General features: G+C 73.0%; 50 protein-coding genes, 1 tRNA gene, 1 pseudogene and 1 riboswitch (1 of these 53 only partly in view). Of the genes and pseudogenes, 34 read left to right on the top strand and 18 right to left on the bottom strand.

What is annotated here, in order from left to right; translation table 11 throughout:
- Both ACZ4UX_RS24130 and ACZ4UX_RS24125 read left to right on the top strand, forming a co-directional pair.
- On the top strand, positions 1 to 1403 hold the 3' portion of the coding sequence (locus tag ACZ4UX_RS24130; RefSeq protein WP_465708192.1) for a sensor histidine kinase. The gene continues 52 nt to the left of window position 1, outside the view; the window shows 1403 of its 1455 coding nt (coding positions 53-1455); its start codon lies beyond the left edge, outside the window; it ends in the stop codon at positions 1401 to 1403.
- Positions 1404 to 1410: 7 nt separating this feature from the next.
- Positions 1411 to 2136, top strand: a complete 726-nt coding sequence (locus ACZ4UX_RS24125; protein ID WP_465708191.1) for a response regulator — start codon at positions 1411 to 1413, stop codon at positions 2134 to 2136.
- Positions 2137 to 2277: 141 nt separating this feature from the next.
- Here ACZ4UX_RS24125 and ACZ4UX_RS24120 read toward each other — a convergent pair.
- Positions 2278 to 2505 (bottom strand): annotated as a pseudogene (locus ACZ4UX_RS24120) (phosphatase PAP2 family protein); the annotation flags it as partial.
- 49 nt (positions 2506 to 2554) lie between these two features.
- Between ACZ4UX_RS24120 and ACZ4UX_RS24115 the strand changes: the two are divergent.
- From ACZ4UX_RS24115 to ACZ4UX_RS24105, 3 genes are all read left to right on the top strand, one after another.
- Entirely contained in the window at positions 2555 to 2722 is a 168-nt protein-coding gene (locus tag ACZ4UX_RS24115) for a hypothetical protein (protein WP_465708255.1), read from the top strand.
- Between the two features lie 443 nt (positions 2723 to 3165).
- Positions 3166 to 3759: a SurA N-terminal domain-containing protein gene (locus tag ACZ4UX_RS24110; RefSeq protein WP_465708190.1), complete on the top strand. Its 594-nt coding sequence runs from the start codon at positions 3166 to 3168 to the stop codon at positions 3757 to 3759.
- 461 nt (positions 3760 to 4220) lie between these two features.
- The gene (locus ACZ4UX_RS24105) at positions 4221 to 5240 is read left to right on the top strand and encodes a nucleoside triphosphate pyrophosphohydrolase (protein WP_352296682.1); all 1020 of its coding nucleotides are present in this window, start codon (positions 4221 to 4223) and stop codon (positions 5238 to 5240) included.
- Positions 5241 to 5351: 111 nt separating this feature from the next.
- Here ACZ4UX_RS24105 and ACZ4UX_RS24100 read toward each other — a convergent pair whose 3' ends face one another.
- A complete protein-coding gene (locus ACZ4UX_RS24100) occupies positions 5352 to 5786 on the bottom strand; it encodes an SDR family NAD(P)-dependent oxidoreductase (RefSeq protein WP_329489340.1) in 435 nt (144 codons plus the stop codon).
- Positions 5787 to 5944: 158 nt separating this feature from the next.
- Between ACZ4UX_RS24100 and ACZ4UX_RS24095 the strand changes: the two genes are divergently transcribed.
- The 7 genes from ACZ4UX_RS24095 to ACZ4UX_RS24065 all read left to right on the top strand — a co-directional run bounded on the left by ACZ4UX_RS24095 (position 5945) and on the right by ACZ4UX_RS24065 (position 14146).
- Positions 5945 to 7219 (top strand): cytochrome P450 family protein, encoded by a 1275-nt coding sequence (locus ACZ4UX_RS24095; protein WP_465708189.1) that lies wholly within the window; start codon positions 5945 to 5947, stop codon positions 7217 to 7219.
- 274 nt (positions 7220 to 7493) lie between these two features.
- Positions 7494 to 7666, top strand: a riboswitch (cyclic di-AMP (ydaO/yuaA leader).
- A 5-nt stretch (positions 7667 to 7671) separates the two neighbouring features.
- Positions 7672 to 8598, top strand: coding sequence for a transglycosylase family protein (locus ACZ4UX_RS24090; RefSeq protein WP_465708188.1), 927 nt, complete (start codon positions 7672 to 7674; stop codon positions 8596 to 8598).
- Positions 8599 to 8853: 255 nt separating this feature from the next.
- Positions 8854 to 10140 (top strand): phosphopyruvate hydratase, encoded by a 1287-nt coding sequence (gene eno / locus ACZ4UX_RS24085; RefSeq protein ID WP_329489343.1) that lies wholly within the window; start codon positions 8854 to 8856, stop codon positions 10138 to 10140.
- A gap of 143 nt (positions 10141 to 10283) precedes the next feature.
- Entirely contained in the window at positions 10284 to 10769 is a 486-nt protein-coding gene (locus tag ACZ4UX_RS24080; protein WP_380390291.1) for an FtsB family cell division protein, read from the top strand.
- Positions 10741 to 11406 (top strand): DUF501 domain-containing protein, encoded by a 666-nt coding sequence (locus ACZ4UX_RS24075; RefSeq protein ID WP_380390315.1) that lies wholly within the window; start codon positions 10741 to 10743, stop codon positions 11404 to 11406. The genes ACZ4UX_RS24080 and ACZ4UX_RS24075 overlap by 29 nt, the downstream gene beginning before the upstream one ends.
- Positions 11403 to 12344 (top strand): Ppx/GppA phosphatase family protein, encoded by a 942-nt coding sequence (locus ACZ4UX_RS24070; RefSeq protein ID WP_465708187.1) that lies wholly within the window; start codon positions 11403 to 11405, stop codon positions 12342 to 12344. Before ACZ4UX_RS24075 ends, ACZ4UX_RS24070 begins: the two co-directional genes overlap by 4 nt.
- Before the next feature lie 428 nt (positions 12345 to 12772).
- Positions 12773 to 14146, top strand: a complete 1374-nt coding sequence (locus tag ACZ4UX_RS24065) for an NAD(P)/FAD-dependent oxidoreductase (protein ID WP_329489347.1) — start codon at positions 12773 to 12775, stop codon at positions 14144 to 14146.
- Positions 14147 to 14346: 200 nt separating this feature from the next.
- On the opposite strand, the gene ACZ4UX_RS24060 is transcribed toward ACZ4UX_RS24065, so the two are convergent.
- Entirely contained in the window at positions 14347 to 16905 is a 2559-nt protein-coding gene (locus ACZ4UX_RS24060) for an ABC transporter permease (protein ID WP_465708186.1), read from the bottom strand.
- A gap of 47 nt (positions 16906 to 16952) precedes the next feature.
- Positions 16953 to 17819: an ABC transporter ATP-binding protein gene (locus ACZ4UX_RS24055; protein WP_396488932.1), complete on the bottom strand. Its 867-nt coding sequence runs from the start codon at positions 17817 to 17819 to the stop codon at positions 16953 to 16955.
- A 300-nt stretch (positions 17820 to 18119) separates the two neighbouring features.
- Here ACZ4UX_RS24055 and ACZ4UX_RS24050 point away from each other — a divergent pair.
- The 3 genes from ACZ4UX_RS24050 (at position 18120) to ACZ4UX_RS24040 (ending at position 19740) form a co-directional block, all read left to right on the top strand.
- A tRNA-Leu gene (locus ACZ4UX_RS24050) sits at positions 18120 to 18201 on the top strand.
- Positions 18202 to 18343: 142 nt separating this feature from the next.
- Positions 18344 to 19255: a Bax inhibitor-1/YccA family protein gene (locus ACZ4UX_RS24045; protein WP_329489350.1), complete on the top strand. Its 912-nt coding sequence runs from the start codon at positions 18344 to 18346 to the stop codon at positions 19253 to 19255.
- Between the two features lie 80 nt (positions 19256 to 19335).
- Positions 19336 to 19740 carry a hypothetical protein gene (locus tag ACZ4UX_RS24040; RefSeq protein ID WP_465708185.1) on the top strand — a complete coding sequence of 135 codons (405 nt, stop codon included), beginning with the start codon at positions 19336 to 19338 and terminating at the stop codon, positions 19738 to 19740.
- Positions 19741 to 19970: 230 nt separating this feature from the next.
- On the opposite strand, the gene ACZ4UX_RS24035 is transcribed toward ACZ4UX_RS24040, so the two are convergent.
- From ACZ4UX_RS24035 to ACZ4UX_RS24025, 3 genes are all read right to left on the bottom strand, one after another.
- Entirely contained in the window at positions 19971 to 20924 is a 954-nt protein-coding gene (locus tag ACZ4UX_RS24035) for a hypothetical protein (RefSeq protein ID WP_465708184.1), read from the bottom strand.
- 292 nt (positions 20925 to 21216) lie between these two features.
- Entirely contained in the window at positions 21217 to 22437 is a 1221-nt protein-coding gene (locus ACZ4UX_RS24030; protein WP_465708183.1) for an acetyl-CoA C-acetyltransferase, read from the bottom strand.
- A gap of 111 nt (positions 22438 to 22548) precedes the next feature.
- Entirely contained in the window at positions 22549 to 23643 is a 1095-nt protein-coding gene (locus tag ACZ4UX_RS24025; RefSeq protein WP_329489354.1) for an SGNH/GDSL hydrolase family protein, read from the bottom strand.
- 271 nt (positions 23644 to 23914) lie between these two features.
- Between ACZ4UX_RS24025 and ACZ4UX_RS24020 the strand changes: the two genes are divergently transcribed.
- The 4 genes from ACZ4UX_RS24020 (at position 23915) to ACZ4UX_RS24005 (ending at position 28290) form a co-directional block, all read left to right on the top strand.
- A complete protein-coding gene (locus ACZ4UX_RS24020) occupies positions 23915 to 25315 on the top strand; it encodes a cystathionine beta-synthase (RefSeq protein WP_329489355.1) in 1401 nt (466 codons plus the stop codon).
- Positions 25316 to 25878: 563 nt separating this feature from the next.
- Positions 25879 to 26217, top strand: coding sequence for a hypothetical protein (locus ACZ4UX_RS24015; RefSeq protein WP_465708182.1), 339 nt, complete (start codon positions 25879 to 25881; stop codon positions 26215 to 26217).
- Between the two features lie 187 nt (positions 26218 to 26404).
- Complete coding sequence (locus ACZ4UX_RS24010) at positions 26405 to 27691, top strand: L,D-transpeptidase (RefSeq protein ID WP_465708181.1); 1287 nt, start codon at positions 26405 to 26407, stop codon at positions 27689 to 27691.
- A gap of 107 nt (positions 27692 to 27798) precedes the next feature.
- Positions 27799 to 28290 (top strand): DUF1203 domain-containing protein, encoded by a 492-nt coding sequence (locus ACZ4UX_RS24005; protein WP_329489358.1) that lies wholly within the window; start codon positions 27799 to 27801, stop codon positions 28288 to 28290.
- Positions 28291 to 28308: 18 nt separating this feature from the next.
- Here the strand turns inward: ACZ4UX_RS24005 and msrA are convergent, their stop codons facing one another.
- The gene (msrA, locus tag ACZ4UX_RS24000) at positions 28309 to 28974 is read right to left on the bottom strand and encodes a peptide-methionine (S)-S-oxide reductase MsrA (protein WP_465708252.1); all 666 of its coding nucleotides are present in this window, start codon (positions 28972 to 28974) and stop codon (positions 28309 to 28311) included.
- Between the two features lie 143 nt (positions 28975 to 29117).
- Between msrA and ACZ4UX_RS23995 the strand changes: the two genes are divergently transcribed.
- Positions 29118 to 30272 (top strand): cystathionine gamma-synthase, encoded by a 1155-nt coding sequence (locus ACZ4UX_RS23995; RefSeq protein ID WP_329489359.1) that lies wholly within the window; start codon positions 29118 to 29120, stop codon positions 30270 to 30272.
- Between the two features lie 6 nt (positions 30273 to 30278).
- Here ACZ4UX_RS23995 and ACZ4UX_RS23990 read toward each other — a convergent pair whose 3' ends face one another.
- A complete protein-coding gene (locus tag ACZ4UX_RS23990; protein WP_329489360.1) occupies positions 30279 to 30758 on the bottom strand; it encodes a MarR family winged helix-turn-helix transcriptional regulator in 480 nt (159 codons plus the stop codon).
- Positions 30759 to 30880: 122 nt separating this feature from the next.
- Here ACZ4UX_RS23990 and ilvA point away from each other — a divergent pair, with 122 nt between their 5' ends.
- The 3 genes from ilvA (at position 30881) to ACZ4UX_RS23975 (ending at position 34191) form a co-directional block, all read left to right on the top strand.
- Positions 30881 to 32092: a threonine ammonia-lyase gene (ilvA, locus tag ACZ4UX_RS23985; protein ID WP_329489361.1), complete on the top strand. Its 1212-nt coding sequence runs from the start codon at positions 30881 to 30883 to the stop codon at positions 32090 to 32092.
- 169 nt (positions 32093 to 32261) lie between these two features.
- Positions 32262 to 33332 (top strand): ATP-binding cassette domain-containing protein, encoded by a 1071-nt coding sequence (locus tag ACZ4UX_RS23980; RefSeq protein WP_359836708.1) that lies wholly within the window; start codon positions 32262 to 32264, stop codon positions 33330 to 33332.
- 1 nt (position 33333) lies between these two features.
- Complete coding sequence (locus ACZ4UX_RS23975; protein ID WP_329489363.1) at positions 33334 to 34191, top strand: ABC transporter permease; 858 nt, start codon at positions 33334 to 33336, stop codon at positions 34189 to 34191.
- A gap of 74 nt (positions 34192 to 34265) precedes the next feature.
- Here ACZ4UX_RS23975 and greA read toward each other — a convergent pair whose 3' ends face one another.
- On the bottom strand, positions 34266 to 34766 hold the full coding sequence (greA, locus tag ACZ4UX_RS23970; RefSeq protein ID WP_329489364.1) for a transcription elongation factor GreA: 501 nt from the start codon (positions 34764 to 34766) through the stop codon (positions 34266 to 34268).
- A 287-nt stretch (positions 34767 to 35053) separates the two neighbouring features.
- Entirely contained in the window at positions 35054 to 35467 is a 414-nt protein-coding gene (locus tag ACZ4UX_RS23965; protein ID WP_352289884.1) for a DUF4307 domain-containing protein, read from the bottom strand.
- Positions 35468 to 35738: 271 nt separating this feature from the next.
- Here ACZ4UX_RS23965 and mca point away from each other — a divergent pair, with 271 nt between their 5' ends.
- Genes mca through ACZ4UX_RS23945 form a run of 4 tightly spaced genes read left to right on the top strand, consistent with a single transcriptional unit; the run spans position 35739 to position 39445 of the window.
- Complete coding sequence (mca, locus tag ACZ4UX_RS23960) at positions 35739 to 36644, top strand: mycothiol conjugate amidase Mca (protein ID WP_329489367.1); 906 nt, start codon at positions 35739 to 35741, stop codon at positions 36642 to 36644.
- Positions 36645 to 36693: 49 nt separating this feature from the next.
- The gene (locus ACZ4UX_RS23955; RefSeq protein WP_329489368.1) at positions 36694 to 36885 is read left to right on the top strand and encodes a hypothetical protein; all 192 of its coding nucleotides are present in this window, start codon (positions 36694 to 36696) and stop codon (positions 36883 to 36885) included.
- Between the two features lie 41 nt (positions 36886 to 36926).
- Positions 36927 to 38990: a thioredoxin domain-containing protein gene (locus ACZ4UX_RS23950; RefSeq protein ID WP_465708180.1), complete on the top strand. Its 2064-nt coding sequence runs from the start codon at positions 36927 to 36929 to the stop codon at positions 38988 to 38990.
- Between the two features lie 41 nt (positions 38991 to 39031).
- Entirely contained in the window at positions 39032 to 39445 is a 414-nt protein-coding gene (locus ACZ4UX_RS23945; protein WP_465708179.1) for a hypothetical protein, read from the top strand.
- Here the strand turns inward: ACZ4UX_RS23945 and ACZ4UX_RS23940 are convergent.
- Positions 39343 to 40275, bottom strand: coding sequence for a hypothetical protein (locus tag ACZ4UX_RS23940; protein ID WP_359806068.1), 933 nt, complete (start codon positions 40273 to 40275; stop codon positions 39343 to 39345). The two genes, ACZ4UX_RS23945 and ACZ4UX_RS23940, sit on opposite strands and share 103 nt — an antisense overlap.
- Positions 40276 to 40540: 265 nt before the next feature.
- Between ACZ4UX_RS23940 and ACZ4UX_RS23935 the strand changes: the two genes are divergently transcribed.
- Positions 40541 to 41197, top strand: coding sequence for a papain-like cysteine protease family protein (locus ACZ4UX_RS23935; RefSeq protein ID WP_352289935.1), 657 nt, complete (start codon positions 40541 to 40543; stop codon positions 41195 to 41197).
- Positions 41198 to 41205: 8 nt separating this feature from the next.
- Positions 41206 to 42060: a hypothetical protein gene (locus tag ACZ4UX_RS23930; protein WP_465708178.1), complete on the top strand. Its 855-nt coding sequence runs from the start codon at positions 41206 to 41208 to the stop codon at positions 42058 to 42060.
- 150 nt (positions 42061 to 42210) lie between these two features.
- Here ACZ4UX_RS23930 and ACZ4UX_RS23925 read toward each other — a convergent pair whose 3' ends face one another.
- Together ACZ4UX_RS23925 and ACZ4UX_RS23920 are read right to left on the bottom strand one after the other, a co-directional pair.
- On the bottom strand, positions 42211 to 42867 hold the full coding sequence (locus ACZ4UX_RS23925) for a TetR family transcriptional regulator (RefSeq protein WP_465708177.1): 657 nt from the start codon (positions 42865 to 42867) through the stop codon (positions 42211 to 42213).
- A gap of 8 nt (positions 42868 to 42875) precedes the next feature.
- The gene (locus ACZ4UX_RS23920; RefSeq protein ID WP_465708176.1) at positions 42876 to 44453 is read right to left on the bottom strand and encodes an MFS transporter; all 1578 of its coding nucleotides are present in this window, start codon (positions 44451 to 44453) and stop codon (positions 42876 to 42878) included.
- A gap of 304 nt (positions 44454 to 44757) precedes the next feature.
- Here ACZ4UX_RS23920 and ACZ4UX_RS23915 point away from each other — a divergent pair, with 304 nt between their 5' ends.
- Positions 44758 to 45513 carry a hypothetical protein gene (locus tag ACZ4UX_RS23915; protein ID WP_465708175.1) on the top strand — a complete coding sequence of 252 codons (756 nt, stop codon included), beginning with the start codon at positions 44758 to 44760 and terminating at the stop codon, positions 45511 to 45513.
- On the opposite strand, the gene trhA is transcribed toward ACZ4UX_RS23915, so the two are convergent.
- The gene (gene trhA / locus ACZ4UX_RS23910; protein ID WP_352289949.1) at positions 45484 to 46167 is read right to left on the bottom strand and encodes a PAQR family membrane homeostasis protein TrhA; all 684 of its coding nucleotides are present in this window, start codon (positions 46165 to 46167) and stop codon (positions 45484 to 45486) included. The genes ACZ4UX_RS23915 and trhA overlap by 30 nt on opposite strands.
- Positions 46168 to 46443: 276 nt before the next feature.
- Here trhA and ACZ4UX_RS23905 point away from each other — a divergent pair, with 276 nt between their 5' ends.
- A complete protein-coding gene (locus tag ACZ4UX_RS23905) occupies positions 46444 to 48270 on the top strand; it encodes a phosphoenolpyruvate carboxykinase (GTP) (protein WP_352289952.1) in 1827 nt (608 codons plus the stop codon).
- 227 nt (positions 48271 to 48497) lie between these two features.
- Here the strand turns inward: ACZ4UX_RS23905 and ACZ4UX_RS23900 are convergent, their stop codons facing one another.
- Together ACZ4UX_RS23900 and ACZ4UX_RS23895 are read right to left on the bottom strand one after the other, a co-directional pair.
- On the bottom strand, positions 48498 to 49712 hold the full coding sequence (locus ACZ4UX_RS23900) for a pyridoxal phosphate-dependent aminotransferase (RefSeq protein ID WP_465708174.1): 1215 nt from the start codon (positions 49710 to 49712) through the stop codon (positions 48498 to 48500).
- Between the two features lie 99 nt (positions 49713 to 49811).
- Positions 49812 to 50570, bottom strand: coding sequence for a hypothetical protein (locus ACZ4UX_RS23895; RefSeq protein WP_465708173.1), 759 nt, complete (start codon positions 50568 to 50570; stop codon positions 49812 to 49814).
- A gap of 148 nt (positions 50571 to 50718) precedes the next feature.
- On the opposite strand from ACZ4UX_RS23895, the gene ACZ4UX_RS23890 reads away from it, so the two are divergent.
- Positions 50719 to 51432, top strand: a complete 714-nt coding sequence (locus ACZ4UX_RS23890; protein ID WP_465708172.1) for a prepilin peptidase — start codon at positions 50719 to 50721, stop codon at positions 51430 to 51432.
- Between the two features lie 100 nt (positions 51433 to 51532).
- Here the strand turns inward: ACZ4UX_RS23890 and ACZ4UX_RS23885 are convergent, their stop codons facing one another.
- Positions 51533 to 53143 (bottom strand): chitinase, encoded by a 1611-nt coding sequence (locus tag ACZ4UX_RS23885; RefSeq protein WP_465708171.1) that lies wholly within the window; start codon positions 53141 to 53143, stop codon positions 51533 to 51535.
- Between the two features lie 522 nt (positions 53144 to 53665).
- Between ACZ4UX_RS23885 and ACZ4UX_RS23880 the strand changes: the two genes are divergently transcribed.
- Entirely contained in the window at positions 53666 to 54460 is a 795-nt protein-coding gene (locus ACZ4UX_RS23880) for an isoprenyl transferase (protein WP_329489398.1), read from the top strand.
- A gap of 225 nt (positions 54461 to 54685) precedes the next feature.
- The coding region (locus ACZ4UX_RS23875) for a PIN domain-containing protein (RefSeq protein WP_465708170.1) at positions 54686 to 55473 on the top strand (788 nt) is incomplete at its 3' end.

The following is a 55473-nucleotide window of genomic DNA, read 5'->3' as shown; positions in this document are numbered from 1 at the left end:
CGCTGCTGGTGGGTACGGCGGTGGCCACGGGGGCGTGCGCGGTGAGCATCTGGTGGGCGCTGCCCGCGATCGCCACGGCGTTCCTGGCCGGGTGGCGGACGGATCGCGTGCGGTGGGCCGTGACCGTGCTGGCCGTGGTCGTGGCGGGCGGGGTGACGGTGGCGTTGGCGGTACCGGCCTGGATGGTCCCGGGGACGTCCTTCCTCTCGCTGGTGGTCTGCGCGGGCATGGCGCCCTGGATGGCGGGCCGGTTCTGGCGGCAGTCCCAGGAACTGGTCCGGGCCGGCTGGGAGCGGGCGGAGCGGCTGGAGCGCGAGCAGCAACTGGTGGCGGAGCAGGCCCGGCTGCGGGAGCGGGCCCGGATCGCCCAGGACATGCACGACGCCCTCGGTCATGACCTGAGCCTGATCGCCCTGCGGGCCGGCGCCCTGAAGCTGGCACCCGACCTCGCCCCGGCGCACCGGGAGGCGGCCCAGGAGATCCGCAAGGGCGCCGGAGCGGCCGTGGACCGCCTTGCCGAGGTGATCGGCATCCTCCGGGAGGAGACGGACGCGGCGGGCGAGGCCGCCCGGGGCCCCGCCGACGCGGGGGTCGCCCACCTGGTGGAGGAGGCGGCCGCCGCCGGGCTGCAGGTCCGCCTGACGATGACGGGCCCGGCGGACGCTCTGCCGCGCGCGGTGGAGCACGCCGTGTACCGGGTCACCCAGGAGGCGCTGACCAACGCGGCCAAGCACGCCCCTCAGGCGAGGGTCGGCGTGCGGGTCGCCCACACGCGGGAGGGCGTCCGCGTCCAGGTGGTGAACGGGCCGCCACCGGTGGGTCCGGCGGCAGCACCGGCAGCACCGGCTGCTCCGAACGCGGGCGGCCGTGGGCTGATCGGCCTGGCCGAGCGGGTCAGACTGGCCGGCGGCACCTTCCGGTACGGGTCGCGCGCCGAGGGCGGCGGGTTCGAGGTGCTCGCCCACCTGCCGCGCGCCGGCGCCGCAGTCACTCCGCCGCCCGGGCCCGCCCCGGTCTCCCCCATCCGTGAACTCAGCCGCGCCCGCCGCCGGGTGGGCCGGATGATGGCGGCGACCGTACTGGTGCCACTGGTCACGGTGCTGGCGCTGACCGCCGTCCTGCGGGGGTGGACGATCTACACGGCCGGCCGTGCCGTGCTGGAGCCGGCGGACTACGCGTCGCTGCGGATCGGTCAGGACCGGGCGACGGTCCAGCGGTTTCTGCCTGCCCATCAGTTTCCGTACCATCCGTCCGTGGGGAACCCGCCACCCCGGGGAGAAGGAGTGACGTGCGAGTACTACGCGATCACCGCCGAGCCGTTCGACGACGACCGTTCCGGCGATGCGTACCGGCTCTGCTTCCAACGGGACGTACTGATCTCCTTGGAAGCGCTGATCGCGTGAGCGCCGGATGAGCGGCGGCGAGCGGGCCGCCGCCGGTACACCGATCCGGGTGGTGATCGCCGACGACGAGCCGATGGTCCGGGCCGGCGTCCGCGCCGTGCTCACCACCGATCCGGGGATCGAGATCGTCGCCGAGACCGGGGACGGCCGGGAGGCCGTCGAGCTGGTCCGCCGCCACCGCCCCGATGTCGCGGTGCTGGACATCCGGATGCCCGGCACGGACGGCATCACCGCCGCCGCCGAGATCCGCCGCTCCGGCGCGGCCACCGGGATCGTCATGCTGACGACCTTCGGCGAGGACGACTTCATCCTGCGGGCCCTCGGCGGTGGCGCCAACGGGTTCCTGATCAAGTCGGGTGAGCCGGAGGAACTGATCGCCGGGGTGCGGGCGGTGGCGGACGGCGCCGCCTACCTCTCACCCAAGGTGGCCGCGCGCGTGGTCGCCCACCTCGCCGCCACCGGAGCCGGCGGGCCGGCCGACCGCCGTTCCGCCGCGCTTGAACAGGTGGCCGCGTTGACCACCCGGGAGCGGGAGGTGCTGACGCTGATCGCCGCCGGGCTGTCCAACGGGCAGATCGCCCGCAGGATCGGGGTGGTGGAGGGAACCGTGAAAGCCCATGTGAGCTCCGTCCTGGCGCGGCTCGGGGTGGCCAACCGGGCGGCCGCCGCCGTCCTCGCCCACGAGGCCGGCCTGACCACCGGTGGAGCGTGCGCGGGTGGTCCGCGCGCCTGACGGCCGCGCCGCCGCCAGCGGGCCCAGCACCCGTGTCCCGACCGGCGACGTCACCGCCGCCGTGGCGAGCGGCAGGAGCGCGACGATCACCGCCGCCGTGATCGCCCCGCCGAGAACGGCCCCGGCGACCACGTCGTGCGGATAGTGCACCCCGGCGGCCACCCGCAGCCCGGCCGTCGCGACCCCGACCGGGACGACCAGCAGGGCCCAGCGCGGCCGCAGCAGGACCAGACCGGTCGCCAGGGCGGCGGCCAGGGTCGCGTGGTTGCTGGGGAAGGACCAGTCGCCCGGCGGCGGGCAGTGCGCGACGACGGGGTGTGCCGACAGGGCGTCGGGCAGGGCGCGGCAGGGCCGTTCCTCGTCGACCACGACCTTCAGCACCTCGCTCGCCCCGTAGGCGAGGACGGTGCCGAGCCCGGTGAGCGCGACCCCCGCGACCGCGTCGGCGTCGCGTCGGCCGCGGGCCGTCCACCAGCAGAGCACCAGCAGCAGCCCGAGCACCAGCAACCCCGCCTCGCTGGCGGGCTCCAGCAGCGAGGCGAGCCGGTGCGGCGCGTCGACGACGACATCGGCCACCCGCCGGTAGCCGTCGGCGGACGCGCCGCCGGTCACCCGTACCGGCCCGCCGTGCCCGGCCCGCCCACCGCCCGTCGGTGCCAGCCACCCGACCACGGCGGTGCCCGCGCCCAGCACCGCCACCGCTACCGCCACCCGGGTGCCGGTCGCCCTCCTCGCCCCGACCCTTCCGGCCCCGACCGCTTCCGTCTCGACCGTCCTCGTCCTGACCGCTCTCTTCCTGGACCTGTTCGTCATGGTCAGGACGGTAGGGGTGGCCGGGGGACCGAGGCCCGGGTCGAAAGGCAGGGGGAGACCTGGACGATCGTCGGGGTTGACGCCGCACGCCGGGTGAGCCGTTCGGGGCACGGTCCGCGCCGAGGGGGCCGGGCCGCCCTACCCTCGGGACACCGTCCGGCCGCTCGCGGGAAGGCGCCTCCGAACGCCTGCCGCCCCCCACCCCGGAGACCAGCCATGCACCGTGGGACCGCCCTCGTCGTCGGCGCCCTGCTCGCCGTCCCGACGCTGGCCGCCTGCGGGGCCGACGGGCTGACGCCGGGCACGGCGGCCGTGCTGGACGGCCGGCGGATCCCGGTGGCGGCCGTCGAGGCCCGGGTCGCGGAGCTGCGCGAGGTGGCCGGCGGCGCCTCCGCGGACGCCCGCCGGCCGCCGGACGGACTGGTACGACGGGCCGTCGCGGACCTGGTGCTCGACGCGGTCGTCGCCCGCGCATTGGCCGACCGCAGGCTCGCGGTGGGCGGTGCGGAGGTGGCGGCGGCCCGGACGGCGGCGCAGGACCGGTACGGCGGTGCCGGCCCGCTCGCCCGCGTCCTGGCCGCCCGGGGTGTCGCCGGTCCCGGCGTCGACGACTACTTCCGTCGCGAGCTGAGCATCCGCCGCCTCGCCGCCGCCACGGGCCAGGACGCCGCCACCCCGGCGGGCGACCACACCGTCCGCCTCGCCCTGGGTGAAGCCGCCCTCCACCTGCGCGTCAACCCCCGCTACGGCACCTGGAACGCCGACCGGGTCGCCCTCCTCCCCGACACCCCGCCCTGGCTGGCCGGCTGACCCTCAGGCCCGACGAGCACAGGAAGTCGGACCGGCCGACTTCCCACTCCACGCCCCGCGCCCGGTACGCGCCCCTGCCGCCGCACGGGACGGGTGGCGGCCACCGGCCTGCCGCCGTCCTTCGAGCGTGGGGGCGGGGCCGGACCGGCACCCGGTTCTGCCGCTGCCCCTCTGTATCGGGCGGATCGGGGGGATCGGGGGGATCAGGCGGAGCGGGGCGGTGGGCCGGCACACACCCCGACGTCGTCTTCCGGGTCAGGCGGCGGGTGGTGGGGCGCGGCCGGTGCACGGGCCAGCCGTCGCCTCGGGGTCGGGCGGAGTGCGGTGCCGGACCCTGACCGGCACCCGCCCCCGGGCCGGGCGATACCCGGTACGCGGCCTGACCGGCACCTGCCCCGCCGTCCCCCTGGCCGGGCGGAACGTGGAGGCGGGGGCTCACCGGGGCCGGGTAGGTTCGGGGTGTGACGAATCTTCCGGGCGCCAAGCTGATCCTGCTCACCACCACCCACCGGGTGGCTCCCGGCCTGCTGGCCTGGCCCGCCTGGGAGGCGCTGCGGTCGGCCGGGCGGGTGCTCGCCGGGGACGCCGCGCACCCGCAGCTGCCGGCGGTGCGGCAGGCGGGGGTCGAGGTGGAGGTGGTGGCGCCCGGTTCGGCGCCCACGCTCGCCCGGCTGCTGACCGGACAGCCGGCCGCCTCGGGGCCGACGGTCTGGCTGGGCAGCCCGGACGGCGACCCGGGGCTCACCGACGCGCTGGCGCGCCTCGCGGTCGAGCACGCGGGCGAGGTGCCCGAGATCGAGGTGCTGCCCGGTTCGTACGACCTGCCGGGCGCGCGGCTGCTGGACCTGGTCTCGGTGATGGACCGCCTTCGCTCGCCCGGCGGCTGCCCCTGGGACGCCGAGCAGACCCACGCCAGCCTGGTGAAGTACCTGGTGGAGGAGTCCTTCGAGCTGGTCGAGGCGATCGAGGAGGGGGACCGCGACACGCTCCGGGAGGAGCTGGGCGACGTCCTGCTCCAGGTCTTCTTCCACTCCCGGATCGCCGAGGAGCACCCCACCGACGCGTTCTCCATCGACGACGTGGCCGGTGACATCGTCGAGAAGCTGATGTACCGCCACCCGCACGTCTTCGGGGACGTCGAGGCCGAGGGCGCCGCTGAGGTGGAGGCGAACTGGGAGGCGCTGAAGGCCGCCGAGAAGTCGGAGCGCGAGTCGGTGCTGGACGGCGTGCCGGCCGGTCTTCCCGCGCTGGCGTACGCGGCGAAGCTGGTGTCCCGGGTGCGCCGGGCGGGCTTCACCGGTGTGCCGGACGCGGCCTACGAGCTGCCCGCGGAGCTCACGGCGGAGTCGGCGGGCCGGCTGCTGCTCGCGGTGGCGCAGCGGGCGTTCGACGCGGGGGTGGACGTGGACGCCGCGCTCCGGGCGGCCGCCCGCGGCTACCGGGACGCCGTGCGCGCCGCCGAAGGGCTCAAGCCCGAGTAGCCCCGAGCGGCCCCGCCCGGGCACGCCCGCACCGCGACCGCCGCCCGGGCACGCCCGCACCGCGACCGCCGCCCGGGCACGGCGCCCGCACCGCGACCCGCCGCGCCCCCGTCAGACCGCCGCCACGTCCTCCACCGCCCGGCGCTGCACCGGGACCACCTCGTCGACGACCTCGGCGATCGCCTCGCCGACCAGGGCGAGCAGTTCGGCCAGCCGCTCCAGGTCGAGGTGGTCCGGCAGCTCGGCGAGGGAGACGACGCGCTCGCCGCCCGGCCCGGCGACGCAGAACAGGTCGATCGGGCCGAGGTGCTTCTCGGTGGTGTCGACCAGGGCGGCGATGTCGCTCGGGCGGCGGATGTCGCCGCAGACGCCGACGACCGGGCAGCCCGGCCGGTCGAGTTCGGTGGCGAGGTCCTCGGCGATGCCGACCTGCTGGTCGGCGATGAGGACGCCGGAGGCGCCCGCAGCGGTGAACCGGCGGGCGAGGCCGGCTCCCGACCCGCCGGCGAGTACGGCGATGACCACGACTGCCCCGGTGACCCGCATGGTGCGCTCCTCCCTGTGGGCGGCTCCGCACCGGCGCCCACGCATTTTGCTTGCGGAGGATCGTAGGCAGGTCCTGACCCTCCGCAACAGGGATTACCCCTCAGGTGACCAGGCTCACGCCTGCCGCGCCGGGGTTCCCCACCGGATACGGTCGACACATGCCAGTTCAGCCCGATTCAGCCCGCCCGCCGCTCTTCACCTGGGAGTTCGCCGCCGACCCGTACCCGGCGTACGCGTGGCTGCGGGAGCACGAACCGGTGCATCGCACCACCCTGCCGAGCGGGGTCGAGGCCTGGCTGGTGACCAGGTACGCGGACGCCCGGCAGGCGCTCGCCGACAGCCGGCTCTCGAAGAACCCGGCCCATCACAGCGGGCACGCCCACCGCAGCGGCCGGGTCGGCATCCCCGGCGAGCGCCAGGCCAATCTGATGACCCACCTGCTGAACATCGACCCGCCGGACCACACCCGGCTGCGCCGGCTGGTCTCGAAGGCGTTCACACCGCGCCGGGTGGCGGAGTTCGAGCCCCGGGTGCAGCAGCTCACCGACCGGCTGATCGACGGCTTCGCGGAGCGCGGCTCCGCGGACCTGATCCACGAGTTCGCCTTCCCGCTGCCGATCTACGCGATCTGCGACCTGCTCGGCGTGCCGGCCGAGGACCAGGACGACTTCCGGGACTGGGCGGGCATGATGATCCGCCACGGCAGCGGGCAGCGCGGCGGGGTGGGACGCGCCGTCAAGCGGATGCGCGCCTACCTGGCGGAGCTGATCCACCGCAAGCGGGCCGATCCCGGCGACGACCTCATCTCGGGGCTGATCCGGGCCAGCGACCACGGTGAGCACCTGACCGAGAACGAGGCCGCGGCGATGGCCTTCATCCTCCTTTTCGCCGGGTTCGAGACGACCGTGAACCTGATCGGCAACGGCACCTACGCCCTGCTGCGCAACCCCGGGCAGCGGGCGCTGCTCCAGGACTCGATCGCCCGCGGCGAGACCGCGCTGCTGGAGACCGGTATCGAGGAACTCCTGCGCTACGACGGTCCGGTGGAGCTCGCCACCTGGCGGTTCGCGACCAGCCCGCTGACCATCGGCGGCGTGGACATCCCGGTCGGCGATCCGGTGCTGGTGGTGCTCGCGGCGGCGGACCGGGACCCGGCGCGGTTCGCCGACGAGAACACCCTCGACCTGGCCCGGACGGACAACCCGCACCTCGGCTTCGGGCACGGCATCCACTACTGCATCGGTGCTCCGCTGGCCCGGTTGGAGGGGCGCGCGGCGCTCACCACCCTGCTCACCCGGTTGCCCGATCTGCGACTCGCCGCCAACCCGGAGGAGCTCCGCTGGCGCGGTGGCCTGATCATGCGTGGACTGCGCGATCTCCCGGTGGAATTCACCCCCGAGAAGCCCTCCGCGGTACCGGTGGACGGGCTCTGAGCAAATCCGTCCGGCGACCCCCGGCGGTGTCTCGATCTCGTCGCGCCGAGACCTCGACACGCTGACGGGGTGTCGCCGACACGCCTTCGCAGCGGGTATGAATCAGCATCAAACCGGACATAGCCCTGTCGTTGGTAGGCGATCGGCCACGCGCCGTAATTTATGTGTGATACCTGCGATATGAGCTTGTTATTGATGTGAGGATCTGTCTACCCTCCCTGGAGTTCGCAGCTGCGGACCTCGTGCGCGGAACGCCGAATCCTGCCCGCCGCGTTACGGGAAACCGACCAGAACCCTTGGGCAGGGGCGGGGGAACCAGGTTTGTTGCCGTCCCCCACGGCTTGGGGTGAAGCCGCCCGCGCGGGCAGAAGGCGTCCGCGTCGTGCGGCCGGGCCACCTCCCGGTCCGAACCCGACAGCTCACCTCGCAGGCGTGCGGAGAGGGACTTCCCCATGCTCTTCGTCGGAACCGGCCGTCACCGTCGTCGCACCCAGACCGAGAAGGCCATCGCCGTTGCCGGCGTGGCCGGCGTCGGACTCGCCCTGCCGCTCCTCACCGCCACCGGCGCCTCGGCCGCCCCGGCCTCGACCTGGGACGCGGTCGCCCAGTGCGAGAGCGGCGGCAACTGGGGCATCAACACCGGCAACGGCTTCTACGGCGGCCTCCAGTTCACCTCCAGCACCTGGAAGGCGTTCGGCGGCACCTCGTACGCGCCGCAGGCCCACCAGGCCAGCCGGGCGCAGCAGATCTCGGTCGCCGAGAAGGTCCTCGCCTCGCAGGGGCCGGGCGCCTGGCCGGTCTGCTCCCAGAAGGCGGGCCTGGCCAAGGGCGGGGCCGCGGCCTCGGTCGACACCTCCTCGGACGCCGAGCCGACGGCCGCCGCCAAGCCGGCCCAGTCGAAGCCCGCGCCGAAGCCGGCGCAGAAGCCCGCCCAGAAGCCGGCCCAGCAGCAGGCCCCGAAGCCCGCCGCCCAGCAGCCCGCCCAGCAGGACGACCGGGCTCCGGGCTTCGCCGGCCAGCCCGGCTGGGACGCCGACGCGAAGGTCTTCTGGTACCAGAGCGACGGCGCCTGGTACTGGACCAGCCACCAGAGCGTCTACCAGCAGTACGCCGGTCAGCAGGCCGCCCAGCAGACGAGCGGGTACGCGGGCCAGGACAGCCGCCCCGCCGCCGCCCACGGCGCCCCGGCCGCGGCCGCTCCCGCCGCCCAGCAGCGCACCGGGCACGGCTACACCGTCCAGTCCGGTGACACCCTGTCGACGATCGCCGCCGCCCAGGGCGTCGAGGGCGGCTGGCAGACGCTGTACGACGGCAACCGCGGCACCGTCGGCACCGACCCCAACCTGATCCTCCCGGGCCAGCAGCTCGACCTCGGCTGACCGCCCGTGTGGTGACTCCCCGTGCGGTGACGCCACGAAGGGGGCCGGTTCGGCCCCCTTCGTCCGCATCCGGCCGCATTTCGTGGGACAACCAGGTGAACTACCGGTGGGTAGCCCGGCCACACGCTGAGACGGGACCGAGGTCGACGTGGTCCCGGGAGCCCGTGCGGTTAGGCTCTGGTCGTAACGACTCCGCAACCATCCGGCCGACAGCACCCATCGTCAGCCGAACCTGCTTCCGCTAGGAGATGCCTCGTGCCGTCCATCGATGTCGTCGTAGCCCGTGAGATTCTCGACTCGCGTGGCAACCCCACGGTCGAGGTCGAGGTCGGCCTCGACGACGGCAGCACCGGCCGTGCCGCTGTCCCGTCGGGTGCCTCCACCGGTGCCTTCGAGGCGCTGGAGCTTCGCGACGGTGACAAGAACCGCTACTTCGGCAAGGGCGTGGAGAAGGCCGTCCTGGCCGTCATCGAGCAGATCGGCCCCGAGCTGGTCGGCTACGACGCCACCGAGCAGCGCCTGATCGACCAGGCCATGCTCGACCTGGACGCCACGCCGGACAAGTCCTCGCTCGGCGCCAACGCGATCCTGGGCGTCTCCCTCGCCGTGGCGCACGCCGCCTCCGAGGCCAGCGACCTGCCGCTGTTCCGCTACCTGGGCGGCCCGAACGCCCACGTCCTGCCCGTCCCGATGATGAACATCCTCAACGGTGGCTCGCACGCGGACTCCAACGTCGACATCCAGGAGTTCATGATCGCTCCGATCGGCGCGGAGTCCTTCTCCGAGGCCGTCCGCTGGGGCGTCGAGGTCTACCACACCCTCAAGGGCGTGCTGAAGGAGCGCGGCCTGTCCACCGGCCTCGGCGACGAGGGCGGCTTCGCGCCGAACCTGGACAGCAACCGCGAGGCCCTGGACCTCATCACCGAGGCCATCCAGAAGGCCGGTTACGTGCCCGGCCGGGACATCGCGCTCGCCCTGGACGTCGCCGCCTCCGAGTTCTACCAGGACGGTGCCTACCAGTTCGAGGGCAAGGCGCTCTCCGCTGCCGAGCTCATCGAGTACTACGCCGAGCTCGTCGCCGCGTACCCGCTGGTCTCCATCGAGGACCCGCTGGACGAGTCGGACTGGGACGGCTGGAAGGCCATGACCGTCAAGCTGGGCGACAAGGTCCAGCTGGTCGGCGACGACCTGTTCGTCACCAACCCGGCCCGCCTGGCCAAGGGCATCGAGACCGGCACCGCCAACGCGCTGCTGGTCAAGGTGAACCAGATCGGCTCGCTGACCGAGACCCTGGACGCCGTCGAGCTGGCCCAGCGCAACGGCTACCGCTGCATGATGTCGCACCGCTCCGGTGAGACCGAGGACGTCACCATCGCCGACCTCGCCGTCGCCACCAACTGCGGCCAGATCAAGACCGGCGCCCCGGCCCGCTCCGAGCGCGTCGCCAAGTACAACCAGCTGCTGCGCATCGAGGAGATCCTCGACGACGCGGCCGAGTACGCCGGCCGCGGCGCGTTCCCGCGCTTCCGCTCCGCCGAGTAGTAGCCGCGCGGCCGAGCAGTCGTCGGCCCGGGCCCGTCACGAGGGCCGATCGCGCCCAGTAGCGCAAGCCTGACCGGTGCCCCGCCGTTCACCCCGTAGGGTGGACGGCGGGGCACCGTCGCGATCAGGAGGGGACACGGGAGATGGCAGGCTGGAGGATCCCGGGCTTTGCCGCCCGGCCTCGCTTCACGAGCCGGGCGACCGTCCTCGTCCTGGTGCTCTGCTCCCTGGTCGCGATCCTGGCCTACCCGACCAGGCAGTTCATCTCCCAGCGTTCCGAGATCTCCGCCCAGCGGGCGAAGGCCGAGCACGCCCGGCAACAGGTCGAGCAGCTGCGCCGGGAGAAGACCCGCTGGCAGGACCCGGAGTACGTCAAGGCGCAGGCCCGCAGCCGGCTGCACTACGCGATGCCGGGGGAGACCCCGTACATCGCGGTGGATCCGGCGGGCCGGGGCGCCACCCAGTCCTCCGCCGTCCCGCCCGCCCCCTCCGACGGCGCGGCCAAGGCCGCCAAGCCCTGGTACGCGAGCGTCTGGGACTCGGTGGACGCCGCCGACACCGCCGCTCTCGCCCCGCCCTCTTCACCCGCCCCTGCCCCTGCTGGAGCCAGCTCCCCCCATGACCACTGAGAACCACCCCTCTGTCTCCGACACCGACGTCGCGGCCATCGCCGCCCAGCTCGGCCGGGTCCCGCGCGGCCTGCGCTCGGTGGCGCACCGCTGCCCCTGCGGCAACCCGGACGTCGTGGAGACGGCCCCCCGGCTCGCGGACGGCACGCCGTTCCCGACGCTCTACTACCTGACCTGCCCCAAGGCCGCCTCGCTGATCGGCACGCTGGAGGCGGACGGCGTGATGAAGGAGCAGACCGCCCGGCTCGCCGAGGACCCGGAGCTGGCCGCCGCCTACCAGAAGGCGCACGAGGACTACATCGCGCGCCGCGACGCCATCGAGGTGCTGGAGGGCTTCCCCAGCGCCGGCGGCATGCCGGACCGGGTGAAGTGCCTGCACGTGCTGGTCGGCCACTCGCTGGCGGCCGGTGAGGGCGTCAACCCGCTCGGCGACGAGGCGATCGGCATGCTGGAGGACTGGTGGGCCAAGGGCCCCTGCGTCTCCCCCGACGAGGTCGAGGCCGCCGGCGAGCGGGTCGCGAGGAACCGTGCCAAGCAGCAGGACCACGAGGCCGTGATCGCCGCCAAGCAGCAGAAGGCCGCCGAACGCGCCGCCAAGCGGGCCGCGCAGGAGAATGCCGAGGAGCCCGACGCATGAGTGTCACCCGGGTCGCCGCGATCGACTGCGGTACCAACTCGATCCGCCTGCTGGTCGCCGACCTCGATCCGGAGACCGGGGCGATCACCGACCTCGACCGCCGGATGGTGATCAACCGGCTGGGTCAGGGCGTGGACCGGACCGGCCGGCTGCACCCGGACGCGCTGGCCCGCACCTTCGCGGCCTGCCGCGAGTACGCCGAGGTGATCGCCGGCTTCGGGGTGGCCCCGGAGCGGATCCGCTTCGTGGCCACCAGCGCCTCGCGGGACGCCGAGAACAGTGACGAGTACGCCAAGGGCGTGCGCGACATCCTGGGCGTCGGGCCCGAGGTGGTGAGCGGCGAGGAGGAGGCGCACCTCTCCTTCGTCGGCGCCACCAAGGAGCTCACCGGCGGCCAGTTCCCGGCGCCGTACCTGGTCTTCGACCTCGGCGGCGGCTCCACCGAGTTCGTGCTCGGCGCCGAGGACGTCCGGGCCGCCCGCTCGGTCGACATCGGCTGCGTCCGGCTGACCGAGCGGCACTTCGGCGGCGCCGAGCTGCCCTCGGCGGAGCAGGTCGCCGAGGCGCGGGCGCACGTCCGGGCCGAGCTGGACAAGGCCGAGGAGGTCGTCCCGCTGACCGGTGCGGCGACGCTGGTCGGTCTGGCCGGGACGGTCACCACGGTGTCGGCGATCGTCCAGGACCTTCCCGGCTACGACTCCGAGCGGATCCACCACGCGCGGATCACCCGCGAGGACGTGGCCCGGGTCGCTTCCGAGCTGCTCGCCGCCACCCACGCCGAGCGTGCGGCCATCCCGTCGATGCACCCGGGCCGGGTGGACGTCATCGCGGCCGGCGCGCTGGAGCTGCTGGAGATCATGGAGCGGACCGGCGCCGCCGAGCTCGTCGTGAGCGAACACGACATCCTGGACGGCATCGCCTGGAGTATCGCCTCCTAGCCCGGTGCGAGGCTTACCGACCCGGCCCCGGAGCCCCTTCGTGGGGTCCGGGGCCGGGGCGCGCCCGGGGCCCTGCGGGAAAGTTCGTGAATTTCTTCACATGGCGATCCAGCCATTCGTCGCGCTGACCGGTCCGCTACGTCCGAAATGTGGGACCGAAGGCCTGTCCGTCGTGTCGCCCGCTGGATCGCAGGTGACGCCCCCGTGCGGGTTTGAAAATCGAAATCACGCGCGGGAACCCAGGCGTGCCATGGATCGTTGCTGCTCAGCAGGGCCGTTCGGGTCCATGGCCTCACGGGGAGGCGGGGAGGGCTGTGAGACAGCTCCCCGGGGCCGAGAAAGTGGCCGCGAAGTGTAGCACAGGGTGTCCAGGAGCTTGTGACCGGCCTCACGAAGGCTGCTCCGGACGGTGCTGGATACTTTCGGATATGAGCACCACGGAGCGTCCTCGCATCCTCATTGTCGGCGGTGGTTACGTCGGCCTGTATGCCGCGATGCGCATCCTCAAGAAGATGCGCTATGGCGAAGCGACCGTCACGGTCGTCGACCCGCGGTCGTACATGACGTACCTGCCCTTCCTCCCCGAGGCGGCCGGCGGCAACGTCGCGCCCCGCAACCTCGTCGCGCCGCTGCGCAGCGCCCTCAAGAAGGCGGAGGTGCTCACCGGTGCTGTCACCGGTGTGGACCACGCCCGCAAGGTCGCCACCATCCAGCCGGCGGCCGGCGACTCGTACGAGCTGCCCTTCGAGTACCTGGTCGTCGCGACCGGCTCGGTCTCCCGGACCTTCCCGATCCCGGGTCTGGCGGAGCACGGCATCGGCATGAAGACGGTCGAGGAGGCCATCAGCCTCCGGAACCACGTCATGGCGCAGCTGGACAAGGCCGAGTCCACCACGGACGAGGCGATCCGCCGCAAGGCGCTGACCTTCGTCGTCGTCGGCGGTGGCTTCGCCGGCGTCGAGACGATCGCCGAGATCGAGGACATGGCGCGCGACGCCGCCAAGATCTACAAGACCGTCAGCCGTGACGACATGCGCTTCATCCTGGTGGAGGCGGCCAACCGCATCCTCCCGGAGATGGGCCCGGACCTCGGTCTGTGGACCAAGGAGAAGCTCGAAGAGCGCAACATCGAGATCTACATCGAGACCTCGATGGACTCCTGCGTCGACCAGCACGTCGTGCTGAAGAACGGCGTCGAGGCGGACGCCTCCACCATCGTGTGGACGGCGGGCGTCAAGCCCAACCCGGTGCTGGCCAACTTCGGCCTCCCGCTGGGCCCGCGCGGCCACGTGGACACCGCCCCGACCCTGCAGGTCAAGGGCTTCGACTACGTCTGGTCCGCCGGCGACAACGCCCAGGTGCCGGACCTCGCCGCGGGTGAGGGCGCCTGGTGCCCGCCGAACGCGCAGCACGCCGTCCGGCAGGCCGCCGTCCTCGGCGACAACGTGATCTCGGGCATGCGCGGCTTCCCGCAGGCCGAGTACAAGCACAAGAACCTCGGTGCGGTGGCCGGTCTCGGCCTGCACAAGGGTGTGGCGATCCTCTTCGGCAAGTACAAGCTGAAGGGCCGTCCGGCCTGGTGGTTCCACCGCCTGTACCACGGCGCCATGGTCCCGACCATGAACCGCAAGGTCCGCGTCTTCACCGACTGGACGCTGGCGGTCTTCCTGAAGCGCGAGGCCGTCGGCCTGGCCCAGATGGAGAAGCCGTTCGAGGCGTTCCAGGAGGCCGCGGCGCCCGCGCCGAAGCCGGTCGAGGCCGCCAAGCCGGCCGCCGACAAGGAACTCGCCAGCAGCAAGTAAGCGACTGAGATCCCGGTGTGGGAGCACCGGGAAATGAGTCGGAGGCCCTCCGCCCGGCAGCGTCGCCGGACCACGACCTCCGTGGTGCTCAGCCGGCCGTGCGACCGGGCGGAGTACAGAAGTAGCGAAAGACCCCCACCGAACCCTCCGGTGGGGGTCTTTCCGTGTCCGGCGCCGGTGCGGTGCCCGGCGCCGGTGGGTCAGTCGGTCTTGATGCTCTCCAGGATGTCCAGCTTGGACGCCCGGCGGGCCGGCCAGATCGCGGCCACCAGGCCGACCAGGCCGGCGAGCACGAGGAAGAGCAGCAGCTGGCCGTAGGGGAGCGCCGTGGTCAGGCCCGCCATGCTGGACTTCAGGGTGCCGAGGATCCCCCAGGCCGTGTAGCAGCCGAGCAGCACGCCGATGCCGGCACCGAAGACCGAGATCACCACCGACTCCAGGCGGACCATCCGCTTGATGCCGCTGCGGTCCAGGCCGATCGCCCGCAGCATCCCGATCTCGCGCTTGCGCTCGAAGACCGACATGGCCAGCGTGTTGACCACACCGAGGACCGCGACCAGCACGGACATCGCCAGCAGGCCGTACATCATGTTCAGCGCGATGGTGATGATCTGGCTGAAGTCGTCGCGGACGTCCTGCTTGGACTTGACCTCGATCACCGGGTTGGCGCCGGTGGCGTCCTTGAGCGCCTTCTTGAGCGAGTCGGTGGCACCGTCGGCGCCCTTGACCAGGACGTCGCTGATGTACGGCGTGGGCTCGTGCTTGACGATCTCGCTGTTGGCCAGCACCACCGGGCCGAGCATGCCGCCCGACTCGTAGACACCGCCGACGGTCAGCCGGCCCGTGGACTGGTCCGGGTAGGTGACGGTCAGGGTCGAGCCGGTGGTGACGTTGTTCTTCTTGGCGACGTCCGTGTCGATCAGGGCCTGGCCCTGGGCGAAGCCTGCGGTGGATCCGCTGGTCAGCTTGACGGAGACGAGCTGGTCGAAGCTGGCCGCGTCCAGGCCGCTGATCGACTTGGTCGTGCCGTTCAGGTCCCAGTACACGGTGGTGAGCGGCGAGGAGGCCGTCACTCCGGCGGTCTTGGCGACCTCGGCGGGGACCTTCGGCGACAGGCTCATGTCGTTCGCGGTCGAGATCAGGTAGTCGGCCTTCATCGAGCTGGTGACGGCCTTGTCGAGGGCTCCGCCGACCGAGGCGCCGATCACCGTCAGGCCGGTGACCAGGGTCAGACCGATGGTGAGGGCGGCGGCGGTGGCCGCGGTGCGGCGCGGGTTGCGCACCGCGTTCTGCCGGGCGAGCTTGCCGGGCGTACCGGCCAGCTTGCCGAGCACCGGGCCGACCAGGGCGATCACCGGGCGGGAGAGCAGCGGCAGCAGGATGAAGACGCCGACCAGGGCGACCCCGGCGCCGAGGGCGACCGGTGCGCGGCCGTCGCCGTTGCCGGTGGAGGCGCCGTAGGCGACCAGCGCGCCACCGCCCGCGGCGAGGATCGATCCGATGATGTTGCGGACCAGCAGGCTCTTCTGACTGGTCGGCTGGTCGCCGCTGCTCATCGCGGCCACCGGGGCGATTCGCGAGGCGCGAAGCCCGGGCAGCAGCGCGGAGAGGACGGTGACCAGGACGCCGACCACCAGGGTGACCACCACGGTCAGCGGCTTGACCACGAGCGCGCCGGTGGGCAGGCCGTCGTTCAGCGAGTGGACGGCGGACTGCAGCCCGGCGCCGATCGCGATGCCGACCACCAGGCCGGCCGCGGCCGAGAGGGCGCCGATCACCAGGGCCTCGATCAGCACGGACAGGGTGACCTGCTTGCGGCTGGCGCCGATCGCCCGCAGCAGGGCGAGCTCCTTGGTGCGCTGGGCGACCAGCATGGTGAAGGTGTTGGCGATGATGAAGATGCCGACGAAGAGTGAGATCCCGGCGAAGGCGAGCAGCATGGTCCGCATGCCGTCGGTGCTGCTGGTGATCATCTTCTGCTCGTCGTCCTTGAGCTGCTGACCGGTCTCGGCGTCGAACTGCCGGCCGGCCGGGAGCTTCTGCTGGGCCTCGGCGAGCAGCGCGGCCTCCGTGGTGCCGGGCTTGGCGGCGAGCACGACGCTGCTGTAGCGGCCCGGCTCCAGCAGCAGCTGCTGGGCGGTGGCGCGGTCGAACAGGGTGAGCGTGCCGCCGGTGTTCACCACCGGGTCGTCGGTGGTGAAGACGCCGGTGAGCTTCGCCTCGGCGACCGGGCCGTTGGAGGCGATCCGGACGGTGTCGCCGACCTTGTAGCCGCCCTTCTCGGCGGTCCTGCGGTCGAGGGCGATCTCCTGGGCGTTCTTCGGGCCCTGACCCTCCGCCATCGGGTAGCGGACGTCCTTGCCGTCCGCGCCGGGCGCGAAGTTGGCGCCCCTGGCGGTCCAGGCCTGGCCGATCAGATTGCCGCTCCGGTCGGCGACGCCGGTGAAGCCGCTGACCACGCCGCGGGCCGAGGCGGCGCCGGGGAGCGCGCCGAGTTGCTGGACGGTGGCGTCGGTCAGGGTGGCCGCGCTCGTCTCGCTCTTCTCCCGGGCGGAGGCGGAGGAGCCGGCCGACCGGTCGACGATCTGGACCGACACGTCGGAGTAGCTCTTGGAGTTGCTGTCCTGCATGGCCTTGCCGAAGGTGTCGGAGAAGACCATGGTGCCGGCGACGAAGGCGGTGCCGAGCATGACGGCGAGGGCCGTCATCAGGAGTCGGCCCTTGTGGGCCAGCACGTTGCGCAGTGCGGTGCGGTACATGGGGTGTCCTGAACTCTGCGGAGGGGCGGGCTGCTGTCGGCGGGGGGTCAGCTGGTGCGGCCCTTGGCGTCGAAGCGGCGCATGCGGTCCAGGACGGTGTCGGCGGTGGGGCCGGCGAGTTCGTCGACGATGCGGCCGTCGGCGAGGAAGACGACGCGGTCGGCGTAGGCGGCGGCGACGGGGTCGTGGGTGACCATGACGACGGTCTGGCCGAGTTCGCGCACGGAGTTGCGGAGGAAGGAGAGGATTTCGGCGCCGGAGCGGGAGTCGAGGTTGCCGGTCGGTTCGTCGGCGAAGATGATGTCGGGCTTTCCGGCGAGGGCGCGGGCGCAGGCGACGCGCTGCTGCTGGCCGCCGGAGAGCTGGCTGGGGCGGTGGCCGAGGCGGCCGGAGAGGCCGACGGTGTCGACGACGCGGTCGAGCCAGGCCTTGTCGGCCTTGCGGCCGGCGATGTCCATGGGGAGGGTGATGTTCTCCAGGGCGGTCAGGGTGGGGAGCAGGTTGAAGGCCTGGAAGATGAAGCCGATGTGGTCGCGGCGCAGCTGGGTGAGCTGCTTGTCCTTGAGTCCGACGAGTTCGGTGTCCCCGATGGTGGAGGAGCCGGAGGAGACGGTGTCCAGGCCGGCCATGCAGTGCATGAGGGTGGACTTGCCGGAGCCGGAGGGGCCCATGATGGCGGTGAACTCGCCCTGCGGGAACGTCACGCTGACGTTGTCGAGCGCGACGACGCGGGTCTCCCCGTCCCCGTAGACCTTGTTGAGGCCGGTGGCGCGGGCGGCCGCCCGGCCGGTACGGACGGCGGTTGCGGTCGACGTGGTCACGGGGTGCTCCTTGGGGTCGGGCTGCGGACGGCGCCGGGGGTGCGGGACGGCTCCGGAGGGCCGGTCTGCGCAGGGGTTCGGCGGTATCTCCATGCTCGGCCACGTGGTCACGGCTTCTCGTCGCTCCGCCGGACGGTTGGCCTGACCACCGCTGGGCGTACGTCCGGAGAAAGCCCTCATCCTCGGGTATGACGTCAACCCTTACCGGATCCTGCTGGCCGGATAGCACGCTCGGATTGGCCAAATCACGAACTGTTCGTCAGATGGCAAGGAAACATGACAACTTCCCTGGCTGGGAACATGCGAAAGGGGGAGGCGGGCGACTAGGCTCGGGGATGGCCCGCACGGGGACGGAGCACCACCTCCGACTGTCGGCAGGGCAGGTCCTTGAAGGCCCGGATGGTGGAACGCAGACACGGGCAGCTTAAAACTGCTTGGCCGTGAGGCCGTGCCGGTTCGAGTCCGGCTCCGGGCACCGCTCGACCCGCGGGGACGCCACCGGGCGTCCCCGCCGGGCGCCGCTCCCCGGATCCTCCTTGCGGCGTATCCCTATTCTTTTGCCAACCCATTACCCTTGTGGTGCGGGCGGTGCAGTGCCGCCACGGAGGGAATGAGCAATGAGAAGCAGCAACCCGGTCTTCTCGCGGGAGGGGTCCTTCACCCGCGAGCCCGGCTACGCGGGTTTCGGTACCACGCAGGCCCCGCCGGCCGGGAGCCCGTACGCCGCAGGCCCCCCCGGCCAGAGCAGCCCGTACGGTGACAACCCGTACGGCAACAACCCCTACGCCCAGCAGCCGCAGGGCCAGGGTCCGCTGACCGACGAGCAGCTGGTCGAGATGTACGGCGCGCCGTCCGCCGGCCCGCTGGACACCGGGCGGATGACGCTCGACGACGTCGTCGCACGCACCGCCATGACGTTGCTCACCCTGGTCGCCTTCGGCGGGCTGGCCTGGTTCGCGCTGCCGGACCGGAACTTCGGCCTGGCCATCGGCGCCTCGCTGATCGCCTTCGTGGTCGGCCTGGTGATCTCGTTCAAGCGGAGTGTCAGCCCGCCGCTGATCCTGCTCTACGCGGGCCTGGAGGGCTTCGCGCTCGGTGCCGTCACCAAGGTGTTCAACACCATCTGGCCGGGCATCGCGATCCAGGCGGTACTGGGCACGGCGGCGGTCTTCGCGGCGATGCTGATCGCCTACAAGACCGGCCGGATCCGGGTCACCCCGCGGTACACGCGGATCGGCATCGCGATCGCCATGGGCTTCGTGCTCCTGCTGCTGGTCAACGCGGTCGCGTCGATGTTCGGTGCGGAGATGGGGCTGCGCTCCGGCCCGCTGGGCATCGTGGTGGGCCTGGTCGGCATCGGCCTCGGCGCGTTCTTCCTCTCGCTGGACTTCGCGGCCATCGAGCAGGCCATCGCCCAGGGCGCCCCGCAGAAGGAGTCCTGGCGGGCCGCCTTCGGGCTCACCCTGTCGCTGGTCTGGATCTACATCGAGATGCTGCGGCTGATCGCGATCCTGCGCGGCGACGACTGATCACCGCGCCCCCGCGCACTGCCGCCGGGCCCCGGAGCCTTCCGCTCCGGGGCCCGGCGGCTTTCGTCTAGGCTCGCGCCATGCCTGAAGCAGCCTCCCTCGCCGAAGCCGTCGACGCCCTGGCGGACCGTTTCCGCTCGATGCCGCAGAGCCGGCTGCTGGGAGCCGTCCCCGGCCACCCCTCCCGGGCCGCCGCCGCGCTGGCGCTGGCCGGCCGGCTGGCGACGGCGGCGCAGGCCGCCGAGGGGGCGGCGGACGGCGCCGGCAGGCCGGCCGTGCCGCCGCGCGAGTTCCCGGACGCCGGTGCCTTCGCGGCCGGCGACCAACTGGCCGTCGCCGGGCACGACCTGGCGGCCGCCCTGACGGCCCTGCCGTCCCAGGCGCTGGTGCCGCTCCCGGAGCCGCTGGGCGGGCCCGCGGCGGCCCCGGCGGTGCTCGCCCGGGCCCTGGCCGAGGTGGCCGCCACAGCCGCGCTCTGCGGCTGAGCCCTGGCCCGGCGGCAGCGGCCCGGCGGACGGCCGGAGCGGAACGGCCCGGCTCGTGGGCCCGGTACGTGGGCCCGGTACGAGGGCCCGGTGGGCGGCCGGTGCGGGCCGCCGGCGGGAAACGGTGGACGGGAACGCCGAGGGCCGACCGGATCGGTAACCCCTTGATCCGGTCGGCCCTCGGGTGAACGTCGGCCGCGGCTGTCGCGGCCGCGTCCGCGCGCGTGGTGTCAGATGCTGGCGACCACCCGGTCGGCGAGCACGTAGACGGCGTCGTCGTCGGTGGAGAAGGTCAGCGAGTACGAGCCGGAGAACCGCGAGCCGCCGAGCAGCCGGACGTCCTCGCCGGCCCGGACGGCGTCGATCAGCCGGTACGCGGCCTCCCGGTCGCCGGGGGCGACGCAGAGCGTGGTGCCGTCGGCGAAGGCGTACACGTCCAGCGTGCCGAGCGGGCCCGGGCGGACGTCCGTCAGCGCCACGCCCTCCTCGGCGAGGGTGGCCAGCCGGGTGTCGGTCCACTCGCGGGACGGCGCCTGGCTGGGCACGAAGTCCGGGTGCGAGGGGTGGCGGCGCGGGTCGGGGGCGGGCGCGGGCGCGTCCTCGACCATCGGCTCGGCGTCCAGCAGTCCGGCCTCCAGGCCGGTGGCCAGCAGGTCGGCCTCGCGGCGGGCCCGGGCGTCGCCGCCGCCCTCGGCGACCGGGACCCCCGCGGGGTGCCCCGGGCGCAGCGGGGCGCCGCCGTCGGTCCCGGGCGCGTCGGGCTCGGCGCCGCCCTCGTTGATCAGGTCCTCCAGCGCCGACCGCAGCGCCTCACCGAACTCCGGGTCCATGGTGCCCGCGTTGTCGGCGGCCTCCTGCGGACCGGTCGGCCGGGGGAAGAAGAGCGGCCACTCGTCGGTGGAGCCGAGCACGCCGGCGAAGGGGGAGTCGAACAGTGGCGCGTCCTCGGCCGCGCGGGCCTCCTGCTCGGCCCAGAAGGCGCGGGCCTCGGTGATCTCCCGCTCGCGGTCGGCGGCGAGTGCCTCGGCGACGGCCCGGCGGATCGCGGCCTCGTCGACCGGTGCGGGCGTGGCGGGGGCCGCGGCCCGGGCGTCCAGCCGGCGGGAGAGCCCGCGGAGGTGGACCAGCACGGCGGTCGTCACGGCGATCAGTATCAGCAGGAGGAGGGTGTAGACGGCGCTCACGGAACGTACTCCTAGGGAGGAGTGGAACGGGGTTACCTCTCCACATTGCCCCATACGGGGCTGTTACCGCAGTGGCGAATGTCTAATTTGCCCGGGACTTTCGCTCTTGTCCCCAAATTGTTAGGTAACACCGTTCTACGCAGCGGAGTTGATCCGCTCCGCACTGTCGATTTCCGGGCCCGATTCGAAAGAAAAGAGGGCCGGATCGACCTCGCGGTGTGATCCGGCCCTCAATTACTGTGCGTCACTCCAAATGGGTGGTCTGGACCCTTCGGGGTTGACGCCGGGAGGTTCAGCTGAGCCGCTCGACGACCATCGCCATGCCCTGGCCGCCACCGACGCACATGGTCTCCAGGCCGAACTGCTTGTCGTGCCACTGGAGGGAGTTGATCAGGGTGGTGGTGATGCGGGCGCCGGTCATGCCGAAGGGGTGGCCGACGGCGATGGCGCCGCCGTTGACGTTCAGGCGGTCGAGGTCGACGCCCAGGTCCCGGTAGGAGGGGATGACCTGGGCGGCGAAGGCCTCGTTGATCTCGACGAGGTCGATGTCGCCGATGGTGAGGCCGGCCCGGCGCAGCGCCTGCTTGGAGGCCTCGACGGGGCCGTAGCCCATGATCTCGGGGGAGAGGGCGCTGACGCCGGTGGAGACGACGCGGGCGAGGGGGGTGATGCCGAGTTCGCGGGCCTTGGTGTCGGACATGATGACGAGGGCGGCGGCGCCGTCGTTGAGGGGGCAGCAGTTACCGGCGGTCACGGTGCCGTCGGGGCGGAAGACGGGCTTGAGGCCGGAGACGGCTTCGAGGGTGACGCCGGCGCGGGGGCCGTCGTCCGTGGAGACGATGGTGCCGTCGGGGAGGGTGACGGGGGTGATCTCGCGCTCCCAGAAGCCGGACTTGATGGCGGCCTCGGCGAGGTTCTGGGAGCGGACGCCGAAGGCGTCCTGGTCGGCGCGGGTGATGCCCTTGAGGGCGGCGAGGTTCTCGGCGGTCTGGCCCATCGCGATGTAGGCGTCGGGGACGAGGCCGTCCTCCCGGGGGTCGTGCCACTCCCCACCGCCCTGCTCGGCGCGCTGGGCGGTACGGGCCTGGGCGTCGTCGAAGAGCGGGTTCATGGTGCCGGGCATGCCGTCGGAGGTGCCGTTGACGCTGCGGGAGACGGTCTCGACGCCGGCGGAGATGAAGACGTCGCCCTCGCCGGCCTTGATGGCGTGCAGTGCCATCCGGGTGGTCTGCAGCGAGGAGGAGCAGTACCGGGTGACGGTGGTGCCGGGGAGGTAGTCCATGCCCATCTGGACGGCGACGATCCGGGCGAGGTTGTGGCCCTGCTCGCCGCCGGGCAGGCCGCAGCCGAGCATCAGGTCGTCGATGTCGCGGGGGTCGAGCTGGGGGACCTTGGCGAGGGCGGTGGCGATGATGTGGGCGGTCAGGTCGTCGGGGCGGATGTCCTTGAGGGAGCCCTTGAAAGCCCGGCCGATCGGCGAACGGGTGGCGCTGACGATGACGGCTTCGGGCATGACGGGCTCCTCGCTGAGTGACCTTCGGGCGGTGGGGTGTCCGGGTGGCGGTCCGACGGGAACGACCGGGTGCGCGGGGGACGCCCGGGAGGAAAGTTACCGTCTGGTAGATCAGGCGTCACCCGCCCCGGCGTGTGAGCTGGCCGACGTGTTCCCGCGGTCGGGCCCGGCGGCCGGGGCCGACCGCCCGGCGGGCCCCTCGGCGGCCCAGGTGCCCGGCAGGCCGACTCGCAGCCGGTGGCGCAGCAGGGCCCAGCGCCGGCCCGCGCCCTCCGCGCCGACGGCGGCCACCTCGGTGCCGGAGCGGCCCGCCGCGGCGGCCGCGGCCACCGCCACCGGCAGCACCGTCTCGCCCGGCACGGCTCCGGCCGGCCGCTCGTCCTCGGGCCAGAGGCCCAGCACCGCGCAGAGCGAGGGCAGCACGGCCATCGCGGCCGTCGCGTACCCCTGGGCCGACGGGTGGTAGCGGTCGGCGGCGAACATCTCCGGCCGGGCCGCGAACTCCGGCCCGAGCAGTGAGCCCAGCGAGACCGTCCGGCCGCCGGCCTCCACCACGGCGATGGTCTGCGCCGCCGCCAGCTGCCGGCTGACCCGCCGGGCCACCCAGCGCAGCGGCGGCCGGACCGGCTTGATGGTGCCGAGGTCCGGGCAGGTGCCGACCACCACCTCGCAGCCGTTGGCGCGCAGCGCGGCGACCGCCTCGCCGAGGTGGCGCACCGCGAGCTGGGCCGGGCTGTGCCGGGTCACGTCGTTGGCGCCCACCATGATCACGGCGATGTCGGGGCGGTGCGGCAGGGCGAGCTCCAGCTGGCCGGAGAGGTCGGCGGAGCGTCCGCCGGAGCGGGCCACGTTGACCAGCCGGACCGGCCGCTCGGCCACCGACGCCAGGCCGGCGGCCAGCAGCGCGCCCGGGGTGTCGCGGGCGCGCAGCACCCCGAGGCCGGCGGCGGTGGAGTCGCCGAGGAAGGCGAGCACCAGGGGCGGCTGGCCGGTGCTGCCGGCGTCGGCGAAGGCCTCGCCGTAGACGCCGTCGGCCCGGGGCGGGTCGCCCTCCAGGATGCCGATGGCCTGCACGGCCAGCTTGCTCTCGGTCAGCAGCACGCCGACCAGGCCGACGCCCAGCAGGCCGAGCCCGCCGCCGCCGTACGCCGCCGCGGTGGCGATGCGGCGGGCCACCCGGGCCCGCGACTCCTGTGCCCCTGGCATCCGGTGCCCCCTTCGCGTCCTCGTGCCGCCCCCAGTCGGAGCCGCCACTCGCGTTGCCTGTACACCTCCTACCCGTCCTCGGCCGTGCGCTATCGACGGGACTGGGCCATCCGTGGGCGCACCGCGCGGGCGGCGGTCGGGCGGCGGTCCGGAAGGGGGCCGCGTGGGGGCGGGGCGCAGGTGCGACGCAGGGGAGGGCCGGGGCCGGTGGCACGGCCTAGGCTTTGCAGTACCGAAAGCACTCGCATGCCCACAGACCGGGAGGACCCCCGTGCGGTACCACAACTCGATCATCGACCTGGTCGGCAATACGCCCTTGGTCAAGCTCAACAAGGTCACCGACGGCATCAGCGCGACAGTGCTGGCGAAGGTCGAGTACTTCAACCCCGGCGGTTCCGTGAAGGACCGGATCGCGATGCGCATGATCGAGGCCGCCGAGGCCTCGGGCGCGCTGAAGCCCGGCGGCACGATCGTGGAGCCGACCTCCGGCAACACCGGTGTCGGCCTGGCGATCGTGGCCCAGCAGAAGGGCTACAAGTGCATCTTCGTCTGTCCGGACAAGGTGTCCACCGACAAGATCAACACGCTGCGCGCGTACGGCGCCGAGGTGGTCGTCTGTCCGACCGCCGTCGCCCCGGAGCACCCGGACTCCTACTACAACGTCTCGGACCGGCTGGTCCGTGAGACGCCGAACGCCTGGAAGCCGGACCAGTACTCCAACCCGGACAACCCGGCCTCGCACTACCACTCCACCGGTCCGGAGCTGTGGGAGCAGACCGAGGGGCGGATCACCCACTTCGTGGCCGGCGTCGGCACCGGCGGCACCATCTCCGGCACCGGCAACTATCTGAAGGAGGTCTCCGGCGGCAAGGTCAAGGTCGTCGGCGCCGACCCGGAGGGTTCGGTCTACTCGGGCGGCACCGGCCGGCCGTACCTGGTCGAGGGGGTCGGTGAGGACTTCTGGCCGACCGCCTACGACCGTGGCGTCGCGGACGAGATCGTCGCCGTGTCCGACAAGGACTCGTTCCAGATGACCCGCCGGCTGGCCAAGGAGGAGGGCCTGCTGGTCGGCGGCTCCTGCGGGATGGCCGTGGTGGCCGCGTTGGAGGTGGCCGAGCGGCTGGGCCCGGACGACGTCGTGGTGGTGCTGCTGCCGGACGGCGGCCGCGGCTACCTGTCGAAGATCTTCAACGACGACTGGATGGCCGACTACGGCTTCCTGCCCTCGGCCACCGACGAGGCGCACATCGCCGAGGTGCTGGCCCGCAAGGACGCCATCGAGCACGAGGGCATCCCGCAGTTCGTCCACATGCACCCCAACGAGACCGTCGCCGAGGCGGTCCGGGTGCTGCGCGAGTACGGCGTCTCGCAGATGCCGGTGGTCTCCCCGGGGGCCGGCCACCCCGACATCATGGCCGGTGAGGTGATCGGCTCGGTCGCCGAGAAGCTGCTCCTGGAGGGCGTCTTCGCCAACGAGATCCAGCTGGACGACACACTGGACAAGGTGATGTCCAAGCCGCTGCCCGTGGTCGGTTCGGGCGAGACCGTCACCAACCTGATGACGGTGCTGGAGAAGGCCGACGCGGCCGTGGTGCTGGTGGAGGGCAAGCCGCAGGGCATCGTCACCCGCCAGGACCTGCTGGGCTTCCTGGCCGCCCGCAGCTCGCACTGACGGCGGCTCATCGAGGCCGCCCGCCCAAGCGGCTGAGGGCTCGTCCGGGGGCGAAGTGGTACACCGGCGTCACCTGCGCGCAGCACGCGCTTAACACGCGTCGGGCATCGTTGAGGTCAACGGCAAGACGCCGAACGAGGCGACGACAACCGTCCGGGAGCGGCTCCCCGGTGGTCGTGGTCGTCTCCGGACACGTCGGACGGCCCTGACCCGGCCGGCCGTGTCCTGCCCTTCGTGCCCGGTTGCGGGCGCGGAGGGGCCCACCGCGGGGGGCGTCGTCGTCCCGCCCCTGTCCGGCTCCGGCCGGTCATCAGGGTGCGGCGGCTCCCGCGGTCGTCACCGCGCCGTTTCGGCGCGTCTCCGCGGCTCCCGGGTGGGGGAGCCCCGGCGGAGACGGCAGGGCCGGTCCCTCCTCGGAGGGGCCGGCCCTTCCCGTGCGTCCGCCCGTCCCGTGGGCCGCTCGTCGGCCGTGCCCGCGGGCGCCCCGGCCGGGAACCGCCGCCTCCCGCCCCTCGGACCCGGCGTGCCTTCGGGCCGGAGCGGTTTCCCGTACGCTCGCACGCATGACCAGCACTGACACGACCGGCCAGGACGAACCGCGCTACGTCCGGCTCAGCATCGAGCTCATCGCCGAGATCACCGACGAGGGGGCGCTCAAGGCGGCGGCCCTGCAGCAGGTGACGGACGACGAGTACCTCGACGACGAGGAGCGCGCCCAGTCCGTCGAGGCCATCGAGGTGGACCCGTCGGGTTCGCTCGCGCACTTCATCGACCCGGTCGCCCTGCTCGGCGACGTCCCGGGCGTCGAGCTCGCCTCGGCGACCTGGGAGTCCGCGCAGACCGAGTTCGACGCCGAGGGGGAGGGCTGGGACGAGTACACGGTGGACGAGGCCGCCGAGTAGTCCTCACCGACTTTCGTCACGGCCCGCGAGTGCCCGGTCTGCTTTCGCAGACCGGGCATTTTGTCCATATTTGGCAGGAAGTTGAGTAGTCTCATACGATCGCCACTCGTCGGTGATGGAACCGTGAAAGGGCGGATTGCGTTTCTCTATCCGTAATGCCCGGGATGATCAGCAGGGAGAAGGCGACGTGACGGCACGGGACGGGCAGGGTCGGGCGGCCGGCGGGAACTGGAGCCGGCGCGGTGTGCTGGCGGGCCTGATCGGCGCGCCGGTCCTGCTGCTGGCGGCGTGCAACGACAGCAAGGGCGACGGCGGGAGCGCCGCCGGCCCGGGCAGCGGATCCTCGGGCGGCGGCGCCACGGGCAGCGGCCCCGCGAGCGCGAGCAGCGCGCCGAAGACCTCGGTGGCCGTCATCACCGTCACCCCCGCCGACGGCTCCACCGCCGCCAGCTTCAGCGAGCCGGTCCGGGTCACCGTCACGGGCGGCACCCTCGGCTCGGTCAAGGTCACCGACTCGACCGGCAAGGCGCTGGCCGGGGAGCTCTCCTCGGACGGCACCGGCTGGACGTCCGCCGCCGCGCCCGCCAGCGGGACCAAGTACACCGTCACCGCCTCGGCCACCGACAAGGACAAGCTGGAGGCGGACGCCAACGCCGTCTTCACCACGGCGACCCCGGCCAACACCTTCGTCGGCTACTTCACCCCCGAGGACGGCTCGGTCGTCGGCGTCGGCATGCCGGTCTCGATCAACTTCAGCAAGCCGGTGACCGACCGCAAGGCCGTCCAGCAGGCGATCACCGTGACAGCCGAGCCCGGCGTCGAGATCGTCGGGCACTGGTTCTCCAGCACCCGCCTGGACTTCCGGCCGCAGGAGTACTGGGCCAAGGGCACCAAGGTCACCGTGCAGCTCCGGCTCAAGGACGTCCAGGCCGCCAAGGGCGTCTACGGCACCCAGTCCAAGGACGTCCGCTTCACCATCGGCCGCGCGCAGACCAGCGTCGCCGACCTCGCCGCCAAGAAGCTCACCGTCACCACCGACGGCCAGGTCAGCGCCGTCTACCCGATCTCCGGCGGCTCGCCGGAGTACCGCACCTGGGGCGGCAAGATGGTCATCTCGGAGCAGTACCAGCAGACCCGGATGAACTCGCAGACCGTCGGCCTCGGCAGCGAGTACGACATCGCCGACGTGCCGCACGCCCAGCGCCTGACCACCTCCGGCACCTTCATCCACGGCAACTACTGGTCCCCGGCGTCGATCTTCGGCAGCCAGAACACCAGCCACGGCTGCGTCGGCCTGAAGGACGCCAAGGGCGGCCAGGACCAGGGCCTGGACGGCTACAAGTTCTACAAGAGCTCGATGGTCGGCGACGTCGTCGAGGTCGTGAACTCCGGCGACAAGACCGTCGAGCCCTCCAACGGCCTGAACGGCTGGAACCTGGGCTGGGCCGCCTGGAAGGCCGGCAGCGCGGTCTGAGGCCCCGGGCGGGCCGCCGCGGGCGCCGGCGGGGCGGTCCGGGGCCGTCGAACGCGACGGCCGAAACCCGCCGGACACCGGGCGGTCCGGGCGGCAGGCTGGGCGGCATGAGCGATCCCACCGCACCCGCCCCGGCCGTCCGCCCGATCGAGCCGGCCGTCCACCTCGCCCTGCTGGAACGCGACGACGCGGGGCGCCCGCCGGTCCGGTCGGTGGACCGGACCGGCGGTGCCCCGCTGCGCTGCTGCCTCACCCGGGCGCTGCCCGGCGACCGGATCGCGCTGGTCGGCTACGCGCCGCTGCGCCGCTGGGCCGCCGAGACCGGCGCCGACCCGGGCCCGTACGACGAGGTCGGCCCGGTCTTCCTGCACGACCACGCCTGCGCCGGAGCGGGCCCGGCCTGGCCGGCCGGGTACCACCTGGGCGCGCGGGTGCTGCGGGCCTACGACCGGCACGGCCACATCCTGGGCGGGGTGCCCGTCACCCCCGACACCGCCGAGGCGGCCGCCGCGGAGCTGCTCGCCGACCCGGAGGTGGCCGTGGTGCACGTCCGCGCCGTGGAGTTCGGCTGCTTCCAGCACGAAGTCCGCCGGGCCTGAGGCCCGGCGCCGGGCGGGTCAGTCGCCGGTGCGGGCCACGCCGATCGGGCAGCTGGCGCCGGTGCCGCCGAGGCCGCAGTAGCCGTTCGGGTTCTTGGCCTCGGACAGGTACTGCTGGTGGTACGGCTCGGCCGGGTAGAACGGGCCCGCCGGGGCGATCTCGGTGGTGATCGGCCCCAGGCCGATCGCCGTCAGCGCCGGCTGGAACGCCTCGCGGCTGGCGGCCACCGTCGCGGCCTGGGCCGGGGAGTGGGTGTAGACGGCGGACCGGTACTGGGTGCCGACGTCATTGCCCTGCCGGTTGCCCTGGGTCGGGTCGTGCGCCTCCCAGAAGGTCTTCAGCAGCCGCTCGTACGAGACGACCGCCGGGTCGAAGACCACCCGGACCGCCTCGGTGTGCCCCGTCCGGCCGCTGCACACCTCCTCGTACGTGGGGTTGGGGGTGTGCCCGCCCTGGTAGCCGACCAGGGTCGTCCAGACGCCGGGCAGCCGCCAGAACGTGCGCTCGGCGCCCCAGAAGCAGCCCAGCCCGAAGTCGGCCACCTCCAGCCCGGCCGGGTACGGGCCGGTGAGCGGGTTGCCGAGCACGGTGTGCGGCTCGCGCAGGGTGAAGCCCGGCGTCTCCCGGCCGGGCAGCGCCTGGTCGGCGGGGACGAGCGAGGTCTTGTCGCGGTTGAACAGCACGGCCTGCTCCAGCTGGGTCGGGAACCGTTGTGCAGCTTTCAACGCTCACGGCCGCCGCCGGATTCCGGGCAGCCCCGGCGCTTTCCGGACGGCGGCGACCCTTCCGGGAGGCGCCCCGGCATTCGCCCACTACGCTCGTTGTCATGACCGAGCACCAGCTTCCCCAGGGCTTCGAGACCCTCGCCATCCACGCGGGTCAGGAAGCAGACCCCCAGACCGGGGCCGTCGTCACGCCGATCTACCAGGTGTCCACCTACAAGCAGGACGGGGTGGGCGGCCTCCGGGGCGGCTACGAGTACAGCCGTAGCGCCAACCCGACCCGGACCGCGCTGGAGGAGTGCCTCGCGGCACTGGAGGGCGGCTCCCGCGGCCTGGCCTTCGCCTCCGGCCTGGCCGCCGAGGACACCCTGCTGCGCACCATCCTCAAGCCGGGCGACCACATCGTGATCCCCAACGACGCCTACGGCGGCACCTTCCGGCTCTTCGCCAAGGTCCTGACCCGCTGGGGCGTCGAGTTCTCCGTCGCGAACTTCCAGGACCTGGCGACCGTCCGCGAGGCGCTGCGCCCCAACACCCGCGCGGTCTGGGTGGAGACCCCGTCCAACCCGCTGCTGGGCATCACCGACCTGACCGCGCTCGCCGAGGTCGCGCACGGCGCCGGCGCGCTGCTGGTGGTCGACAACACCTTCGCCAGCCCGTACCTGCAGCAGCCGATCGCGCTCGGCGCGGACGCCGTCGTGCACTCCACCACCAAGTACATGGGCGGCCACTCGGACGTCGTGGGCGGTGCGCTGGTGCTGGCCGAGGCGGGCCTCGGCGAGGAGGTCGCCTACCACCAGAACGCGATGGGCGCCGTCTCCGGCCCGTTCGACGCCTGGCTGGTGCTGCGCGGCATCAAGACGCTCGGCGTCCGGATGGACCGGCACAGCTCGAACGCGGAGAAGGTCGCCGAGCTGCTGGCGGGCCACCCCAAGGTGAGCCAGGTGCTCTACCCGGGCCTGCCCGAGCACCCCGGCCACGACATCGCCGCCAAGCAGATGAAGGCGTTCGGCGGCATGGTCTCGTTCCGCGTCAACGGCGGCGAGGAGGCGGCGGTCGAGGTCTGCAACCGCACGCAGCTCTTCACCCTCGGCGAGTCGCTGGGCGGCGTCGAGTCGCTGATCGAGCACCCGGGCCGGATGACCCACGCCTCGGTGGCCGGTTCGGCCCTGGAGGTGCCCGCCGACCTGGTGCGCGTCTCGGTCGGCATCGAGTCGATCGACGACCTGCTGGCCGACCTCCAGCAGGCCCTCGGCTGACGGTGCCTAGCCGCCCTGCCGGCCCGCCGTGTACGACTCCATGGAGTGGTTGAAGCGGGCCAGCAGGGCGCAGAACGCGCGCTGTTCCTCGGGCGGCCAGTCGGCCACCAGCCGGCGGGCCAACTCGGCCCGCCCGGCACGGACTTCGGCCAGCCGGCGGGCACCGATCGGGGAGAGTGCGAGCCGTACGGCACGGCGGTCGGCCGGGTCCTGGACCCGGCCGACCAGCCCGGCCGCGACCAGCGGGGCGACCTGCCGGGTGACGGTGGAGGAGTCGACGCCCAGGGCGTCGGCCAGGGCCTTGACGTTGGCGGGTCCGTGCCGCTCCAGCCGGTCGAGCAGCAGATAGGCGGCCCGGTCCAGTACGCCCACCCCGTCGGAGCTGCGGACCTGTTCCATGCGCCGGGCGAACACCGCCAGCTGGTACTGGAGTTGGGCGTGCAGGGGGTCGGTGCGGTCGGTGGCCTGGGGCGAGGTCGTCGTCATCGCGGCTCACGATCGTCGTGCGGTGAGGGAGGCTCAGGACCAGCAGCGTACGCGGGCCGGGCGGGCCCGGGAACAGTGCCGACATCCCGGGTTGGCACTCCCGCCCGCCGTAGGCTGGCGCCATGCACAGCTGGCCGATCACCATCGACGATGTCCGCGGCGCCCAGAAGATGCTCGCCGGGGTCGCCCGGGTGACACCGATGGAGGGCAGCCGGCACCTGTCCGCGCTGATCGGCGCGCCGGTCCACCTGAAGTGCGAGAACCTCCAGCGCACCGGTTCGTTCAAGCTGCGCGGGGCGTACGTGCGGATCGCGGGGCTCTCGCCGGTGCAGCGGGCCGGCGGGGTGGTCGCGGCGAGCGCCGGGAACCACGCCCAGGGCGTGGCGCTGGCCGCCGCGCTGCTCGGGGTCCGCTCGACGGTCTTCATGCCGGTGGCCGCGCCGCTGCCCAAGGTCGCGGCGACCCGCGAGTACGGCGCCGAGGTCCGGCTCTCCGGTGCCACGGTGGACGAGGCGCTGCGGGCCGCGCAGCGCTACTCGGAGGCGACCGGCGCGGTCTTCATCCACCCCTTCGACCACTGGGACGTGGTCACCGGCCAGGCCACCGTCGGCCTGGAGATCCTGGAGCAGTGCCCGGAAGTGCGCACCATCCTGGTCGGGGTGGGCGGCGGCGGGCTGCTGGCCGGGATCGCGGCGGCGGTGAAGCCGATCCGCCCGGACGTGCGGGTGATCGGGGTGCAGGCGGCCGCCGCGGCCGCGTACCCGCCCTCGCTGGCGGCGGGCCGGCCGGTGACGCTGGAGCGCTACGCGACCATGGCGGACGGGATCATGGTCGGCCGGCCCGGGGACATCCCGTTCGAGGTGATCAACGCCCTGGCGGACGGTGTGCGGACGGTCTCCGAGGACTCCCTCTCGCGGGCGCTGCTGCTCGGCCTGGAGCGGCTGAAGCTGGTGGTGGAGCCGGCCGGGGCGAGCCCGGTGGCGGCCCTGCTGGAGCAGCCGGAGTCCTTCGAGGGCCCAGTGGTGGCGGTGCTCTCGGGCGGCAACATCGACCCGCAGCTGATGCAGCGGGTGCTGCGGCACGGCCTGGCGGCGGCCGGGCGCTACCTGTCGCTGCGGGTGCGGCTGGCGGACCGGCCGGGCGCGCTGGCGGACCTGCTCGGGGTGCTCACCCGGGTGGACGCGAACGTGCTGGACGTGGCGCACGTGCGGATCGACCCGCAGCTCGGGCTGACCGAGGTCGAGGTGGACCTCCATCTGGAGACCAAGGGGCCCGAGCACTGCGCGGCGGTGCTCGGGGAGCTGCGCGAAGCCGGGTACGTCGTCTCGCACTGAGCGCGCGCGCCCGGCGCCGGGCGCTTCCGGCCCCTCGGAGCGACGGCCGGGTCGCCCGCCCGGCGAGGACCGAGTCGCCCGCCCGCCCGCATTCGGGGCAGAGTGGGACAGACCACTGGAATTCGCCCAAGCGACAGCCCCCCTGTCGTCCGAGGAGATGAGGCAGGCCATGGCGCCAGCCATCCAAGCCGAGAACCTGGTGAAGACCTTCGGTGACGTACGAGCCCTGGACGGCGTCAGCCTCGACGTCCCCGAGGGCACGGTGCTGGGGCTGCTCGGTCCGAACGGAGCCGGCAAGACCACCACCGTGCGCGTCCTCACCACCCTGCTCCGGCCCGATTCCGGCCGTGCGGTGGTCGCCGGGGTCGACGTCCTCAAACACCCCAACCAGGTGCGCAGCCTGATCGGCCTCTCCGGCCAGTACGCCGCCGTCGACGAGTACCTCACCGGGTTCGAGAACCTGCAGATGGTCGGCGAGCTGTACCAGATGACCGGCCGGGCGGCGAAGGCCCGGGCGCTGGAGCTGCTGGAGTGGTTCAACCTCTCCGAGGCCAGGGACCGCACCGCCAAGACCTACTCCGGCGGCATGCGGCGCCGGCTTGACCTGGCCGCCGCGCTGGTCGTCCGGCCGCCGGTGATGTTCCTGGACGAGCCGACCACCGGACTCGACCCGCGCAACCGGCTCGCCCTCTGGGAGGTCATCGAGACCCTGGTGGAGCAGGGCACCACCCTGCTGCTCACCACCCAGTACCTGGAGGAGGCGGACCGCCTCGCCCACGACATCGCCGTGGTCGACCACGGCCGGGTGATCGCCCGCGGCACCGCCGACCAGCTCAAGGCGCAGATCGGCGGCGAGCGGATCGAGGTCGTGGTGCACCGCGCCGACCTCGTCGCCGAGGCCGTCGAGGCGCTGTCCGAGTACGCCAAGGGTGATCCGGCGGTGGAGAAGAACACCCGCCGGATCACCGTGCCGGTCAGCGGCGGCGCGCGAGTGCTCGCCGACGCCATCCGCGAGCTGGACGCCCGCTCCATCGAGATCGACGACATCGGCCTGCGCCGCCCGACCCTGGACGACGTCTTCCTCTCGCTCACCGGCCACGTCACGGCGGCCGAGGACGAGGAGGGCGGCGCCGCCGGCAAGGGCCGGGGCAAGGGGCACGGCGGGCACGGCGGGGGACGGGCCGGCGAGGACGGCCAGGACCCGGACCAGCAGGCCGTCCCCGCCGGAAAGGAACGGTGAGATGACCACTGCCACCGAGCACGCCATCGGCGGGGCGGTACCGAAGCAGCGCCGGGGCGCGGCGGCCACCCTGCACGACTCCTGGGTGGTCGCCCGGCGCAACCTGCGCCGGATGACCCGGATCCCCGAGATCGTGGTCTTCGGACTGATGCAGCCCGTGATGTTCGTGCTGCTGTTCTCCTACGTCATGGGCGGGGCGATCCAGATCCCCGGGACGCAGGCCAGCTCCGACTCGTACATCCAGTTCCTGATGGCCGGCATCTTCGCCCAGACGGTCACCTTCGCGACGGCCGGTGCCTCCGCCGGCATCGCGGAGGACATGACCAAGGGGCTGGTCGACCGCTTCCGCTCGCTGCCGATGGCCCGCTCGGCGGTGCTGGTCGGCCGCACCCTGGCCGACCTCTGCCAGACCGCCTTCACCCTGGTGGTGCTGGCCGTGGTGGCGCTGCTGGTCGGCTGGCGGATCCACGAGGGGGTGCCGAAGGCGCTCGCCGCGTTCGGGCTGCTGCTCCTGCTCGGCTACGCGTTCTCCTGGATCGGCGCGCTGATCGGCCTCTCGGTCCGCAGTCCCGAGGCGGCCACCTCGGCCGGGCTGATCTGGCTCTTCCCGCTGACCTTCATCTCCAACGCCTTCGTGCCGATCAGCTCGATGCCGGGCTGGTTGCAGGGGATCGCCTACTGGAACCCGTTCAGCGCCACCGTGCAGGCCTGCCGCAACCTGTTCGGCAACCAGGTCGGGCCGGTGGACAGCGCCTGGCCGATGCAGCACGCGGAGCTGATGTCGGTGCTCTGGTCGGTGCTGATCACCGCCGTCTTCTCCTGGCTGTCGGTGCGCAAGTACCGCTCGGCCTCGGGCTGAGCCCGGCCGCCGGGATGCCGCGAGGGCGGCCGTGGACCTCGTCCACGGCCGCCCTCGGCGTCAGGTGCGGGGGATCAGCCGTTGTGCGGCTTGGCGTCGGTGACGGTGACCGAGGCGGCCTTGCCGTTCGGCAGCTCGTACGTCGCCTCGTCGCCGACCTTCTTGCCGTCGATGGCGCGGCCCAGCGGCGACTGCGGGGAGTACACGTCGAGGTCGTCGCTGCCGGCCATCTCGCGCGAGCCGAGCAGGAAGGTCATGGTGTCGTCCTCGTCGCCGTCGAAGGCGACCGTGACGACCATGCCGGGGGCCACCACGCCGGAGTCCGCGGGGGCCTCGCCGACCTTGGCGCGCTCCAGGAGCTGGGTGAGCTGGCGGATCCGCAGCTCGTACTTGCCCTGCTCCTCCTTGGCCGCGTGGTAACCGGCGTTCTCCTTGAGGTCACCCTCCTCGCGCGCCGCCTCGATCTTCTGGGCGATCTCGATGCGCCAGGGGCCGCTCAGATGCTCCAGCTCGGCCTTGAGCTGGTCGTAGCCGGACTGAGTGAGCCAGGTCACGTTCTCGCTGGTCTGGGTCACGGGTGCTCCTCGTAGGTGCTGGGGCTGTGCTGAGGGTGTGAGTCGTCAGCAGGGTGGCGGTGGAGATATCGGTCGTAACTACAAAGCAACGCCCGCTCCCGTACCTCTCGGTGCGGAAGGGGCGAAACCACGAGCCTAACAACTCCGGCCGACAAGCGGGAGAGTCGTCGGCGCGTCATTGACGACAGCATTGCGCCGAGATGTACAGGACCGGTGTGCGGGACATCCTGACGGATTCCCGCTCTTCCGATCGAATATGCGCCCGGGCGGGTCGCGATCGACGGCCGCTACTTCGCCGGCGTGCATCCCAGCAGCTCGGCGGTGGTGCCGCGGGCGGTGGTCCGCAGGCTGACCACGGCGTCGTAGTCGCCGCCGGCGGCCGGTACGGGGAAGTCGGCCACCCCGACCACCGCGCCGTTCTCGCCCTGCGAGCGGACGGTGCAGCTGCCCGCCGTGCCGTCGCTCTTGCGCACCGCCAGGTGCAACTGCACCTCGGTGTCCGAGACGGCCTGGAAGGAGGGGACGCTGCCGTTGATGGTGGTCTCGCGGATCAGGTACGAGCCGCCCAGCCAGGCCACCAGGCCCAGCCCCAGCACGCCGCAGACCGCACCCGCCACCTTGAGACGACGGTCGGACTCGCGGTCGCCGCGCCGGCCGTAGCGCCCCTCGGGCAGCTGCGGGGTGGTGGTGCCTGCGCTCATCGGGCTCAGTCCTCTCCGGGAGGTACCCCCCGCGGTGGTGCCGGGGGAATGCGACGCTCCTCCAGTCCGTCACTATAGGAGGGGCACGCCCGCGGCCGGTCCGGCGGGGGCGCTGCTCGGCCGTGTCGGCGTCGTGCCGGCGGCGTGGTGAGGTCCTGCCGCGGCGCTCCCGGCGGCGGGCCCGCGGTGACGCGGCCCGAACCGAGCGGCTCGGACGGTGGGCAGACCGGACTTCGCGGAAGGCCCAGACATTGTGGAAGGAACGCACGCGTTGACTGAGCAGTTGCGACTGATGGCGGTGCACGCCCACCCGGACGACGAGTCCAGCAAGGGCGCTGCCACCATGGCCATGTACGTCGACCAGGGGGTGGATGTGCTGGTGGCCACCTGCACCGGGGGGGAACGCGGGTCGGTCCTCAATCCGAAGCTGCAGGGCAAGCCGGAGATCGAGGAGAACATCCACGAGGTCCGGCGCAAGGAGATGGACGAGGCGCGCCGGATCCTCGGGGTCCGGCAGGCCTGGCTGGGCTTCGTCGACTCGGGCCTGCCCGAGGGCGACCCGCTGCCCCCGCTGCCCGAGGGGTGCTTCGCCCTGAAGGACGTCGCGGAGGCGGCCGAGCCGCTGGTCCGGCTGATCCGCGAGTTCAAGCCGCAGGTCATCACGACCTACGACGAGAACGGCGGCTACCCGCACCCGGACCACATCATGACCCACAAGATCACCATGCTGGCCTTCGACGCCGCCGGTGACCCGGACGCCTACCCGGAGTCCGGTGAGCCCTGGCAGCCGCTGAAGGTCTACTACAACCACGGCTTCCCGATGGGCCGGATCCGCGAGCTGCACGCGTACCTCACCGAGCACGGCCACGAGTCGCCGTACGGCGAGTGGATCGAGGGCTGGGAGAAGAGCGGCCGCAAGGAGCGCGAGATCACCACCCGGGTCCGCTGCGACGACTGGTTCGAGACCAGGGACCGCGCGCTGATCGCGCACGCCACCCAGATCGACCCGGACGGGCCGTGGTTCCGCGTCCCGCTGGAGGTCCAGCGCGAGGTCTGGCCGACCGAGGACTACGAGCTGGCCCGGACCCTGATCGACGTCGACCTGCCGGAGGACGACCTGTTCGCCGGCCTGCGCACCCCCACCCTGGCCGCCGAGGCCACCGACACGCGCGACTGAACCACCCCCCGATGGCCCGGCTCCCCGTGAGCCGGGCCACCATAGAGATATGAGTGCCCCCGTGAACCTCACCCACCTCGCCGCCGAGCTCGCCCTCGACGAGACCAAGGTGACCCCCGGACTGCTGGGCTTCGTCGTCTTCGCCGCCCTCGGCGTCGCCACCTGGTTCCTGGTCAAGTCGATGAACAAGCAGTTCAAGCGCGTCGACTTCGTCGAGGAGCCGGAGGCTCCGAAGGAGTGAGGGCCGCCCCCTCCACGCGCGCGATGCGCGAGGATGGGGGCATGCCGAACCGTCTCGCGGACGCGACCTCGCCCTATCTGCTGCAGCACGCCGACAACCCGGTCGACTGGTGGCCCTGGGGCCCCGAGGCGTTCGCGGAGGCGGAGCGGCGCGGCGTGCCGGTGCTGCTGTCGGTCGGGTACGCGGCCTGCCACTGGTGCCACGTGATGGCCCACGAATCCTTCGAGGACGAGGCGCTGGCCGCGTACGCCAACGAGCGGTTCGTCGCGGTGAAGGTCGACCGCGAGGAGCGGCCGGACGTCGACGCGGTCTACATGGAGGCGGTGCAGGCGGCCACCGGGCAGGGCGGCTGGCCGATGACGGTCTTCCTCACGCCCGACAAGGACCCGTTCTACTTCGGGACGTACTTCCCGCCGGAGCCCCGGCACGGGATGCCGTCCTTCCGGCAGGTCCTGGAGGGCGTCGACGCGGCCTGGCGGGACCGGCGCGAGGAGGTGGGCGAGGTCGCCGCCCGGATCCGGGCCGACCTGGCCGAGCGGGCCTCGGTGTACGGGGTCGGCAGCGGGGTCCACCGGCCGCCGGGGGAGGCCGAGCTGCACGAGGCGCTGGTCGCGCTCGGCCGGGACTTCGACGCCCGGCGCGGCGGCTTCGGCGGGGCGCCCAAGTTCCCGCCGGCCATGGTGATCGAGTTCCTGCTGCGCCACCACGCCCGGACCGGCTCGGCGGCCGCGCTGGAGATGGCCGTCCGGACCGCCGCGGCGATGGCCCGCGGCGGCATTCACGACCAGCTCGGCGGCGGCTTCGCCCGGTACGCGGTGGACGCCGACTGGGTCGTCCCGCACTTCGAGAAGATGCTCTACGACAACGCGCTGCTGCTCCGCGCGTACCTGCACCTGTGGCGGGCCACCGGCTCCCCGCTCGCCCGCCGGGTGGCGCTCTCCACGGCCGACTTCCTGCTGCGTGAACTGCGCACCCCCGAAGGGGCGTTCGCCTCGGCACTGGACGCCGACAGCCTGGACGGGAGCGGCGCCTCGGTCGAGGGCGCGTACTACGCCTGGACGCCGGGGCAGCTCGCCGAGGTGCTGGGGGAGGCGGACGCGGCCCTCGCGGCGGAGCTCTACGAGGTGACCGCGACGGGGACGTTCGAGCACGGCTCCTCGGTGCTGCAGCTGCCGGCCGACCCGCCGGACGCCGAGGCGGCCGAGCGGATCCGGGCGAGGCTCTTCGCGGCGCGGGCCGAGCGGCCGGCGCCCGCCCGGGACGACAAGGTGGTGGCCGCCTGGAACGGGCTGGCCGTCGCCGCGCTCGCCGAGACCGGCGCGCTGCTGGAGCGGCCCGACCTGGTCGAGGCCGCCGAACGCGCCGCCGACCTGCTGCTGGCGGTCCACCTCACGCCGGACGGCCGGCTGCTGCGCACCTCCCGGGACGGCCGGGCCGGTGCCCACGCGGGCGTCCTGGAGGACTACGCGGACACCGCCGAGGGGTTCCTCGCGCTGTACGCCGTCACCGGTGAGGCCGAGTGGCTGGAGCTGGCCGGCGGGCTGCTGGACACCGTGCTCAAGCACTTCGCCGACGAGGCGTCCGGCGCGCTGTACGACACCGCCGACGACGCCGAGGAGCTGATCCGGCGGCCCCAGGACCCGACGGACAACGCCACCCCGTCCGGCTGGACGGCCGCGGCCGGCGCGCTGCTGACCTACGCCGCCTACACCGGGTCGGCGCGCCACCGCACGGCCGCCGAGCGGGCGCTCGGCATCGTCGGGGCACTGGCCGGCCGGGCGCCCCGGTTCATCGGCTGGGGCCTGGCGGTGGCCGAGGCGCTGGTGGACGGCCCGCGCGAGGTGGCCGTGGTCGGAGCGGCCGGGGATCCGGCGACGGCCGCGCTGCACCGGGCGGCGCTGCTGGGCACCGCGCCCGGCGCGGTGGTCGCGGTCGGTGCGCCGGACGCCGACGAGGTGCCGCTGCTGGCGGACCGGCCGCTGGTGGGCGGCGCACCCGCCGCGTACATCTGCCGGCACTTCGCCTGCGACGCACCGACCACCGACCCGGCGGTGCTGGCCGAACGACTGGGCGTCCTGGTGGAGTTGGACGACCCGGCGAGCTGAATCCGGTTGTGCCCGGCCGGGCGGCCGGGCGAGAATCGCCCATGACCTGGACCCTGACCACGTCCCTGGGCGACTTCCTCGCGCGGGCGGGCGGCTTCCTCCGCGCCCGCCCGGCCGAGAACACCGTCCTGCTCACCGTGAGCGACCGGCTGGTCGGACGCGGGCCGCACGCCTTCGGCCCGCAGACGCCGGTCTTCGGGTGGTGGAGCCGTGGGCCGCGCGGCCCGGTCGAGGGCGCGTTCCTGCGGACCCCGCCGTTCGAGCCGCGCCTCGGCGTGATGCCGGACCGGGCGGCGGCCGAGCTCGCCGTCGAACTTGCCGCGGCGGGGCCCGTCCACGGCGCGGGGGCGGGCTACTCCCAGTCCCACCGGACGCCGAGCAGGCAGGGCTGGAGGGCCGTCGCCACCAGGTGCACGCAGTGGTGGCCGTCGAGGGTCAACTCCTCCGTCTCGTAGGGCTTCTCACCGGGGGAGCGGAGGGCGAAGCGGTGGCAGCGGACGGGCAGGGCGGCGGGGTGGAAGGTGACCTGGAGGACGTACTGGCCGGCGCCGGAGTTGAAGCCTCGGACGTACTCGCAGCCGGGCGTGGGTGACGGGCTGGCGTCGAAGCCGTAGCCCAGCAGGTGGGTGTCGCCGGCCCGGAGGCGGCGGTCGAGGAGGAGCTCGGCGACCAGCAGGTGATGGGCCTGGTCGCGGCGGATCCGGCCGGGGCGGCAGTTCTCCTCGGCGCGTACGCCGACCCGGGCGATGTCGCAGCCCGGGTCCCCCTGGTAGATGGCCAGGTAGCGGTCGATGCCTTCGCGGTGGGCGCGCAGCGCGTGCTGGGAGTCGCGGCGCAGCAGTTGGCGGTCGGCGCCGATCCGGATCCGCTCGATGTGGGTGATGGTGTGCAGCCCGGTGTCGCGCGGGCCGGAGAGCTCGGCGAGCAGGTCGTCGACGGCGGCGGCCGGGGAGATGAGGTCCCGGTAGGGGCGCACGGGCGGGCCGGCCTGCTCGGCGGGGGTGGCCCGGCGGGGGCCGAGCAGCCGGGTGAGGGAGTGCTCGGGGAGTTCCAGCACCTCCTCCAGGGCCCGGACCGCGCGCAGCGATTCGGGCCGGTCGGGCCGGCGGCGGCCCTGCTGCCAGTAGCTGAGGCTGGTGACCCCGATGTCGATGCCGCGCAGGGCGAGGTGCCGGCGGATCCGGTGCAGGGCGAGGCCCCGGGCGGCGATGGCGGTGCGCAGGGCCACGTGGAACGGGCCGGTGCGCAGCGCGGTGGCGAGGTCGGCCTGGTCGCTCCGCTGCATGGCGGCCTCCTCGGTGGGCGGGCAGGGCGGACACCGGCTGGTCGTGAATATTCACATGTGGAAGGCCGTTTGTCACCGGTCCGGGCCTGCCGCGCGGGCGTTTCCGGGGCGGCGTTCACACCTGGGCCGGGCCGTTCACACCGCGGTCCGCGTGCTGTGAAGGCCGTTGACCTGCTTCTGTCAACGGGGCGATGCTCGGTGGCGCGATCCGGACCGCACCCAGACGGAACCCCCACTCCTCTGTCGTGCAAGGAGAAACTCCCCCATGCCAGTTCCACGGATACGTCCGCGCCGCGCCGTCGCGGCGCTCGCGCTGGGCGTGCTCGGCCCGGCGCTCAGCGTCGCGGCGACCAGCCCCGCCTCGGCCGCGCCGGCCCCCACCGGTGCGTCCGCCCAGGTTCGTCCGGCCGCGGCGCCGGGCAGTACGGCCGATCTGGCCGGCACGTTCAAGAAGCTCAACATCACCATGCAGCAGCAACAGCAGACCAACTGGTGCTGGGCGGCGAGCGGCAACACCATCGCCACCTGGTTCGGGTACGACTACAGCCAGAACCAGTTCTGCAACGCCGCGTTCGGCCGCTCGTCCAACTCCAGCTGCCCCAACAGCCAGGCCACGCTGGGCGACGTGCAGAACGGTCTCAGCCGGGTCGGCATCAACCCCGGCTCGTACGTCACCGGGTACCTGCGCTACAGCACGGTGCAGACCGAGGTGAACGCCAACCGGCCGATCGAGACCCGGATCCAGTGGAGCTCCGGCGGTGGCCACATGCACGTGGTCTACGGCTACGACACCGGCAGCAACTGGGTGTACTGGGGCGACCCGTGGCCCTCCAACACCCGCTACAACTGGGCGGACTTCACCTACTACGTGTCCAACGGCACGTTCTCCTGGACCCACTCCCTGTACCGGATCGGCGCGTGAGGGCGGCCATGACCAGCATCCGTAACGCGGCCGTCGCCGTCCTGCTCGCCGCCGGTCTCGGTCTGGCCGTCACCCCGGCCGCCCAGGCGGACACCGCCGCGGACAGCCCCGCGGGCACCCCCGCCCCGGTCACCGCCGCCGACCTCGCGCAGGCCCGGGGCGCGGTCCAGGACCCGGCCGTCCTGGACCGGTTGGGCCACTTCTTCGCCCGCAAGGGCGTCCCGCCGACCCAGCAGCTCACCATCGGCGCGGCCGAGGAGGCGCGGGCGGCGAGCGCGACCGCGCCGAGCCTCTCGGGCGACACCGTGCCGGTCTACACCCTGGACGCCGGCTTCGTGGCCGGCGCCGCGGGCGCACCGGTCGCGACGGCCGAGTACACCGCCAGCAAGGCCGTCTCGGCGGACGGCCAGGTGGCCTCGGTCTGGACGGTCAAACAGGGTGACGGCTGGCGGGTGGTCAACATCGCCTCGGGCGGCGACGAGACCGACTACGCGGCGCGGGCGGCGGCCGGCGGTGGCGGGACGGCGTTCCGCGAACCGCAGCTCAACGCCTGGTACGTGCTGCGGGACGGCCGGGTGCTGCCGCTGGACGACGAGGCGCGGCGTTCGGTGGGCGGGTCCGGGGTGAGCCTGGCGGCCTACCAGCGGCTGGTCCACCAGCGGTACGGGGACAAGCTGCCCGGCTCGGCGTACGACCGGGCCGGCAAGGGCGGCGGCTACCAGCCGGACGCCACCGGGCAGGGGGCGGCCGCGGCGGACGGCGGCACGCTGCCGGCCGTCACGGCGGCGGCGGCCTTGGGCGCCACGGCGCTGGTGGGCGCGGGCCTCGCCCTACGGCGACGGGCGGGCGCCCGGCGCGGGTAGCGCGTCCATCGGATAGCGGGTCCACCGGATGGCGGGTCCGTCGGATAGCGGGTCCGCCGGACGACGAGTCCGTCGGACAGCGCGTCCATCGGGTGAGCGGCGGGGCCCGGCTCGGCGGCCGGGCCCCGCCGCGGCTTCGCCGGTGCGGCCCTAGAGGTCGGTGAAGCCGCGCTCCAGCACGGCGAAGGTGCGGTCGACCAGGTCGGCGATGTCCAGCTCGCCGTTGCTCTCGGCCCACCGCAGGACGGTCTCGCCGGTCGCCGCCCCCAGGGCGGCCGCGGTGACCCGCATCTCGAAGGTCGGCTCCTCGACGCCCCGGCGCCGGGTCAGGACGGCGAGGTAGAGGCGCTGCGGGTCGTTGGCGTTCTCGCGCATCCTGGCGCGCAGCGCGGGGACGTCGTGGATCAGCCGCAGGCGGGTGAGCAGCTCGTCGCGTTCGTCCTGGATCAGTGCGCGGATCAGGCCGACGATGGCCTCGCGGCAGGAGCGGAGAAACGGTTCGTCAGCGGGGCGGGCGAGCAGCGCGCTGACGATCGCCGGGTCGTACTCGTCGGTGAGGACGAGGTCCTCCTTGGTGGCGAAGTACCGGAAGAAGGTGGACTGCGAGACCTCGGCCGCCGCCGCGATCTGCTCCACGGTGGTGTTCTCGTAGCCCTGCGCGGCCATCAGCCGGTACGCCTCGCGGCGGATCGTCCGGCGGGTCCTCAGCTTCTTCCGTTCGCGCAGCGACAGCGGCGCCTCCAGCATCGCCCGGACCGCGTGGGCCGGGTCTGCCGGGGGCGCCGTGGTCGGCTGCGTTGCGCTCATACCTTCGATTATCCGTGATCGGCGACGGGGACGGCGGTGGTCTCCGGGGCGGGGCCGGCGCCGGTGCCCGGGCGCGGCTCGGCGCTCGGCATCCGCAGGGCGACCAGCACCGCCGAGAGCAGGGCGATCACCCCGGCGACGAGCAGGACGAGCGTCATCCCGTGCACGTAGGCGGCGTGGGCGGAGACCGTCAGGGCGCCGTCCCCGGAGGCGGCGGCCACCGCGTCGGCGGCGACCACCGACTGCCCGGCCCGGTGCGCGGCCTCGGCCGGGAGCGCGGCGGTGTCCAGCGCACCGCGGTAGGAGCCGGCCAGCATGCTGCCGAAGACGGCGACCCCGATCGCGCCGCCGACCTGGCGCAGCGTCTGCATCAGGCCGGAGCCGACCCCGGCCCGGGCCGGCGGCAGGGTGAGCAGGGCGGAGGCCTGGGCGGTGATCAGTGAGAGGCCCATGCCCAGGCCGAGCAGGGTGAGCCAGACGGCCGCCAGGCCGTAGCCGTCCAAGACGGAGGTGCGGCTGCCGAGCAGCAGGGCGGCGGCCAGCGAGGTGAGCCCGAGGGCGATCACCGCCCGGGGGCCGATCCGGGCGACCAGCCCCTCGCTGAGCTTGGCGGCCACCATCAGCCCGACCATCATCGGCATCAGCCGCAGACCGGTGCCGAAGGCGTCCGCGCCCAGCACGCTCTGGAAGTACAGCGGCAGGACGAAGAAGGCGCCGAAGAGCACCAGGGAGACCAGCGTCGCGGCCCCCGCGGCCCAGCGGAAGGTCGGGTCCGCGAGCAGGGTGAGGTCGAGCATCGGGGCGTGCTGGTGGCGGCTGCGCAGCACCAGGACGGTGAGGGCGACCAGCGAGCCGCCGATCATGCCGATCACCAGCGGGTCGGCCCAGCCGCGTTCGGGGCCCTCGATGATGCCGTAGGTCAGTGCGGCCAGACCGCCCGCGCCGAGGACGGTGGCGAGCACGTCGATCCGGGGTGCGGCGGGGTTGCGGGTCTCCGGCAGCAGCAGGACGCAGGCGACGATGCCGATCACCGTCAGCGGGACGTTGATCACGAAGATCGCACCCCACCAGAAGTGCTGCAGCAGGAAGCCGCCGATCAGCGGGCCGAGCGGGGTCCCGGCGGCGAGCGCGGCGGAGAGGATCGCGGTGGCGCGGCGCTGCTCGCCGGCCGGGAACAGACCGGGGATCACCGCCAGGGACATCGGCATCACCAGGGCGCCGGCCAGACCCATCGCCGCACGGGCGGCGACCAGGGTGCCGGGGCTGTCGGCGAGCATGCCGACCGCGGAGGCGAGGCCGAACAGGGCGAGGCCGGTGGTGAGGGTGCGGCGGCGGCCGAAGCGGTCCCCGAGCAGGCCGGCCGGGAGCATCGCGGCGGCGAAGACCACCGTGTAGGAGTCGACGATCCACTGCTGCTGTCCGGTGGTGGCCCGCAGCTGGGAGGCCAGGGTCGGCAGGGCCACGTTGAGGATCGTCATGTCGAAGCTGATGACCAGGACGCTCAGCGCGACGGCGACCAGCGCCAGCCAGCGCCGCGGATCGGGGCCGGGCGGAGCGGGCGGGGCGGGTACGGCGGGGGTGGTCACGGCGGCCTCCGGAGCCTTCGGGGGAGTGACTGTCAAATGACAGTAACTTCCAAAAGAGGGCGGCCGTCAATGTCGCGCGCCACCGCGAGTAGTCGTGACCCACCGTGACGTGTCCTGGAAGTGTGCTTTCCGCACAAGGAATTGACGCAACGTTGATCTGGCGTTCGCCGCCTCGGGAAGCCTTCGGGTGACGGACGGTAGATAGGATGTGGCAATCGGTCAGTGCTGGCCGAAGCGTGCCGAGAGCGAGAAGGGGTGGGGCGGCAGGAGCCGACCACGTGCCCGGCGCAGGAAGGGGAGTCGAATGGCCGGCAGGGAGTCGAGCGCCCAGATCTGGGGTGCGGCGGTGGTGGTGGTGTCCGCGCTGGCCGTGGTCGCGGCCTACCTGATCAACGGTGCCGTCCTGGTGCTGGGGGTCGCCGGGGTCGAGGTGCTGCTGCTGATGGTGTACGTCGGCCGGCGCTGGCAGCAGCTGCACCAGCAGGCCGGGTCGCGCGAGCGCCGTCCGGCGCGCCGGCACCGCCCGGGGCGCGGCCGGCCGGACCCGGCGCACTGCGAGCGCTGCCGCCGGGCGCGCGAGGCGCTGGACGCGCGGCAGGCCGGCTCCCGTCCGTACGGGGTGCGTGAGCAGCTGATCCGCGAGTACCCCGGCCGCGAGTACCCGGTGCGCGGGTTCCCGGCGCCGGAACGTCGGGCCCCCGGGCTCGCGGGCCACGACCACTCCGCCCCCGGGCTCGCGGGTCACGGCCACTCCGCCACGGGGTTCGCGGGTCATGACCACTCCGCCACGGGGTTCGCGGGTCATGACCACTCGGCCGCCGAGCTTCCGGGTCACGACCGTGCGGCCCGCGAGCGCGCCGCACGGGAGCGTCCGGGGGGCGAGCGCCCGGGGCACGAGCGCCCGGGGCACGACGGCGCGGCGCACGAGCGCGGGGACCGCCGGCCGGGCCGGCCGGGTCCGGAGTGGACAGCGGAACGGGCGGCCGCCCGGTCACTGGACCGGCCGACCGCCCGTCGTGGGGCGCCGGGTTCAGCGGGTCGCGCTGTACGCCACCAGTGAGACCCCGACGTACTGCACGATGAAGGCTCCGAGGGTGAACGCGTGGAACACCTCGTGGAAGCCGAACCAGCGCGGTGAGGGGTTGGGCCGCTTGAGCCCGTACACCACGCCGCCGACGCTGTAGAGCACCCCGCCGACGATCATCAGCACCAGCACCGCGACCCCGCCGGTGCGCAGGAAGTCCGGCAGGAAGAAGGCGGCGGCCCAGCCCAGCGCGATGTACACCGGCGTGTACAGCCAGCGCGGCGCGCCGACCCAGAAGACCCGGAACGCTATCCCCGCCAGCGCACCGCCCCAGACCGCCCAGAGCAGCACCTGCTGCGCGGCGCCGTCCAGCAGCAGGATGGTGAACGGGGTGTAGGTGCCCGCGATGATCAAGAAGATGTTCGCGTGGTCGAGGCGGCGCAGCACGGCGTCGCCTCGCGGCCCCCAGGTGAAGCGGTGGTAGACCGCGCTGACCCCGAACAGCAGCCAGGCGCTGACCGAGTAGATCGCGCAGGCGATCTTGGCGGGCGTGGAGTCGGCCAGGCAGATCAGCACGATCCCGGCGGCCACCGTGGCGGGGAACATCCCGGCGTGCAGCCAGCCGCGCCAACTCGGCTTGATCTCCACGCGCTCCGTGCTCTCCAGGAGCTCAGCAGTCATGGGCAGCATGCTACCTGCTACCTACGGCTCCGTAGGTTACTGACGCGTAGGAAGTGGTCCTCATCACTACTTGGACGTTTTGGAGTGTTCGGGGGTCGGTCGGGTCGGGCTCGGGTCGGCCGAAGGAGCCGGATTACCAACAAGTAACCAGACTGAATGTAGTAAAAGATGAGTCAATTTCACCGTTGCGCCGTGTTCTGGGCTTGAGGCCGGAGCTACGCTGCAAGCACCCTCAAACCCCCGCTACGCCGTCTCCGTGCCGAGATGGCGTGAAACGGAGCGATCGTGTCGTACGAGAACCTCGCTCTCAGCGCATCCGCGCCCACCCGTCACAAGCGCCTGCTGGCCTGGGTGAGCGAGATCGCCGAGCTCACCCAGCCGGCCCGCATCGAGTGGTGTGACGGGTCCGAGGAGGAGTACCAGCGCCTCGCGGACCTGCTGGTCGCTCAGGGCACCTTCAGGAAGCTCGACGAGAAGAAGCGCCCCAACTCCTACTACGCCGCCTCGGACCCCACGGACGTGGCGCGCGTCGAGGACCGCACCTACATCTGCTCCGAGCAGGAGAAGGACGCCGGTCCGACCAACAACTGGAAGGCCCCCGCCGAGATGCGGGAGGTCTTCCAGGGCGAGAACGGTCTCTTCCGCGGCTCGATGAAGGGGCGCACGATGTACGTCGTGCCCTTCTCGATGGGCCCGGTCGGCTCCCCGCTGGCCGCGTACGGCGTCGAGATCACCGACTCCGCCTACGTCGCCGTGTCGATGCGCGTGATGACCCGCATGGGCCGGGCCGTGATCGACCAGCTGGGCGAGGACGGCGAGTTCGTCAAGGCCGTGCACACCGTCGGCGCGCCGCTCGCCGAGGGCGAGGCGGACGTCGCCTGGCCGTGCAACAGCACCAAGTACATCTCGCACTTCCCGGAGACCCGCGAGATCTGGTCCTTCGGCTCCGGCTACGGCGGCAACGCCCTGCTCGGCAAGAAGTGCTACGCGCTGCGGATCGCCTCCACGATGGCACGTGACGAGGGCTGGCTGGCCGAGCACATGCTCGTCCTCAAGCTCACCCCGCCGACCGGCGAGGCCACGTACGTCGCGGCGGCCTTCCCCTCCGCCTGCGGCAAGACCAACCTCGCCATGCTCCAGCCCACCATCCCGGGCTGGAAGGTCGAGACGATCGGCGACGACATCGCCTGGATGCGCTTCGGCGCCGACGGCCGGCTCTACGCCATCAACCCCGAGGCCGGCTTCTTCGGCGTCGCGCCCGGCACCGGCGTCGACACCAACGCCAACGCCATCGAGACCCTCTGGGGCAACACCGTCTACACCAACGTCGCGCTGACCGACGACGGTGACGTCTGGTGGGAGGGCCTGACCGAGGAGCCCCCGGCGCACCTCACCGACTGGCGCGGCAACGACTGGACGCCGGAGTCCGGCACCCCGGCGGCCCACCCCAACGCCCGGTTCGCCGTCCCGGCCGCGCAGTGCCCGACCATCGCCCCCGAGTGGGAGGACCCGGCGGGCGTGCCGATCTCGGCGATCCTGTTCGGCGGCCGCCGCGCCACCGCCGTCCCGCTGGTGACGGAGTCCTTCGACTGGCAGCACGGCGTCTTCCTGGGCGCGAACATCGCCTCCGAGAAGACCGCCGCCGCCGAGGGCACCGTCGGCGAGCTGCGCCGCGACCCGTTCGCGATGCTGCCGTTCTGCGGCTACAACATGGGCGACTACTTCGCCCACTGGCTGAAGGTCGGCGCCCAGGCGGACGCCGCCAAGCTGCCGAAGATCTACTACGTGAACTGGTTCCGCAAGAACAGCGAGGGCTCGTTCGTCTGGCCCGGCTACGGCGAGAACAGCCGCGTGCTGAAGTGGATCGTCGAGCGCCTGCAGGGCACCGGCGAGGGCGTCGAGACCCCGATCGGCGTGCTGCCGACCGTCGAGGGCTTCGACCTGGACGGCCTGGACCTCTCCGAGGCCGACCGGGAGCTGCTGTTCACCGTGGACGCCGACATCTGGCGTCAGGAGGCCGCGCTCGTCCCGGCCCACCTGGAGCTCTTCGGCTCCCACACGCCCACCGAGCTGTGGGACGAGTACCGAGACCTGGTCGCCCGCCTCGGCTGAGCCTGAGCCTCAGCCCGGCGAGTAGTGGTGGGTGCGTGGCACGAATCGCGCACCCACCGAGCGACAGGACGGCCGGAGTTCCGCGGACGATCTTTCCCCGACCAAGGAGATCGTCCGGACCGGGACTCCGGCCGTAGCTTTTCCCGGACCGGACCGGACCGGACCGGACCGCACCGCGACGGCCAGCCGGACCGGACCGACCGCGACGGCCTGACCGTCCGGGCCCGCTACGGCTGGGTGTAGCCGCCGAGGAAGTCGCCGATCCGGGTGACGGCGTCGGTGATCTCCTCGGCCCGGGGCAGCGTGACCAGGCGGAAGTGGTCCGGCTCGGGCCAGTTGAAGCCGGTGCCCTGGACCAGCAGGATGCGTTCGGCGCGCAGCAGGTCCAGCACCATCTGGGCGTCGTCCTTGATCTTGTAGACCTTCGGGTCCAGCCGGGGGAACGCGTAGAGCGCGCCCTTCGGCTTGACGCAGCTGACCCCCGGGATGTCGTTGAGCAGCCGGTACGCGGCGTCGCGGGACTCCAGCAGCCGGCCGCCGGGCAGCACCAGGTCCTTGATCGACTGTCGGCCGCCGAGCGCCGCGGCCACCGCGTGCTGGGCCGGCATGTTGGCGCACAGGCGCATCGAGGCGAGCACGGTCAGGCCCTCGATGTAGCTGCGGGCGCGTTGCCGGTCGCCGGAGAGCACCATCCAGCCGGAGCGGAAGCCCGCCACCCGGTACGCCTTGGAGAGCCCGTTGAAGGTGACGCAGAACAGGTCGGGGGCGAGCGTGGCCAGCGGGACGTGCTCGGCGTCGTCGTAGAGGATCTTGTCGTAGATCTCGTCCGCGTAGACCACCAGCTTGTGCCGGCGGGCGATCTCGACCAGGCCCTCCAGGACCTCGCGCGGGTAGACCGCGCCGGTCGGGTTGTTCGGGTTGATCACCACGATCGCCCTGGTCCGGTCGGTGACCTTGGCCTCGATGTCGGCGAGGTCCGGGTACCACTCGGACTGCTCGTCGCAGCGGTAGTGCACGGCGGTGCCGCCGGCCAGCGAGACGGAGGCCGTCCAGAGCGGGTAGTCCGGCGCCGGGACGAGCACCTCGTCGCCGTCGTCGAGCAGGGCGGTCATCGCCAGCTGGATCAGCTCGGAGACGCCGTTGCCGAGGAAGACGTCCTCGACGGTGAGGCCGTGCAGCCCGCGCTCCTCGTAGTGCATCACCACGGCCCGGCGGGCGGCGAGCAGGCCCTTGGAGTCGCCGTACCCGTGCGCGGAGGAGAGGTTGCGCAGGATGTCCTGGAGGATCTCCGGGGGCGCGTCGAAGCCGAAGACGGCGGGGTTGCCGGTGTTGAGCTTCAGGATGCGGTGGCCCTGCTCCTCCAGCCGCATCGCCTCGTCGAGCACCGGGCCGCGGATGTCGTAGCAGACGTTGGCGAGCTTGCTGGACTGGATGACCTGCATGCCTGCCTACTTTAGGGGTATCCCGGGCCGGTCCGGCGCGTGTGCGGGGACACGCGCCGGACCGCCCTCAGGGCCCCCTTCGAACGGCAGGCGGAGCTGTCAGCCGGCCTTCCAGATCAGGGGCTCGGTGTCCAGAACGCTGCCGAAGACGAGGAACTTCGGCGGGGTGTTGGTCGGAACGAGATAGACCGCACACTGCTGCTGGGTCTGGCCGTCCGCCAGGGTGCCGGGCTTCTTGCCGGAGTCGCACTGCGGGATCGACTTCAGGACGGTCGGCGCGGGCAGCACCCCGCCGGTGGGGGCGGTGTCCGACTTCACCTTGAACCGCATCATGAAGTACTCGTCGGTGAGCGGGCCACCGGTGCGGTTGGTGAACGAGACGGTCACGTAGTACGGCGTCTTGCCGTCGAGCTCGGCCGGCTTGAAGTTGTACGGCGCGACCTCGGCCGCGGTGCCCTTGACCACCGAGACCGGGGTGACGTCGGCCTTGGTCTTGCCCAGGTAGCTGCCGGTGGCGGTGGTCGCCAGCGGGTTGTCGTAGCCGATCTTCCCGCTGCCGGCGCCGCCGCCGGCGCCCCCGATCGGGTTCCCGCTGGTGGCGGCGGACGGGACGGCGTTCGGCGTGTTGCCCCCGGCGCCCGCCGTGCCGGCCGTACCGCCGGCGCCCGCGGTGCCGGCGGAGCCGCCGGTGGCCGAGGGTGCCCCGGCGGCGCCCGGCGCGGTGGTGGCGGCGCTCGCGCCCGCGGCGCCCGCCGCGCCCGCGGCCGGGTCGTCGTTCTCCGGCCCGCAGGCGGTCAGCAGCAGCGTCAGCGCGGCGAGCGGGACGGCGGCGCGCAGCGCGTTCTGAGTGTTGGTCACAGTGGTTCCCCGTGGATGATGTGGTCGGTGCGGCGCCGGAATGCGGATGTGGCGCCGCGAGGTCGGACGCCGGCGAGTGCCGGGCGGTTCCCGGGGAACCGTACCGGTGCCCGGGGACAGTGACCGACGGTGGACGAGAGGGGGAGCCGTGATCGCGGCCGTGCTCGGGGCGGTGCTGGGCGGCCTGCTGGTGGCGCCCGCGCTGCGGGGTCTGGTGGTGCGTTACGCCGTGCCGGAGGGCGGGCCGTGGTGCACCCGGTGCCCGGCGTGCGAGCGGCAGTTGCGCGGTCTGCCGCCCGGCGGGCGCTGCCCGGGCTGCCGGGAGCGGCTGGGGCCGGGGGCCTGGCAGGTGGAGGCGGTGACCGTCGCGGTGGCGGCGGCCGCGCTGTCGGCGGCGCACCCGGCTGACGCGGTGCTGCTGCTCTGGGCGGCCGGCCCGGGCGTGGTGCTCGGCTTCACCGACGCCCGGGTGCGGCGGCTGCCGTACCCGCTGAGCTGGGCGCTGGCGGCCGGCCTGGCCGCGCTGCTGGTGGTGGTGGAGCTGGCGGCCGGCAGTCCGGGTGTGCTGCTGCGCTGTCTGCTGGTGGCGCTCGCGGCCGCCGCGCTGTTCGAACTGCCCGGCTGGATCGGTCTGATGGGCCCGGGGGACACCGTGCTGGCGCTCGGCCTGGGCGCGCTGCTCGGCCGGTACGGCTGGTCGGCCGCGTTCACCGGGCTCTTCGCGGCCTCGGTGCTGGCCGGGCTCTGGGCGGTGGTCCGGGCGGTGGCGGCCCTGGCGCGGCGGCGGCCGGTGCGCGGGCTGGAGCTGCCGATGGGCCCGTTCCTGCTGCTCGGCACCCTGGCCGCGGTCCTGCTGCGGTAGGAGGAGGGGGACGAGCGGGGCCCGCCGTACCGGTCCGGTACGACGGGCCCCGCCGTCGGCGCGCGAGCCCCACCCTCAAGGAGCGGCGCGCCGGGGGGAGTTACGGCATCTGGTGGACGAACGGGCCGACCGCGTTGGAGAAGGCGTTCCCGTTGTTGGCGTCCCAGTTGGTGGACCAGGTCATCGCGCCGCGGATGGTGGGCCACTTGGCCGGCGGGACGAAGCTGCCGCAGTTCCTGCCGGTGGCCAGGCAGTCCAGCGCGTTGTTCACCACGGTCGGCGAGACGTAGCCGCCGCCGGCCGCCTTGCTGGAGGCCGGGACGCCGATGCCGACCTGGTCGGGCCGCAGGCCGCCCTGGATCTGGGTGCAGACCTGCGCGGTGATGAAGTCGATGGTGCCCTGGTTGTAGACCTTGCCGTCGCAGCCGTTCATGCCGCCCGAGTTGTAGAACTGGGTGTTGACGACGGTCAGGATGTCCTTGGTGTTCAGCGCCAGCTGGAAGTAGGCACCGGCGGTGCTGTACATCCCGATGGTCTCCGGGGCCATCGTCAGGATGAAGCTCGAGCCGACCTTGGCCTGCAGGCTGTGCAGCGCGTTCCCGAGGTAGGTCGGGTTGACGCCGTTCTCCAGGTCGACGTCGATGCCGTCGAAGCCGTAGTCCTTGATGATCGCGTAGGCGCTGTCGGTGAACGCGGCCGCCGCGGCGGCGTCACCCACGCTGATCGCGCCGTTCTGGCCGCCGATCGAGAGGACGACCTTCTTGCCGGCCGCCTGCTTGGCCTTCAGGTCGGCGCGGAACTGCGCGTCGGTGTAGCCGCCGAGGGCCTTGGCGAGCCCCGGGTCGAGGGTGAAGCTGATCGCCCCGCCCCTGGTCGGCACGGCGTCGGCGAAGGAGACCGCGATGATGTCGTAGGCGCTCTGGACGTCGCTCAGCTTCTGGACGGTCGCGCCGTTGTCGAAGTTGTGCCAGTAGCCGGTGACCACGTGCTTCGGCAGGCCGGTGACCGGCGGGGCGGTGGTGGTCGCGGTCGCCGTGGGCGTCGGCGTGGCGGTCTGGGTCGGGGTGGCGGTCGCCGTGGGGGTGGCGGTCGCGGTCGGCGTCGCGGTGGCCGTGGGCGACGCGGTGGCGGTCGGCGTGGCGGTGGGCGTCGCGGTCGGGCTCGGCGTGGAGGTGCCGCCGGGGCCGCTCAGCGTGATGTCGTCCGCGAGGTAGGCGCTCTGGCCGTACCAGCCGTGCACGAACAGCGTGACGTTCTTGACGTTCGCGCCGGTGGTGAAGGTGGAGGAGAGCTGGTTCCAGCTGTTCTGGTTGGACCAGCTGCTCGGGTCGGTGCCGCCGGTGCCGCGCGCGCCGAGGTAGACGTACGGGCCCTGGACCCAGGCACTCAGGGTGTAGCTGGTGTTGGGCAGCACGCTGATGGTCTGGGTGCACTCGGCGGTGTCCCCGGCGCCCGGCGTGGCCTGCAGCGCGCCGGTGCCGGAGTGGACCGGAGTGGAGACGGTGCCCGCGGCGCCGGTACAGACCCAGCCGGCGGTCGAACCGGAGTCGAAGCCGCCGTTGGAGACCAGGTTGCCGGCGGCCGCGCTGGCGCCGCCGGCGAAGAGGGCGAGGCCGCTGCCGGCGAGGGCGAGGGCGGTGGCACCGGCGGCGAGGGCCGGAAGGGTGCTGCGCCGGCGCTTGTGCGCGGGCTGGTTCAGCGTACGGGCCATGGAGGTGCGCTCCTGGGGGAGGAGCGGCCGCCGCGGTGGGGGGCGCGGCGGCCGCGTGTGGGGGAGGGCTCCCGCCGGGCCGACGGGCGTGCCCGGGCCGAGGACGACGGACGGTCGGCGGTGTGGGAGCACCGGAGCGAGGAGCGTCGTGTTCGGTTCGGGAACGCCCGGGGGCGAGGAGGGAATTGCGTCCGCAGTACTGCCTCGGATGGGGCGGCGGTGGTGCGTGTTCCGCCCTGGGTCACAAGCTGGACTAGACCATTGGTGGTCGTCAAGCATTGAACCGTCGGCTTACGGATTCTTTAAGGAACCGGATACCGTTCCGTATCCGGAGCCCCGGGAGCCACCGGGCGCTCGCGCGGGTGTGTTCCGGCCACTCCCGCCACGCGGCCCCCGACGCGCTCCGCACAGGACTGTGACCGGACTGCTACCTGCGGCTTTACCCACTGCCTCCGGGCCGGAGTAGGCTGCGCCGGGGGTTGTGACGTCCCCCGGTGAATGAGTACGGAGGGGCCGAAAACCATGGGTCTGCGCGATGTCGTCGAACGCACGCCGGGTCTGCGCACCCTGCTGGACGGTATGTACGGCCTCTACGGTCGCCGGGTCGAGGTGCACCTCGCCCGGACCCCCCATCACATCGGCGTGATCCTCGACGGCAACCGCCGCTGGGCCAAGGCGACCGGCGGCTCCACCGCCTACGGCCACCAGCGCGGCGCCGACAAGATCAGCGAGTTCCTCGGCTGGTGCGACGAGACCCACGTCAAGGTCGTCACGCTCTGGATGCTCTCCACCGACAACCTCTCCCGGCCGGCCGACGAGCTCGTCCCGCTGCTCGGGATCATCGAGGACGCCGTCACCGGCCTGGCCGCCGCCCGCCGCTGGCGGGTCAACCCGGTCGGCGCGCTGGACCTGCTCCCGCAGCACACCGCGGACGTGCTCAAGCGGGCCGCCGACGAGACCGCCGGGATCGACGGGATCACCGTGAACGTCGCCGTGGGGTACGGCGGTCGGCACGAGATCGCCGACGCCGTCCGCTCGCTGCTCCAGGAGCACGCCGGGCGCGGCACCTCGATCGAGGAACTGGCCGAAATCCTCGACGTCGAGCACATCGCCGAGCACCTCTACACCAAGGGCCAGCCCGACCCGGACCTGGTCATCCGCACCTCGGGCGAGCAGCGGCTCTCCGGCTTCCTGCTCTGGCAGAGCGCGCACAGCGAGTTCTACTTCTGCGAGGCCTACTGGCCCGCCTTCCGGAAGGTCGACTTCCTCCGGGCACTGCGCGCGTACGAGGAGCGCCACCGGCGGATGGGGCTCTGACGCCCACCGGCCCCCACCCGCCCCCGCCGACCCCCCAGTAGGGCTGGAGTACCCGGCGGCGGCGCGAGGCCAAACGTTCACCGGCAATGATCCGTCAGTTCGCCGAGTGCGTGAATGCACCGCCCCTCGCCTGGGAATACTCCGAGCAGACCGGCCCCGAGGCCACCGGGGCAGCGGGGGCCGGCTTGCCGCGGATGACGCAGGGTCATCCGCTCTGGAGGCCTAGTGGTCAGTTCCAAGAGCCGCCGGACACCAGACCGGCGGACCTACGTTCTCGACACCAGCGTGCTTCTGGCGGACCCGCTCGCCATGACCCGCTTCGAGGAGCACGAGGTCGTCCTGCCGGTGGTCGTGGTCACCGAGCTGGAAGCCAAGCGGCACCACCCGGAGCTGGGCTACTTCGCCCGCCAGGCGCTGCGGCTGCTCGACGACTACCGCATCCGTTTCGGCCGGCTCGACGAGCCGATCCCGGTCGGGGAGCTCGGCGGCACCATCCGGGTCGAGCTGAACCACTCCGACCTGTCGATACTGCCGGTCGGCTACCGGTCCGCGGGCGGTGAGGCGGACAGCCGGATCCTGGCGGTGGCCCGCAACCTGCAGGCCGAGGGGTACGACGTCACCGTCGTCTCCAAGGACCTGCCGCTGCGGATCAAGGCCAGTTCGGTCGGCCTGCTCGCCGAGGAGTACCGGGCCGAGCTGGCGATCACCTCCGGGTGGACCGGCATGGCCGAGCTGCACGTCCCCGCCGACCAGGTGGACGCGCTGTTCGCGGCCGGCCACGACGCCGCGGTGGACGTCGAGGGCGCGGCGGAGCTGCCCGTCCACACCGGACTGGTGCTCGGCTCCGAGCGAGGCCGGGCGCTGGGCCGGGTCACCGGCGACGGCCGGGTGCGGCTGGTGCGCGGCGAGCGCGAGGCGTTCGGGCTGCGCGGGCGCAGTGCCGAGCAGCGGGTGGCGCTGGACCTGCTGCTCGATCCGGAGGTGGGCATCGTCTCGATGGGCGGGCGGGCCGG

The organism is Kitasatospora sp. NPDC028961, from assembly GCF_055564815.1.
Note: the sequence above shows the minus strand (reverse complement) of the source record. Positions and strands in the feature narration are given on the sequence as shown.

Excerpts from the sequence above, each read along its gene's own strand:
- ACZ4UX_RS24125 (WP_465708191.1), top strand. The coding sequence starts at position 1,411 with ATGAGCGGCGGCGAGCGGGCCGCCGCCGGTACACCGATCCGGGTGGTG.
- ACZ4UX_RS24110 (WP_465708190.1), top strand. The coding sequence starts at position 3,166 with ATGCACCGTGGGACCGCCCTCGTCGTCGGCGCCCTGCTCGCCGTCCCG.
- ACZ4UX_RS24100 (WP_329489340.1), bottom strand. The coding sequence starts at position 5,786 with ATGCGGGTCACCGGGGCAGTCGTGGTCATCGCCGTACTCGCCGGCGGG.
- ACZ4UX_RS24095 (WP_465708189.1), top strand. The coding sequence starts at position 5,945 with ATGCCAGTTCAGCCCGATTCAGCCCGCCCGCCGCTCTTCACCTGGGAG.
- ACZ4UX_RS24090 (WP_465708188.1), top strand. The coding sequence starts at position 7,672 with ATGCTCTTCGTCGGAACCGGCCGTCACCGTCGTCGCACCCAGACCGAG.
- ACZ4UX_RS24080 (WP_380390291.1), top strand. The coding sequence starts at position 10,284 with ATGGCAGGCTGGAGGATCCCGGGCTTTGCCGCCCGGCCTCGCTTCACG.
- ACZ4UX_RS24070 (WP_465708187.1), top strand. The coding sequence starts at position 11,403 with ATGAGTGTCACCCGGGTCGCCGCGATCGACTGCGGTACCAACTCGATC.
- ACZ4UX_RS24065 (WP_329489347.1), top strand. The coding sequence starts at position 12,773 with ATGAGCACCACGGAGCGTCCTCGCATCCTCATTGTCGGCGGTGGTTAC.
- ACZ4UX_RS24060 (WP_465708186.1), bottom strand. The coding sequence starts at position 16,905 with ATGTACCGCACCGCACTGCGCAACGTGCTGGCCCACAAGGGCCGACTC.
- ACZ4UX_RS24055 (WP_396488932.1), bottom strand. The coding sequence starts at position 17,819 with ATGGAGATACCGCCGAACCCCTGCGCAGACCGGCCCTCCGGAGCCGTC.
- ACZ4UX_RS24045 (WP_329489350.1), top strand. The coding sequence starts at position 18,344 with ATGAGAAGCAGCAACCCGGTCTTCTCGCGGGAGGGGTCCTTCACCCGC.
- ACZ4UX_RS24040 (WP_465708185.1), top strand. The coding sequence starts at position 19,336 with ATGCCTGAAGCAGCCTCCCTCGCCGAAGCCGTCGACGCCCTGGCGGAC.
- ACZ4UX_RS24030 (WP_465708183.1), bottom strand. The coding sequence starts at position 22,437 with ATGCCCGAAGCCGTCATCGTCAGCGCCACCCGTTCGCCGATCGGCCGG.
- ACZ4UX_RS24025 (WP_329489354.1), bottom strand. The coding sequence starts at position 23,643 with ATGCCAGGGGCACAGGAGTCGCGGGCCCGGGTGGCCCGCCGCATCGCC.
- ACZ4UX_RS24015 (WP_465708182.1), top strand. The coding sequence starts at position 25,879 with ATGACCAGCACTGACACGACCGGCCAGGACGAACCGCGCTACGTCCGG.
- ACZ4UX_RS24005 (WP_329489358.1), top strand. The coding sequence starts at position 27,799 with ATGAGCGATCCCACCGCACCCGCCCCGGCCGTCCGCCCGATCGAGCCG.
- ACZ4UX_RS23995 (WP_329489359.1), top strand. The coding sequence starts at position 29,118 with ATGACCGAGCACCAGCTTCCCCAGGGCTTCGAGACCCTCGCCATCCAC.
- ACZ4UX_RS23990 (WP_329489360.1), bottom strand. The coding sequence starts at position 30,758 with ATGACGACGACCTCGCCCCAGGCCACCGACCGCACCGACCCCCTGCAC.
- ilvA (WP_329489361.1), top strand. The coding sequence starts at position 30,881 with ATGCACAGCTGGCCGATCACCATCGACGATGTCCGCGGCGCCCAGAAG.
- ACZ4UX_RS23980 (WP_359836708.1), top strand. The coding sequence starts at position 32,262 with ATGGCGCCAGCCATCCAAGCCGAGAACCTGGTGAAGACCTTCGGTGAC.
- ACZ4UX_RS23975 (WP_329489363.1), top strand. The coding sequence starts at position 33,334 with ATGACCACTGCCACCGAGCACGCCATCGGCGGGGCGGTACCGAAGCAG.
- ACZ4UX_RS23965 (WP_352289884.1), bottom strand. The coding sequence starts at position 35,467 with ATGAGCGCAGGCACCACCACCCCGCAGCTGCCCGAGGGGCGCTACGGC.
- ACZ4UX_RS23955 (WP_329489368.1), top strand. The coding sequence starts at position 36,694 with ATGAGTGCCCCCGTGAACCTCACCCACCTCGCCGCCGAGCTCGCCCTC.
- ACZ4UX_RS23950 (WP_465708180.1), top strand. The coding sequence starts at position 36,927 with ATGCCGAACCGTCTCGCGGACGCGACCTCGCCCTATCTGCTGCAGCAC.
- ACZ4UX_RS23945 (WP_465708179.1), top strand. The coding sequence starts at position 39,032 with ATGACCTGGACCCTGACCACGTCCCTGGGCGACTTCCTCGCGCGGGCG.
- ACZ4UX_RS23940 (WP_359806068.1), bottom strand. The coding sequence starts at position 40,275 with ATGCAGCGGAGCGACCAGGCCGACCTCGCCACCGCGCTGCGCACCGGC.
- ACZ4UX_RS23935 (WP_352289935.1), top strand. The coding sequence starts at position 40,541 with ATGCCAGTTCCACGGATACGTCCGCGCCGCGCCGTCGCGGCGCTCGCG.
- ACZ4UX_RS23930 (WP_465708178.1), top strand. The coding sequence starts at position 41,206 with ATGACCAGCATCCGTAACGCGGCCGTCGCCGTCCTGCTCGCCGCCGGT.
- ACZ4UX_RS23925 (WP_465708177.1), bottom strand. The coding sequence starts at position 42,867 with ATGAGCGCAACGCAGCCGACCACGGCGCCCCCGGCAGACCCGGCCCAC.
- ACZ4UX_RS23915 (WP_465708175.1), top strand. The coding sequence starts at position 44,758 with ATGGCCGGCAGGGAGTCGAGCGCCCAGATCTGGGGTGCGGCGGTGGTG.
- trhA (WP_352289949.1), bottom strand. The coding sequence starts at position 46,167 with ATGCTGCCCATGACTGCTGAGCTCCTGGAGAGCACGGAGCGCGTGGAG.
- ACZ4UX_RS23900 (WP_465708174.1), bottom strand. The coding sequence starts at position 49,712 with ATGCAGGTCATCCAGTCCAGCAAGCTCGCCAACGTCTGCTACGACATC.
- ACZ4UX_RS23885 (WP_465708171.1), bottom strand. The coding sequence starts at position 53,143 with ATGGCCCGTACGCTGAACCAGCCCGCGCACAAGCGCCGGCGCAGCACC.
- ACZ4UX_RS23880 (WP_329489398.1), top strand. The coding sequence starts at position 53,666 with ATGGGTCTGCGCGATGTCGTCGAACGCACGCCGGGTCTGCGCACCCTG.